This is a genomic window from Amorphoplanes digitatis, assembly GCF_014205335.1.
Lineage (GTDB): Bacteria > Actinomycetota > Actinomycetes > Mycobacteriales > Micromonosporaceae > Actinoplanes > Actinoplanes digitatus.
Genome location: NZ_JACHNH010000001.1, coordinates 8,435,926 through 8,493,596, shown reverse-complemented (window position 1 = coordinate 8,493,596; position 57,671 = coordinate 8,435,926). Strand labels below are relative to the sequence as shown.

The window sequence follows — 57,671 nt, the reverse complement described above, 5'->3', positions numbered from 1 at the left end:
TTCCTCGCCGCCTCGATCGCCGCCGGGTCGGACGTGACCTACGAGGACGTCGAGGACGCCCCCGCGGCGGTCATCGTCGGCCTGGAGCCGGAGGAGGAGTGCCCCATCCTCTTCCTGCGGCTGCGCAAGGGCCACGACAGGAAGAAGCTCAAGGTCACGGCCGTGGCGCCGTACCTGAGCCGCGGTTTTGAAAAGCTCGGCGCGACCCTGGTCGCGGCCGTGCCCGGCGATGAGGCCCGGCTGCTCGCCACCGACGCGACGGTGACCGGGGCGCTCAGCGAGCCCGGTGCCCTGCTGCTCGTCGGCGAGCGGCTCGCGAGCGTGCCCGGCGGCCTGTCCGCCGCCGCCGCGCTGGCCGCCCGGACCGGAGCCCGCCTCGCGTGGGTGCCCCGGCGCGCGGGCGACCGCGGCGCGGTCGACGCCGGCTGCCTGCCCAACCTGCTGCCCGGCGGCCGTCCGGTCACCGACGCGGTCGCGCGGGCCGAGCTGATCAAGGCCTGGGGTGTCGAGGAGGGCGCGCTGCCCGGCGCCGTCGGCCGCGACACCGACGCGATCGTTGCGGCGGCCGCCGACGGCACGCTCGGCGCGCTGCTGGTCGCGGGCGTCGACCCGGCCGACCTGGCCGATCCGCGCCTGGCCGAGCAGGCGCTCGACGCCGTGCCGTTCGTGGTCAGCCTCGAACTGCGCCAGAGCGCGGTCACCCGGCGCGCCGACGTGGTGCTGCCGGTCGCGCCCGCCGCCGAGAAGCCCGGCACCTACATGGACTGGGAGGGCCGGCTGCGGACCTTCGAGGCCGTGCTCAACACCACGTCGATGACCGACGGCCGGGTGCTGGAGGCCATCGCGGCGCTGATGGACGTCGCGCTCGGCACCGGCGACGTCTCCTCGATCCGCCGCGAGCTGGGCAGCATCCCGGCGAGCCGGAGCGACCGTCCGGCCGTGCCGGCCGTCGCCGCGGCCGAGCCGGCCAAGCCCGGTGCCGGCGAGGCGGTCCTCGCGTCCTGGCATCACCTGATCGACCTCGGTTCGATGCTCGACGGCGACGAGGTGCTGGCCGGGACGGCCCGCACGCCGCTCGCGCGCATCGGCAAGGACCTCGCCGAGTCGCTCGGCGTCGCCGACGGCGACGCCGTCACGGTCGGCACCGACCGCGGCGCGATCACGCTGCCGGCGGCGATCACCGATCTGCCCCCGCAGGTGGTGTGGCTGCCCACGAACTCGCCGGGCTCGACGCTGCGTCGCAGCCTCGGCGTCACCTCGGGTGCGGTGGTCCGGCTCAGCGCCGGCAAGCCGGGTCCGATCCTCGCTCAGGGGGCGAACTGATGATGACCTCGGCGATGATCCTCGCCAACGCGCAGGACCCGACGCTGGAGACGTTCGAGAACGACGTCTGGTGGATCGTGCTCATCAAGCTGCTGGGTGTCTTCGTCATCCTGCTGCTGCTGACACTGTTCACGATCAACTACGAGCGCAAGGTCGTGGCCAGGATGGCGGTCCGCCCGGGCCCCAACCAGGTCGGGCCGAAGGGCTGGCTGCAAAGCCTCTCGGACGGCGTGAAGCTGCCGTTCAAGGAGGAGATCATCCCGAAGACCGCCGACAAGGTGGTCTACTTCATCGCGCCGGTGATCTCGGCGACGGTCGCGTTCACCGCGTTCTCGGTGATCCCGTTCGGGCCGGTCGTGACGATGTTCGGGCAGTCGACCGCGCTACAGCTCACCGACGTGCCAGTCTCCGTGCTCGTGCTGCTCGCCTGCTCCTCGATGGCCGTGTACGGCGTCGTGCTGGCCGGCTGGGCGTCGGGCTCGACGTACCCGCTGCTGGGCGGCCTGCGGTCGAGCGCGCAGATGATCTCGTACGAGGTCGCGATGGGCCTGTCCATCGTCGCGGTCTTCATGACCGCGGGAACCATGTCGACCTCGCAGATCGTCGCGGCACAGGCCGGCAGCGATCCGTCGACAAGGGTGGACATCTTCGGGATCCAGCCGACGCCGCCGAGCTGGTACGCCGTGCTGCTGCTGCCGAGCTTCATCATCTACTGCATCTCGGCGGTCGGCGAGACCAACCGTGCGCCGTTCGACCTGCCCGAGGCGGAGTCCGAGCTGGTCGGCGGCTTCCACACCGAGTACTCGTCGTTCAAGTTCGCGCTCTTCTTCCTCGCCGAGTACATCAACATGATCACCGTCTCGGCGTTCGCGACCACACTGTTCCTGGGCGGCTGGCGGGCGCCGGCTCCGATCACCACCTGGTGGGCGGGCGCCAACTCCGGTTACTGGCCGCTGCTCTGGTGGCTCGGCAAGGTGCTGATCCTGCTGTTCGGCTTCATCTGGCTGCGGGCGACCCTGCCCCGGATGCGCTACGACCAGTTCATGCGCTTCGGCTGGAAGGTGCTCATCCCGGTCAACCTGGTCTGGATCCTCTTCCTGGCCGGGGTCCGGGTCACCAACACCCGGGTCGAGGGCAGCGCCCGCATCGTGGTCTACATCGTCGCCGCGGTGCTGGTGCTCGGCATCGCGCTGCTCTGGCCGGCCAGCAAGAAGGCACGCGTGTACTCCATCGAGGAACAGCTCGCCGCCCGGCCACCGGGCAGCTTCCCGGTGCCGCCGATGGACCTCCAGGTGCCGCCCAGTCCGCGGGCGCGCCGCGCGGTCGCCGAACGCCAGCCGGCCACGGTCGGCGGCACGACTCCCAGCCCGGACGACACGTCAGACAAGGAGGTGTGACGTGGGAACGTTCACGGGCTCGTTCAAGGGCTTCGGGGTCACCTTCGCGCACATGTTCCGCAAGGTCATCACGACCGACTATCCGTTCTCGCCGCCGAAGCCGGCGCCGCGCTACCACGGCCGGCACATCCTCAACCGGCACCCGGACGGCCTGGAGAAGTGCATCGGCTGCGAGCTGTGCGCCTGGGCCTGCCCGGCCGACGCGATCTACGTCGAGGGCGGCGACAACACCGACGAGCAGCGCTTCTCGCCCGGTGAGCGGTACGCGAGCATCTACCAGATCAACTACGCGCGCTGCATCTTCTGCGGCCTGTGCATCGAGGCGTGCCCGACCCGTTCGCTGACCATGAGCAACGAGTACGAGCTCGCCCGCGACAACCGCCAGGACCTCATCTTCACCAAGAAGGAGCTCCTGGCGCCGCTGCTGCCCGGCATGGAGCAGCCGCCGCACCCGATGCGGCTCGGCGAGACCGACAAGGACTACTACCTCGGCGCGCTGACCAACCCGGGCACCTCCGCCGGCGCCGAGCGGGCGCCGCTGACGCCGGCGGTCGTCAAGGACGCGCTCGGCGAGGTGGCCCGATGATCGCCCTCGCGGCTGAGGCCGCCGGCCAGGTCTCCACCGGCGAGGCGTGGGCCTTCTGGATCCTGGCCCCGCTCGCCGTCATCGGCGCGCTGGGCATGGTCCTGGCGCGCAACGCCGTGCACTCCGCCCTGTGGCTGATCGTCACCATGCTCAACCTGGGCTTCATCTACGTGATCAACCAGGCGCCGTTCCTCGGCGCGGTGCAGATCATCGTCTACACCGGCGCGATCATGATGCTCTTCCTGTTCGTGCTGATGCTCGTCGGCCGCGACGTGTCCGACTCGCTGATCGAAACCCTGCGCGGGCAGCGGATCGCCGCCATCCTGCTGGGTGTCGCCTTCGGCATGCTCGTCGCGACGGGCCTGGCCCGCTCGCTGGGCGGCACCGAGGTCGTCGGCCTGGCCGAGGCGAACGGTGCCTACGGCGGCAACGTGCAGGGCATCGCCCGGCTGCTGTTCACCAAGTACGTGTTCGGCTTCGAGGTCACCTCCGCGCTGCTGATCACGGCGGCCGTCGGTGCCATGGTGCTCGCGCACGTCGAGCGCGCCAAGGAAGAGATCGCCGACCAGGTCACGCGCATGAAGGCGCGCTTCCGGCCGGGCACCTATCCGGGACCGAAACCCGGCCCCGGCGTCTACGCGAACACGATGTCGGTCGCCGTGCCGGCCCGGCTGCCGGACGGTAACGGCACCGAGCGCAGCATCTCGCCGATCCTGCCCGTGCGCGAGCTGACCGCCGGCGAGGCCGCACCGAAGAGGACAGAGAAGTGACACCTGACTACTACCTTGTGCTGGCGACGATCCTGTTCACCATCGGCGCCGCGGGCGTACTCGTGCGCCGCAACGCGATCGTGCTGTTCATGTGCATCGAGCTGATGCTGAACGCCGCGAACCTCGCGCTGGTGACCTTCAGCCGGATCAACGGCACGCTCGACGGCCAGATCATCTCGTTCTTCGTGATGGTGGTCGCGGCGGCCGAGGTCGTGGTCGGCCTGGCCATCATCATGTCGATCTTCCGGACGCGGCGCTCGGCCAGCGTCGACGACGCCAACCTCCTCAAGTACTAAAGGGGCCTTCACGTGGAACAGACAGTGGAGTATGCCCACGCGACCGGGCTGCTGAGCGGGATCTGGCTGCTGGTGGCCATTCCGCTCGCCAGCGCGGCGGTCCTGCTCCTGCTGGGCAGGAAGGCCGACAAGTGGGGGCACTGGCTCGGCGTAGTGGCGGTCGCCGTGCCGTTCGTCCTCGGCCTGTCGATGTTCTTCAGCCTGCGCGGCCTCGACCCAGACGCCCGGGCCGCGGAGCAGAGCCTGTGGGACTTCATCGTGGTCGGCGGGCTGCACGTGGAGTTCGGGTTGCTCTTCGACCCGCTGGCCGCGGTCTTCGTCCTGCTGATCACCGGTGTCGGCTCGCTGATCCACCTGTACGCGGTCGGCTACATGGAGCACGACCCGGAGCGGCGGAAGTTCTTCGCCTACTTCAACCTCTTCGTCGCCGCGATGCTGCTGCTGGTCCTCGGCAACAACTACGTGATGCTCTACTTCGGCTGGGAGGGCGTCGGCCTGGCGTCGTACCTGCTGATCTCGTTCTGGTACGTCCGGCCGTCGGCGGCCACCGCCGGTAAGAAGGCGTTCCTGATGAACCGGGTCGGCGACGCCGGCCTGGCCATCGGCATCTTCCTGCTCTTCGCCACGCTGGGCACCACCCAGTACGACGAGGTGTTCAACGGCGTCGGCGCGCTCTCCGGCACCACGGTGCTGGTACTCGGCATCCTGCTGCTGCTCGGCGCGGCCGGCAAGTCCGGCCAGTTCCCGCTCCAGGCCTGGCTCCCCGACGCGATGGAGGGCCCGACCCCGGTCTCGGCCCTGATCCACGCCGCGACGATGGTCACCGCCGGCGTCTACCTCATCGCCCGGTCCAACCCGATCTTCTCGGCGAACACCACGCTCCAGACGATCGTGGTCAGCGTCGGCGCGCTCACGCTGCTGCTGGGCTGCATCATCGGCGCCGCCAAGGACGACATCAAGCGGGTCCTGGCCTGGTCGACGGTCAGCCAGATCGGCTACATGTTCCTCGGTGTCGGTCTCGGCGGCGGCGCGTACTCGCTGGCCATCGTCCACCTGCTGGCGCACGGCTTCTTCAAGGCCAACATGTTCCTCGGCGCCGGCTCGGTCATGCACGGCATGCACGATCAGGTCGACATCCGGCGCTTCGGCGCGCTGTCGAAGTACATGCGGTGGACCTGGCTGACCTTCATGATGGGCTGGCTCGCCATCATCGGCATCCCGCCGCTGTCCGGCTTCTTCACCAAGGAGCCGATCATCGTGGCGGCCTTCGAGCGCGGCGACTGGACCTCGTGGCTGTACGGCGGGGCCGCCCTGCTCGGCGCCGGGCTGACCGCCTTCTACATGACGCGGCTGTTCATCCTCACCTTCCACGGCCCGAAGCGGTGGACCGAGGACATCAAGGAGCCGCACGAGTCGCCGTACATCATGACCGTCCCGCTGATGCTGCTGGCCCTCGGCTCGATCGGCGCCGGTTTCCTGATGAAGACAAGCGTCCCGCGCTGGCTGGAGCCGGTCCTCGGCCCGGAGGTCGCGGAGCACGAGCCGGTGCTGTCGCACGGCGTGATCACCGCCCTCTCGCTGGTCCTCACCGTCCTCGGCGCGGGCGTCGCGTACGCGCTGTTCCGCAAGGGCACCGCCGAGCAGGAGCAGCCCGCCGGCGTGCTGGTCACGGCCGCTCGCCGCAACCTCTACACCGACGCCTTCAACGAGGCGGTGTTCGAGCGGCCCGGCATCTACCTGACCCGCGCGCTGGTCTTCCTGGACAACAGGGGCATCGACGGCGCGGTGAACGGCCTCGCGGCCACGGTCGGCGGCAGCTCGGGTCGCCTGCGCAGGCTACAGACCGGTTTCGTCCGCTCGTATGCGTTGTCCATGCTCACCGGCGTAGTTCTGGTCGTCGGTGCCTTCCTCGCAATCCAGTTGGGATGGTTGGCGTGACCGACTTTCCGTTCTTGCCCTTCCTGACGGTGATCCCCCTGGTGGGGGCGGCCGTGGTGGCCTGTATCCCGAGGGCCAAGGCACAGCTGGCCAAGACGATCGCCTTGGGCTGGTCGCTGGTCGTGCTCGTGCTGAGCATCGTCATGTGGATCGTCTTCGAGGTCGGCGGCGACCGCTTCCAGTTCACCTGGTCGAAGCCGTGGATCCCGACCTGGGACGTCCGGTTCACGTTCGCCGCGGACGGCATCGCCCTGGTGATGCTGATGCTGATCGCGATCCTGGTACCGGCCGTGATCCTGGCGTCGTGGCACGACGTCGACGAGGCCACGCGGAGCGTGCCGGCGTACTTCGCCCTGCTGCTCACCCTCGAATGCACGATGATCGGCGTCTTCGCGGCCGCCGACGTGTTCCTGTTCTACGTGTTCTTCGAGGTCATGCTCGTGCCGATGTACTTCATCATCGGCTCGTACGGCGGCGCCCGGCGGCAGTACGCGGCGGTCAAGTTCTTCCTCTACTCGCTGGTCGGCGGCCTCTTCATGCTGGCCGCGGTGATCGGCCTCTGGGTCGTCGGCGGGCACACGTTCGACTGGCAGAAGCTCAGCGACGTCTCGGCGGCGTTCGACACCAACACCGCGCGCTGGCTGTTCCTCGGCTTCTTCATCGCTTTCGCGGTCAAGGCGCCGTTCTTCCCGTTCCACACCTGGCTGCCCGACGCCGGTGTCGCCGCCCCGGCGCCCGCCGCGGCGCTGCTGGTCGGCGTGCTCGACAAGGTCGGCACCTTCGGCATCCTGCGGTACTGCCTGCCGCTGTTCCCGGAGGCGTCGCGCTGGTTCGCGCCGGCGGCCCTGGTCCTCGGTGTCATCGGCATCATCTACGCGGCGCTGCTGGCGGTCGGCCAGAACGACCTGAAGCGGCTGGTGTCGTACACCTCGATCGCGCACTTCGGGTTCATCGGCATCGGCATCTTCGCCTTCACCACCCAGGCGGGCACCGGCTCGGTGCTGTACATGGTCAACCACGGCCTCGCGACCGGCCTGCTCTTCCTGGTCGTCGGCATGTTCGTCGCCCGCCGAGGCTCGGCGCTGACCAGCGACTTCGGCGGGGCCGGCAAGCTGGTCCCGGTGCTGGCGGGAATCCTGTTCTTCGCCGGTCTCGCGTCGCTGGCGCTGCCCGGCACCGCGCCGTTCGTCAGCGAGTTCCTGGTGCTGATCGGCACGTTCACCGTGCACAAGACCTACGCCGTCATCGCCACCACGGGCATCATCCTGGCCGCGGCGTACGTGCTCTGGATGGTGCAGCGCACCACGCAGGGCACGCTGAACCCGACATTGACCGAGTACCCGGCCATGCACAAGGACATCACGCTGCGCGAGAAGGTCGTGGTCGCGCCGCTGGTGGTCCTCCTGCTGGTCCTGGGCTTCTACCCGAAGCCCGTCACCGATGTGATCAATCCGGCGGTAGAGGCAACCATGCAGGACGTCGGCACGACCGATCCCGCACCAACGGCGGTCGCGAACGGAAAGGTGGCGCCGTAGCCATGGGAGACGTCCAACTACCCGAGATCAATTACGCCGCCCTGTCGCCGATGTTGATCCTCTTCGGCGCGGCCTGCCTCGGCATCCTGCTCGAAGCGATCCTGCCGCGCCACCGCCGCAACATGATCCAGCTGATCCTGGCCCTGGTCGCCGTCGTCGCCGCGCTGATCGCGGTGATCATCGGCCGCGACACCCGGACGCTGACCATCGGCGGCGCGGTCGCCATCGACGGCCCCACGCTGTTCCTGCAAGGCTCGATCCTGCTGCTCGGCCTCGTGTCGCTGCTGCTGATCGGCGAACGCTCCGTCGAGGCCGGCGGCGCGTTCGTCTCCCAGGCGGCGATCACCGTCGGCTCGGAGAAGGACCTGAAGCAGGCGAGCAGCGAGCCGGGCGCCACGGAGGTCTACCCGCTGGCCGTCTTCACCCTCGGCGGCATGCTGCTGTTCGTGGCCGCGAACGACCTGCTGACCATGTTCGTGGCCCTCGAGGTCTTCTCCCTCCCGCTGTACCTGCTCTGCGCGCTGGCCCGCCGCCGGCGCCTGCTCAGCCAGGAGGCGGCGCTCAAGTACTTCCTGCTCGGCTCGTACGCCTCGGCGTTCTTCCTGTTCGGCGTGGCCCTGCTCTACGGCTTCGCCGGCGCGATCGACCTTGCCGCCATCCACACCGCGGTGGCCGACCCGACCCGCAGCGAGGTGCTCCTCTTCGGCGGCCTGGCCCTGGTGTCGATCGGCCTGCTCTTCAAGTGCGCGGCGGTCCCGTTCCACGTCTGGACCCCGGACGTCTACCAGGGCTCCCCGACGTCGGTCACGGCCCTGATGGCGGCCTGCACCAAGGTCGCGGCCTTCGGCGCCCTGCTGCGCGTCCTCTACGTGGCCTTCGAGGGCGTCCGCTGGAACTTCCAGCCGGTCCTCGGCGTGATCGCGATCCTGACGATGCTGGTCGGCGCGATCCTGGCGGTCACGCAGACGGACATGAAGCGGCTGCTGGCGTACTCCTCGATCGCCAACGCGGGCTACCTGATGGTGGGCGTCCTGGCGCTCAACAAGGATGGCCTGTCCAGCACGATGTTCTACCTGGTCGCCTACGGCTTCTCGGTACTGGCGGCCTTCGGCATCGTCTCCCTGGTCCGCGACGCGGACGGCGAGGCGACCCACCTGTCCCGCTGGGCGGGCCTGGGCCGCAAGAGCCCACTGTTCGCCGCCGCCTTCTCCTTCATCATGCTCGCCTTCGCCGGCATCCCCCTGACCAGCGGCTTCACCAGCAAGTTCGCGGTCTTCGGCGCCGCAGTCGACGGCGGCCAGACCTGGCTCGTCATCGTCGGCGTCATCACCAGCATGGTGCTGGCCTTCCCGTACCTGCGCGTAATCGTGATGGTCTGGCTCTCAGAGCCGGGCGAAACAACCCCGTCGGTCTCGATCCCAGGCTTCCTAACCTCGGCCGCCCTGGTAATCGGCGTAATCGTGACCCTGATCCTGGGCGTTGTCCCGGCCCCCCTGCTGGACCTCACCAACGACGCCGCCCAGTTCGTCCGATAACCACCAACCCCAAAAGGCCCCGATTCCTGGTCTCCAGGTCGGGGCCTTTTAGTGTCCTCCTAGCGAAGATCAACAGCAGGACCATGTCGTGCCTGATTGCATGGCACAGACCGCCGCTCCCGCCGAGACCGGGCGGGGGCGGCCAATCGCCTGGCGGCTCATGAGCGGCCACCCCCACCCTGCCAGCTCCGTGCTCCCCACCACCAAACCCACGAACCGAGCCCACCCGTCACCCAGCCCAGCCCAACACGGCCCGGCTCGCCCCCGGTCCGCTCCGACTGGCTTAGCTTCGTCTGGCCCGGCCCGGCCCAGCCCAGCTCGGTCCGGCCTGGCTCGCTCCAGCCCGGCCCAGCCCGGCCCGGCCCGGCCCGGTCCGGCTCGGCCCGGTCCGGCTCGGCCCTGGTCGGTCCGGCTTGGTCTGGCCCGGCTCGGCCCAGCTCGGTCCGGCTCGGTTCGGCCTGGCTCGGTCCTGCTCGGTTCGGCCTGGTCCGGCTCGGCTCGGCTCGGTCCGGTCCGGTCTGGCTCGGTCCGGCCTGGCTCGCTCCGGTCCGGTCCGGTCCGGCTCGGCCCCGGTTCGGTCCGGCTTGGTCTGGCCCGGCTCGGCTCGGCCCGGCCCAGCTCGGTCTAGCCCGGCCCGGCCCGGCCCAGCCCAGCTCGGTTCGGTCTGGTCCGGCTTGGCCCCGGCTCGGCCCGGCTCCAGCTCGGCTCGGTTCGGTTCGGCCTAGCTCGGTTCGGCCCACCCCGCCCCGGTTCGGCCCGGTTCGGTTCGGCCCGGTTCGTCCGGCCCGGTTCGGTCCGGCTTGGTCCGGCCCGGCCTAGCTCGGCTCGGTCCGGTTCGATCTGGCTTGGCCCCGGCTCGGCCCGGCCCGGCCCAGCTCGGCTCGGTCCGGTCCGGTCCGGCCCAGCTCGGCTCGGTCCGGCCCAGCTCGGTCCGGTCCGGTCCGGCCCGGCCCAGCTCGGCTCGGTTCGGCTCGGTTCGGCTCGGTCCGGCCCACCCCGCCCCGCACCGACCCGGCCCCGCCCCGCCCCCCGCACCGACCCGGTCCGGTTCGGTCCGGTTCGGCTCGGTTCGGTCCGCCCGGCTTGGTCCGGCTCGGTCCGGCTCGGTCCGGCCGAGCCCAGCCCAGCTCGGTCCGGTTCGGTTCGGTTCGGCCCACCCCACCCCGCACCGGCTCGGCCTACCCCGCCCCGCTCGGTCCGGTCCGGTCCGGCCCCACCCGCCCCGCCCCGCACCGACCCGGCCCGGCCTGGCTCGGCCCGGCCCACCCCGCACCGACCCGGCTCGGCCCGGCCCGGCCTGGCTTGGCTTGGCTTGGCTTGGCTTGGCTTGGCTTGGTCTAGCCCGGCCCGCCGCACCCACCCCGCACCGGCTCGGCCCACCCCGCACCCGGCTCGGCCCACCCCGCACCCGGCTCGGTCCGGTCCGGCCTACCCCATCCCATCCCATCCCGCCCCGCACCGCCCCGCCCCGCACCGGCTCGGTCCGGCACGCGCCTCACCGCCCGGCCCGGATCGGATCGGATTGGCGGAGCGGGGTGAGGGGGGTTGGGTTGGGTGGAGTTTGTGGAGTTTGTGGAGTTTGTGGACTTGGGGGTGGTTGGTTCGTGGTTGGGGTGGGGACTTGGGCGGCGGCGGCCTGATCAGAGGTGGTGTGCAGGGGCTTGGGGGCGGGAGCCTTGGTGGACATTTCTGGATCCGTATTTTGGGATGTTTTGGATCTTGGTCTTCGGTTCGTCGGCGGTGTGGGGCGGGCTGGCTCGGTCGACATTTCCGGATCGGTGCCTTGGCGTGGTTTTGGACCTTGCAGTTGGCCCCCCTGAGGCGGCCCTTGTCGGGGGCGTATGGCATCGTGAAAGTGTGGTGAGCACCGGAGACAGCGCGCTGACGTCGCTTGGCCTCGACATAGACCCTGCGGTCGACGTGTCGGTGTCGGCGACTCTTGCTGCTGTGGAGGATGCGCTGCGCAGCAATGTCGCCAGCGCCGATCCGCTGGTGGCCGAGGCCTCGCGGCACCTGATGGACGCCGGCGGCAAGCGGTTCCGGCCCCTGATTCTGGCGCTGGGCGCCCAGATGGGCGATCCCTCGCGGGCCGAGATCGTGCCGGCCGCGCTGGTCGTCGAGCTGACCCACCTGGCCACGCTCTACCACGACGACGTCATGGACGAGGCCACCGTGCGGCGCGGTGCGCCGAGCGCCAACGCGCGGTGGGGCAACTCCGTCGCCATCCTGATCGGCGACTACCTGTTCGCCCGGGCCGCCGACATCGCGGCCTCGCTCGGTCCCGAGGCCGTTCACCTGCAGGCGCGGACGTTCGCGCGGCTGGTGCACGGGCAGATCGCCGAGACCGTCGGGCCGCGCGGTTCCGACCCGATCGAGCACCACCTGAGCGTCATCGCCGACAAGACGGCCTCGCTGATCGCCACCTCAGCCCGCTTCGGCGGGCTCTTCTCCGGCGTGACGCCGGCGCAGGTCGAGGCGCTCACCGGCTACGGCGAGACGATCGGCATCGCGTTCCAGCTCTCCGACGACCTGCTCGACATCGCCTCCGAGTCGGTGCAGTCGGGCAAGACGCCCGGCACCGACCTCCGCGAGGGCGTGCCCACGCTTCCGGTGCTCTACGCGCTGGCCGACGACGACACCGACGGTGCCGCGGTGCGCCTTCGTGAGCTGCTCGCCTCCGGGCCGCTTGTCGACGACGCGCTGCACGCCGAGGCGCTCGGGCTGCTGCGGGAGTCCGCGGCGATGAAGCGGGCCCGCGAGACCGTCCGCACCTACGCGGAGGAGGCCCGGGCCCAGCTCGCCGGGCTGCCGGCGGGTTCGCCCCGCCGGGCTATGGAGTCGCTGTGCGACTTCATCGCAGACCGCACCAGCTGACTCGTCAGGCCGTCGCGGTGGTGACCGCGTGGCGGGTCAGCATTCTGCTTCCCGCGACCATCGCCGCCGCCGCGCAGAGCATCGCGAGCGCCGCGGCCGTCCACATCGCCGGGTAGCCCGCCGTGGCGGCCAGGGTGCCCAGGCCGAGTGGCCCCAGGCAGCCGCCCGCGTACACTCCGGTCTGCGTTATCGACGTGGCCGCCGCCGGTGCCTGCGGGTGCAGGCGGACCACGGCGAAGTTCATCAGCCCGGGCCAGGCCCAGCCCAGCCCGAAGCCCAGGACGACGCCCAGGACCAGCGTGACCGGGCTCGGCGCCGCCATCAGTGCCAGCCCGGCCGCCCCGGCGACCAGCAGCACCGCGATCACGGCGATCTGGTGCGCCGGGAAGCGGTCCGCCTGCCAGCCGCCGTACAGCCGGGTCAGCACGCAGACCGCGCCGCCAAGGGTCAGCGCCAGCCCCGCCGTGCCGGGCGCCAGGCCGCGGGCCACCGCCGAGTCGACCAGGAACGTGCCGAGCGCGTTGGCCGAGCCCGCCGCGAGCGTCGCGCCGACCCCGATCACGACCAGGGCCGCGGTGGCCCGCTCTCCGGTGCCCGTCTCCGGCCGTTTGGCCGCGGTAAGCTCCGACGGTACGAGCAAGAGCGCGCCGGCCGCACCGACCGCCGCGAGCACGAACGCCCACCGCCAGCCGACGGTCAGGGCCACCGCCGGCACCGCGGCGCCCGCCAGCAGGGTGCTGACGGGGATCGCCGCCTGCTTTACGCCGAACGACAGGCCCTGCCGGCGCACCGGCACGTGCCGCGACAGGCTGGTGTTGCTCGCCAGTTGGCCCATCGCGTTCCCGGCCGCGCCGAGCGCCAGGATCGCGATGAGCGTCCACAGTGACGTCGCCGCGACCGCGACCGTCAGCAGCGTCGCCGAGGCGAGCGCGACGCCGGCCCGCGCGATCGCCGTCGCGCCGTACCGTTCGACGAGCGCGCCCGCGGGCACGGAGGCAAGCGCGCTTGCCCCGAAGTACGCCGAGACAGCCAATCCGAGACCCGCCGGGGTGAAGTCGAGTTCGTCGCCGATCTGGACCGCGAGTCCGCCGACGAGGAACACCGGAACCGAACAGGCGATGGTGGTGGTGAGCGCGCCGGTGACCGCGCGCCACGGCCTGACCGAGTACCCGCTGGTAGCGGCGTTCTCGGCGGGCAGGATCCGGGGCTCGGCCATCAACCGGAGGTTATGCCCAGCGGCGCCGAATGCGAGACGGTGAGTGTTAATGACCACACGTGCCGTAAAGATCGGTCATGGTCGACACGCTTGAGGCATTCCGTCGGGGGAAGATTATTCATATGGTGTAAGTCCCCGGCGTCGGAGGTGGCTGTGCGCGACCCCCTGGCGGAGCCGTCAGATCTCATCCGGAGCGTGTCACGCGCCCTGCGTGTGCTCGAATCGGTGGGTCGGGCTCCGCGTGGACTCACCGTGAAACAGATCGCCCGGCGGTGCGAGCTCACCGTCGCGACGACATATCACCTCGTCCGCACTTTGGCCTACGAGGGCTATGTGATCCGCAGAGAAGACGGCACGTACATCGTCGGCCTGGAGATCGCGGATCGTTATCGCGAGCTGGTCTCCGCGTTCCGGGGCCCGCCGTCGGTCGGCGAGGCGTTGCGCAGGGCCGCGGTCGAGACCGGCTACAGCCACTACCTGGGCCGCTTCGTCGGTGGCCGGATCGCCGTCACCGCCTGCGCGGAGGGCGCCCGGTCGCCGTTCATGGACGATATGGTGCCCGGCTTCGACGAGGGCGGGCACGCGACCGCGCTCGGCAAGGCCCTGCTCGCGACCCTGACCGCCGACCAGCGCGCCCGCTATCTGCGCGACTGGGGCATGCGGGCGTTCACCCCGGCGACGCTGACCTCGCCCGAGGCGCTCGAGGCCGACCTGGCCGCGGGGGAGCGGCGCGGGATGCAGCTGGAGATGGGCCAGTTCCGGCAGGGACTGGCCTGTGCCGCCGTCAACGTCGTCTCCGACCGGGACATGGAGCGCAGGCTGGTGCTCGCGTGCGCCCTGCCGGCCGCCGAGATGCTGACGTCCGCCCGGGTGGTTCGCGCCAAGCTGACGGCCGCCGCCCGCAATGTCGCCGAGGCGCTGTCCGCGGGCGACGCCGTCACCGCCTGACCGCCTCCCGGCATGAGTGAACTGCGGGCCTAAGACTCCTTTGAACCGCCCGACCCGAGCGCACGTAATACGGGTTGGAACGCGCGAGGGAGGTCGGCAGGCTTGGAGGATCAGGATGCCGAGCTTTTGCGCGCTCTGCAGGACGAGCACGGGGACGCTCTGTTCGCGCACGCCGTTCGCCTCTCCGGAGGGGATCGGCAGCAGGCGGAGGACCTCGTGCAGGAGACGCTGCTGAGGGCCTGGCGCTATCCGGAGGTGCTCGACCCCGAGCGCGGCGGAGTCCGGTCATGGCTTTTCACCACCGCACGCAACCTGGCGATCGACGCCTGGCGGCGCCGGTCGGTCCGGGTTGGCGAGGTGGTCACCGACATGATTCCCGAGCCACCGCCGAGTGCGGACGAGGCGGACCGGGCCGTGGAGGCCTGGACGGTCGCGGAGGCACTGGGCCGGCTCTCAGCGAGTCATCGAGACGTCCTGGTGGAGTGCTTCTACCAAGGGCGATCCGTGGCGGAGGCCGCCGCGAGGCTGGGCGTCCCGCCCGGCACGGTCAAGTCGCGCACGCACTATGCGCTGCGCTCACTACGCATGGTTCTGGACGAGATGGGGGTGACGGGATGAGATGCGATCACGAGCACGACGATGGCGCATATGTCCTCGGTGCCCTCTCGCCCGCGGAGCGCGCCGCCTACGAACGGCACCTCGCGACGTGCTCGTTCTGCCGGGAGGCGGTCGCGGACATCGCCGTTCTGCCGGGCCTGCTCGGCCGGCTCGACGCCGCCGAGTTCGAGAAGCTGCTCGCCCCCGATCTGCTGCCGCCGCCACCGAGCCGGCGCACCAGCGTGCCCGATCTGGTCATGGCCGCGCAGTCGACGCGGCGCCAGGAACGCCGGCGGGTCCGCTGGCGGGTGCTCGGCTCGGCGCTGGCCGCCGCCTGCCTCGCGCTTGTCGTCGGCGTCGGCACGGTGTTCTGGATGGGCCGTGGCGTCGTGGATCCGTCGGTGACCGGCCCGACCGTGGCGATGACGCCGGCCAGCGACCGGGTGCCGGTGACCGCGAACATCAACCTCACCGGCGCCGCCGGGGGCACGAAGATCAACCTCGTCTGCTTCTACAACCGGGGCAACGAGGAGTCGGAGCCCTACCGGATCCGGCTGATGGCGTACGGGCCGAACCGGGAGAGCGAGCAGCTCGGCTCGTGGGTCGCCTCGCCCGGCAAGGAGTTCACGATGTCCGGCGTCACGCACTTCACCGCCGGCACGCTGTCGCGGCTGGCGCTGGTGCGCAACGACGACAGGACGCTGCTCTCCTACGACGTCCCCTGACGGGAGTCACTCTCGTCAGCGTGGCGGAAGGACGGCGGCTGGTTCGGCGGTGGCGGCCGCTGGGGCGGCCGCCGTCCTCCCTCTTGCGGCCCGGGCGCCCCGGATCCCGTCGACCGTGAAGATGATCAGGGCGATCCAGACCAGCGCGAAGCCGACCAGCCGGGGCGCCGGCATCGGCTCGTGGAAGATCAGCACCCCGCAGGCGAGCTGGAGGATCGGCGCGACGTACTGGAGGATCCCGATGCCGACCAGCGGCACCCGGTTGGTCGCGGCGGCGAAGAGCAGCAGCGGTACGGCCGTGGCGAGCCCGGACAGCAGCATCAGGATCGTGTGGGTGGCCGAGACGTGCCCGAACTCGGCGCCGCCGGTCGCGTTGAGCCAGCCGAGGTAGCAGAGCGCGGGCACGGCGAGCACGGCCGACTCGACGAACAGGCCCTCGGCGGGCGGCAGCCCGAGCCGCTTCTTGATCAGGCTGTATGACCCGAAGCTCGCGGCCAGCGCGAGCGCGATGTACGGCAGATGCCCGTAGTCGGCCGTCAGGACGGCGACGGCCAGCGCGCCGACGCCAACGGCGGCCCACTGCCAGCCCCGCAGGCGCTCGTTCTGCACGGTCACGCCGAGCAGCACGACGACCAGCGGCGTGATGAAGTATCCGAGCGCCGTCTCGACCACCCGCGACGAGTTGACGCCGTAGATGTAGGTCGCCCAGTTCGCGCCGATCAGCACCGCGGCCAGCGTGATGCCGCCGAGCAGCCGCCGGTCGCGCAGGATGCGGGACAGAAAGCGCCAGTTGCGCATGGCGAGCAGCACCAGGCTGACGAAGAGGACCGACCAGATCACCCGGTGGGCGAGGATCTCCAGCGGCCGCGAGGGCGCGAGCAGCTTGAAGTAGATCGGAAAGAAGCCCCACAGCACGTACGCCGTGAGGCCGTATAGATAGCCGCGTCGTTCCTCACCCATGCACTCACCGTAAGGTCCATGCCGGGGTTCCGGTCCTTGCGTATGTCCCAGCTCACCGGACCAATCGTCCGGCCGTGGCCTGAAGATCGCATTCCGGCGCAGGGCGCGGCGCGGCCCGGCACGCGTCGCGGTGAACGCGTGCCGGGCCGCGGTGGTGTACCGCCGCTTACTTCTCCCCGCGGTCCGGGACCAGCATGTTGAGCAGCCAGCTCACGACGCCGACCAGCAGCGCGCCGAGGACCGCGCTCGGCCAGAAGTCATCCACGTGGAACGCCAGGTCGAACTGGCCCGCGATCCAGCTGACCAGCATGAACAGCAGGCCGTTGACGACCACGGAGATCAGGCCGAGGGTCAGCACGTACAGCCCGCAGCCGATCACCTTGATGATCGGGCGCAGGACCGCGTTCACGATGCCGAAGATCGCCGCGACGATCAGCAGGGTGATTACCTGATCGCCGATGGATTCGGTGGTGAGACGGATGCCGTCGATCACCAGTGTCGCGATCCACAGCGAAACGGCGGTGATCACCAGCCGGATGAGGATGCCCATGGCACGGGATGGTGCCATGATCAGTCCAGTCTTGTGGGGAACACCCCCCGTTCTTGTCCCGGTCGTTGCGTGTCGGGCGCGACAAAACCGGCCAATCCCCAGTTACGCCGCGGCGCTCGGGCCCGGTCCGGCCCTGGCCGGCTCAGCCGCGGACCGGGGGGCCGATGAGCTGGGTCTCGATCGGGGTCTGTGACAGGGCCGCCCAGCGAACCGCCCGTCTGTTGATCACGCCGACCATGTCCGCGCGGATCTGGGTCAGCCACTTCGCCGTCTCGCCCAGGCCGAGGGCCGCGCCGACCAGGCCGGCCTCCTCCGCGCGCAGCGGCTGGACCAGCAGCAGATCCGCCCGGGAGGCCACGTCGGCGTCGGCCGAGCTGAAGTCGTCGCGCACCACGAGCGTGGCCTGCCAGCCCGCGCCCGGGCGGTTGTCGGCGCCGACGGGGCCGATGTCGACCACCACGAGCAGCGGGTGCAGCGCCGTACCCGGCGGGATCTGGACCGTCCGCCCCGGCGGGATGACCGCGATGGACTCGCCCGGCACCGCCGCGCCTCGCACGAACGGCTCCCAGGCCTGCGGCCGGGCCGTCTGCACGACCACCCGGGCGCCGAGGGCCATCGCCCGCAACGCGAGCAGTTGGGCGCAGCGGACGCCGCCGACGAGCAGCGCCCGGGTCTGCTCGGGACGGAACAGCCGCGCGATGACCGGCTCGCCCTTGCGGTTGGCGCCGATCATCAGGCCAGCGCCGCCGATCGGCAGCTGGAGGTCGTCGAAGAGGTCGGCGTGGGCCGCCTCGGGGCCGGGCAGGCCGGGCAGCCCCGGTGTGGTGGGCATGGCCAGCGGCAGGGTGGCGGTGAGGCCGTCCAGGTGCTCGCCGTCCAGGCGCCGGGCCGTGGCCCGCTCGGCGGCCAGCAGCTTGCGCAGCGCCTGCGCCGCGACCGAGAGCGAGGCGGTGTCCGGCGCCGCGAGGCGGATGGTCAGGTCCATCGCCGTCTGGTTGCCCGTCGCGGAGCGCGGGCCGGCGCCGAGCGCGACCGTCGTCGCGGCCGCGGGCAGCGCCAGCATCCGCGGCACCAGCCGGCGTGCGGTCTCGATCCGCGGGTCGGGCCAGCGCTGTAGCCGGAAGGTCGCCTGGGTCAGGCTGCCGACCCGCAGGCCCGGCCAGGTCTCCTGCGCCGCGCCGACGCCGTCGTCGTGTGCCAGCTCGGCGATGACCCGCAGGGCCGCGGCCCTGCCGAGCGGCCGGGCCGGGACCGGGCCGAGGCGGCGAGACAGCTTGCGGACGAGGCCGGACAGCGCGCGCCGCAGGTCCTCCTCCGGCCAGCCCTCCGCGCGCAGCACCCGGACGGCCAGCAGCGCCCGGCTGTGTCCGAGCAGGCGGCCCTCGGTGAGCTGGCGATAGGAGTTGGCGGGGGTGCCGCCGCCGGCGCGCAGGGACGGCGCGGGCGCGCCGATCAGCAGGAGCTGCACGCGGCACGGCGGGTGCTCGCCGCCGGCGGGTGGCAGCAGGCCGGCCGGCGACGGCAGCAGGGCGCTCTCCTCGGCGAGCAGGCCGTTCGGGTCGCCGAGCTCCAGCACCGCGGTGAGGCCGTGCCCGTCGACGATGACCGCGGCCGGGTCCCCGGCCAGGTCGGCCTGCTCGATGCGGGATCCCGGCGCGACGAACTCGAGCAGCGCGCCCGGTGCGGCCGCCACGGAGACGGCGTGCCGCCGCCCGGCGAAGCGCGTCGCGGTGCCGAGCCACTCGAACGCCCACCGGCCGCGCAGCCGCAGCCAGGTGACCGCGAGCAGGATCGCCGCCAGGAACGCGCCGGCGGCGAGCCCGAGCGGGCCGTTGATCGCGCCGACGAGTAAGGCGACGATCGCCACCTGAGTGCTGACCCACTGGCCCGTGCGAATACCGAACAATCGTCCATGTCGGACACGTTTCCGGCGGATCTTCGGCAGTGGGCGGCCGGCGCCGCTGAGCTCCGGGAAGCCGCGGCCACCCGCCACATCTGCCGTCACCTGCGCCCGCCTCTCCTGTAGCACGCCCTGACCGCGCGGCCCCATCGTAGGACTCGGGTGGCCTGAGCAGGGGGCGGTATCGATGTCCACAGCTTGTCTCGCGGGGCTACCGTGACTGCGTCCAAGCCGTTACCGTCGGCGATGAGAATGGACAATCGGCTGCTCAGGGGTGCCCCCCACTGTCTGGTGTAAAGGGCTAACCTGAGAGCCACGCCACATGCTCCGGTGGTCGTCAAGCACGACCCGTCCACTCAGGATCCGGTGCAGCGACAGACGATCAAGAAAGCGGGGTGACGTCCGGGGTGTCCGAGACGAAGGCGCAAGCCGCGGTGATGGCGAAGACCGCCGCGCAGTTCGATCAGGTCAACAATTCGCTGACCTCGATGTTGAACAAGCTGATGCACGAGCTCTCCCACCTGCAGACCGCCTGGGTCGGCCGGGGTGGCAGGGCGTTCGAGACCGTCAAGGTCCAGTACCAGCGCGACCTCTCGAACCTGAACAAGGCCCTCGCGGAGACCGCGGAGGCGATCCGGACCTCCGGTGTCAGCTACACCAGCACCGACGACTCGGCGGCCGACATCGTGACCAAGTCCGGTGGCGGTGGCCACACACTGCCGCTCTAAACCCAAGCGGGGGAAGGATCACTTCATGAACGACGGTTTGCTGAAGGTCAACTTCGGGGCCCTGGCTCAGGCCGCCGCGGACATCCAGAAGGCGTTGAACGAGCTCGAGTCGCAGCTCAGCCAGCTTGAGGCCGACGCGCGCCCGCTGGTGGCGACGTGGGAGGGCAAGGCGCAGTCGGCGTACGCCATGCGTCAGCAGCGGTGGACCAAGGCGTCCGCCGACCTCAAGGGCATCCTGCGTGGCATCAAGCTAGCGGTCGACCGGTCCGCCCAGGACTACGCCGCGACCGAGGGCAATGCGGAGAAGCGCTTCAGCTGAACTTCGCGTACCGCCGAATCTTCGCGGCACGGCCGGAACGCCCGAAAGGGTGTCGTTCCGGCCGTTGCTGTCTCTCCCTAGATCTGGTTACCTTCAGTCATTGGGCGATATCTCTGTGCGACGCGTGTGGGTATGGGCAGCCTTTGATCACGCAGATGGACCACTTCTTGGCTGTATGCATCCATCCGCCCATTGTGATCGCCGCCTGACCTTGTAGGTTGTACGCGTTGAGGTGGCCCGTTCGCCGCGAAGGGAGAGGTGGACGTGACCGAGTGGGAACCGGCTACGGACGCCGAAATCGCGATGCGCAACGCCTTGCGCACCGACGATCAGGAGTCTTATTTCCGTATTCTCGCCGGGGTCGACCTGCTCTTGCCGGTCTCGGCGGACGCCCTCGCCGGCCTCGCCCCGCTCGGCTGGGGCACGTGGAGCACCGGCGGCCGCACACACGTGCTGGCCTTCACCTCCCCGGCGGCGTTGCAGGCCTGCCTGGCCGACTACACCGGCTCGGCCCGCCGGGTGGCCTATGCGGAGCTCGCCGACACCTGGCCCAACCTCGAGTGGTGGCTGGCGGTCAACCCCGGCCTGCCGATCGAGGGATACCTGCCGGCCTGGTTCGTCGCCCAGCTCTCCCGCGGTGACCTGCGCCTGCCGACCCGTGGCCCGGGCCGAGAGGGCAGCAACGCGCCAGAGCGCATCCAGGACCTGCACGCGGCCGCGACCATGGCCGCGAACGCGGCGGCACAGGGCTACTCGGCGGCCGCGGCGGCACAGAATTACCCGCCGGCCACCCAGCCCGGCGGTCCCATGACCGACCGGCCGATGTCGGGCGCCCCGATGTCGAGTGCTCCGGTGTCCGGCGTGCGCTCGCCCGGCGCGCCGACGATCGACGGCCCGTCCTCCGGCAGCCCTGCCTACAGCGGCTCTCCCTATGGCCCGCCTCCGAGTGGCTCTGCCTACGGCCCGCCCCCGGGCAGTTCTGCCTATGGGCCGCCTCCGGGCAGTTCTGCCTATGGGCCGCCTCCGGGCACTTCTGCTTACGGGCCGCCCCCGGGTAGCTCCGCCTATGGCCCGCCTCCGGGCGGCTCTCCCTACGGTCCGCCTCCCGGTGGCTCCGCACCCGCCGGCCCGGCGCCGTCGGGCGTCGGTGGTGCGGCCCCGCACGGGGGCACCACCCCCGGCGCGCACCCCTCCGGACGTCCGGCACCCGCCTCCGGCAGGCCGGCCGACCCGGCGGGTGGCGAGGTGGGCCCCGGCGGCCTGCCGCTGCGTACCCCCGGCGGCGTGCTGCCCAGCGGACTACCCTCGCGCGTGCCCGGCACCCCGCAGGGCCCGGGCGGCGGCCGGGGCAACGGCATCCCCGGCGGCCAGTTCAACGGTTTCGGCGTGCCCGACCGCCCCGGTGCGGCGCAGCCCACCGGCCTCGCGGGCGAGCCCGGCGGAGCACCGTACCGACCCGGTGGCGAGGCGAGCGGCGACGTGCCCGCCGCCTACGCGCCGCCGACCATTCCGCCAGGCGGCGCTACCAGGCCGCCGAGCATGCCCAGCGCCCTCGACGCCCTCGCCGGCCGGACCGGCGCCCCCGCCGGCGGTCCGAGCGCCCTGGACGCTCTCGGTAACCGCCCGGGCGCGCCCACCTCGACGAGCCGGGGCGGCGCCTCCGCCGAACCGGCACCGCTGCTGCAACGCCCGGACGCGCCGTTGCCCACGCGCACCCCGATGGCGCAGACGCCCCCGCTGCCGGCACACATCCCGCCGCCCGCGGACGACGACGACGCGCAGCGGCCTCCGGCGACCGCCGACGAACCGGACCAGGACGCCGCCGACGAGGCGTCGCCCCAGGCGACCCCGCAGTCCGCGGCCGGGCAGTCCGCGGCCGCGCCGCCGCGGTCCGGTCTCGCCCCGCCGGTCATCCCCGGCGTGGCAGGCGCCGGCCGGTCGGACACCGGCCCGGCCGTGCCCGTGGCGCTGGAGCGCCGCCCGGTACCGCCGGCGGCCAGCACCGCGCCGGCGGCCGGACCCGCGCCGGAGGAGGACGACTTCATCCCGGCGAACGAGGTCGAGCGCGAACTCATCCAGGCCGTGGACGACGCCAGCACCGACTCCTTCCTCTCCACCCTGCTGCTCGCCACCGTGCTCGTGCCCGTCGCGCCCAACTCGCGGCCCGGCAGCGCACCCGGCGAGTCCGGTTTCGCCTTCCGGACCGAGGAGACCGACGGCGAGCGTTTCCTCGTCGTCTTCACCAGCCGGGACCGGCTCGCCGAGCACTTCGCCGAGCCCGCCCGCACCGTCGCCGTGCGGTTCGTCGACCTGATCCGCAACTGGCCCGACCCGGCCTGGTCGTTCGCGGTCAACCCGACGTCGGTGATCGGCGCCAGGTACCCAGGCCCGCAGGTCATCGCCCTCGCCAGCTGGGCCGTCGAGGCCGGCCTCGGCGGCGACCCGGCCGACGCGCCGCCGGCCGAATCCGTCTCGGCGGCGCCGCAGCAGCGGCCCACCGAGCCGTCGGCGCCGTTGACCACCATGCAGAAGGCGGTGCCCGCCGAGCAGGTGGACTACTACCTGGAGCGCGGCTACGACCGGGTCGCCGGTTTCGTGCACCGGGCCGGCGAGGTCGAGCACCTGAACTCGCCGGGCGAGCTCTTCGCGGCGCTCGGCCTGATCTACGACGGCTCGCCGTACCAGCCGGATGCCAAGGAGGCCTTCGTGCTCCGCTGGCCGGCACACCGGCCAAGCCTCTACCGCATCCCGTACGGCGGGCAGAGCGAGCAGGCGCTGCGGGCCATGGACGGCTGGGTCATCGAGCGTTCCCCGTTCCGGGGCAACGGTTTCGCACCCGGCGAGGGCAAGGACGTCATCGCGGAGTTCAAGGTGGACAGTGTGCGACTGCCGCACGGCGCGGAGCTGTGGCGGATGGACGCCGACGGCGACAAGCAGCTCGTCGCGGTCTTCGACTGCGACGCGCCGGTGTGGCGCCGGGCCGGTGAACAGTGATGCGCGACGGCTACGTGGTGACCTGGCACGGCCGGGAGTACGACGCGGCACCCGACGGCGAGAACGTGCGGATCTACGCGCCCGAGGCCGGCGACGGCTTCGAGGAGGCCCGGCCCGGCCGGTACGTCCGCGTGCTCGAGCCCGGCGAGTTCAGCGACCTGGTGTACGTCCGCACGACCTGTTCGTGGCGCGGCGAGCCGTTCATCGTCCTGGCCGAGGCCGACTCCTGGCTACGCGTCGAATACACGGGCGGCCGGGCGCCGATCGCGCGCGACCTCGGCCTCGAGGAGTTCGACTTCGGGGTCTACCAGGGCTGGGCGCCGGCGCACGAGGTCAGCGAGCTGTACGAGCACCGCGTCTAGGTCTTGAGCCAGCGCAGGATCTCGCCCGTGATGATGTCGGGCGCCTCCTGGTGCAGGAAGTGACCGGCGTCGGGGATCAGGCGCCACTCGTACGGCGCGATCACGTAGCGGCCCGAGCCCTGTGCCGTGCGGGGCAGGACCGCCGTGTCCAGGGCGCCGTGCATCTGGAGCGTCGGCGTGATCAGCGGGCTCTGCATCAGCTTGACGAAACGGTAGCCCTGTAGCCGCAGCGCCGACCGGAACACCCAGCGGTAGGCCTCGAGCGCGCAGAACGCCGCCTGCGGGATCTGCATGGCCTCCCGGCACCGGGCCACGAATTCCGCGTATTCTCGCGTCTCCGCCCATCTCGGGCTGCTCCACTGCCGGATCAGCTCGCCGACCAGGGCCGCGTCGTCCTTGGTCAGCACGTGCTCGTAGCGGGGGACCTGGAAGCGCAGCAGGCTGGCGCTGGCGGACAGCTGGCCGCGCGGGTCCGCGAAGAGCGCCGCGCGCAGCCGCAGCGGGTGTGCCGCGCCGAGCACCACGAGCCGGCTCACCATCTTGGGGTGGAACGCCGCCGCCGCCCAGCCGATCATGCCGCCGGCGCCCGCGCCGACGATCATCGCGGAGCGCTCACCGAGCGCCCGGATCAGGCCGGTGACGTCGGCCGCCATCGTGTAGCCGTCGTAGCCGCGCGGGGGCTTGTCGCTGGCGCCGTAGCCGCGCAGGTCGATCGCGACGGCCCGGAACCCGGCGTCGGCGATCCGGGTCAGCACGTCGCGCCAGGTCCACCAGAACTCGGGGAAGCCGTGCAGCAGGAGCACGAGGGGCCCGGTGCCCGCCTCGACGACGTGGAAGCGGCTGCCGTTGGCGCCGACGGAACGGTGGGTCCACGGACCCTCCGTCAGTACGCACGCCTCGTCCACCTGGGCACTCATGCGAAACAGGGTACGGGCCTAGGGGAAATGCTGGATGGCACCCACGCTTACCGGGATGCCTTCGCCACAGTCGATGCGCAGTTTCGCGGGGGCGAGCCGGGCCCGAATGTGATCACCTTTGGCCAGTTTGATCCCGGTGTCCGAGTACATCGCGTATGCGACGCCGTCGAAGGTGACCATGCCGTAGCAGGGTCCGGTGCCGCCGCGGGTGATGGTGCCCTCGGTCCAGCCGGCGGTGTGGACGATGTCCGTCGGGGTCTTGGGTATCCCGGCGGGCCGGGACGGTGGTGCCCCGGTGGGCACCGAGCTTCCGGTGGGCTCTGAGCCGTCGGGAGCGACCGGGCTCCTGGCCGTGCTCGAGGCTGTCGGGGTGGCGCCGCTGGGCGGGACTGGCACGGAGTTGCCCTGGGTCACGGTCGGCCCGGAGCAGCCCGTGAGTAGCCCCAGGACCAGGAGCGTCGCTGTGGCCGTACGGGAAAAAGTGATCATGATGCACCTCCGTGAGTGAGACCCGGTTCTTCCGCCGTGGGTTCCCGCCGGAAAGGGGCGACGCCCGGGCGCCGAGGCGCCCGGGCGTCGCTGTGGTGCGGGTCGGTCAGGAGAACTTGACCTTCAGGGACGTGCCCTTCTGCTCCACGACCTTGATCTTGACGCCGACGGCCGGCAGCTTGACGCCGGCCCACGGGATCTCGTCGTAGAAGTACTTCTTGGTGTCGTCGAACGTCGACTGCCCGGCCTGGCCGCGGATGTAGCTGGCCTTGCCGTTGAGGTGCAGCGTGAACGAGTCCGCCTTCGTCGTGCCGAACGGCGCGTCGTAGAGCTGGATCCGCGAGCGCCACGGTGCGCCGTCGAGGTTGTAGGACGGCGCCGGGTGGCTGTCGATGATCAGGTTACGACCGGAGCCGGGGTGCTGGTTGACGTTGTTGTCAGCAACCGACGTGTCGTTGTACGAGATCAGCAGACCCTGCTGGTACGAGAAGTGCTCGACCCAGTCCGGCTTGGTGGTAGCCCAGCCGAAGTTGTACGGGCCCGTCTTCAGGTACTTGTCGTACGAGGTGTAGGTGCGGTTGCCCGCGATGTAGAAGTTGTCGTACTCGGCGGTGATCGCGGAACCCTCGACGCTGAAGCCGGCAGCGGTCCAGGTCGGGGTGCCCTCGGCACCGTCGACGGCGCCCGCGGTCCCGTTGACCGTGACGGCCAGGTCGTCGCCGAAGAAGCCGCCCGCGGACAGGCCGCCGTCGGTGATGTAGTGCAGGCGGACCTGCACGGTCTTACCGGCGTACGCGTTCAGCGGGATGCTGATGTTCTTCCACGCGCCACCGCTGTCGCCGCCGAGAGCCGGACGCGGCGGAACCGCGCCGTCGACGCCGAGCGGGGCACCGTCGACCGTGCCGTCGAGCGCGGTCCAGTTGGTGCCGTCGGTGGAGGCCTCGAAGTAGAGGTAGTCGTAACCCTCTTCGATGCTGTAGCGGCCCTTGAGGTCGAGCGACGCGGAGGTGGCCCCGGTCAGGTCGACCGACTTGGTCAGCGTGGTGTTGAGGTTGTCGTCGTTGCCCGAGAAGTACTGGCTGTCGCCGGCGAACGGCGCGCCGAGGTCGGTGGTGACCTCCTTGTCGGGCAGGACCACGACCGCGGCCTGCGCCTTCTTGCTGTTGTACTCCTGCGGGCCGAGCTCGAGGGTCTTCTTCTGACCCGCGACGACGGTCTCGTAGTCGAGCCAGCCGAGCTGCAGCTTGTTCCAGGCGCCGATGTCGCCCGGGCGGGTGCCGAGGGCCTCGCCGGCGCCGGAGAGCCGGCTCTGCGCCATCAGGGTCCAGAACTCGCTGTTGTTGTTCGCGCCACCGGAGGTGTCGTAGTCGTCCGGCAGACCGAGGTCGTGGCCGTACTCGTGAGCGAAGACGCTCAGGCCGCCGTTCTCGGGCTGGACGGTGTAGTCACCGATCCAGATGCCGGTGTTGCCGATCTGGGTGCCGCCGGCCTTGTTGGTGACCGGGCCGGTGATGCCGGCCGAGGTGTTGTACGCGTACCAGCGGTGCGCCCAGATGGCGTCCTCGCCCTGCTGCGGGTCGCCGTCGGACTGGTCGCCGCCGGCGTGGACGATCTGGAAGTGGTCGATGTAGCCGTCGGCCTCGTTGAAGTCGCCGTCGCCGTCGAAGTCGTAACGGTCCCAGACGTCGAAGCTCGCCACGTCGGCCTTGATCTGGGCGTCGGTGCGCCCGGCGGCCTTCTGGTCCGCGACCCACTTGTTGGCGGCGTCGGTGACGAGCGCCCACGTGTTGGTGTCGGTGCAGAGGCCGTTGATGTCGCAGTCGCGACCGTAACGGGCCTCGTTGTAGTTGACCTTGACCCAGTCGGTGACCTCGCCGTCGACGCTGTAGCGCCCGGACGACTGGGTCTCGTAGTAGGTCTTGAGCGACTCGGCGCCCTTGCCCTCACCGAAGTAGAGCTTCTGGAAGTGGTCCCGGTTGTAGTTGGCCTGCCACACCGTGCTGTTGTCCTTGGTGCGGTCCGGCGCCGGGATCTTGTTGTGCAGCGGCCCCTCGAACGTCGTCGGGCCCGCGGTGAGCGGGTCGCTGTCGACGTCCGGGTAGTTCGGGTGCCGGTCGTTGCCGAACTCGGCGAGGATCACGAAGAGCCGGTCGGTCTGCTCGCGGCCGAGCTCGACGTACTGGTCCTGACCACCGCGGCCGACGCGACGGTGGGTCTCGCCGCCACCGTGGGTCTTGCCGATCTTCGCAATGGTGCTGCCGCCGCGCTTCTGCGTCTTGACGGTGCCCTTGAGGATGCCGTTGACGGCCTCCTGGCGCAGCTCACGGCGCTTGTCCTCGAACGGGTTCGGGAGGTCGTCGACCGGGGCCTTCTTGCTGGCCTTCGCCGGAGCCGGATCCACCGGGGGCGCCGCGGTCGCCGCAGCCGGGAGCATGATCCCGACGCTGGTGACCATCGCGGCGCCGAGTAGTCCCACGACTACTTTGCGCACTACGTACCTCCGTTGACGTGACCGATCGCTGTGTGCAGCGGAACGGCGGTAAACGGCCCCGACGATTCGGGGCTCACGTGAAGGTATGCAAACACTCCGATCTATGGAAGTGCTTGTCGCAATTGAAAGTAGATCTTTACGCGATGTGACTCTGTGTCGATGGACAAACGGGTCAGTCGAGCACGTCCAGGGCTGTCACCTGGTAGAGGTCGCCCGTTCCACAGTCGATGCGCAGCAGCGACGGCTCGGCCCGTACCTGGATCCGGGTGCCCTTGACCAATTCGCGCCCCCGATTCTCGTAGAGGGCGAATTGCTTGCCGTCGTCCGTGATCAGGCCGTAGCAGGGTCCGGAACCGCCGCGGTTGACCGTTCCGACGATCAGATCGTTCTGCTGGAACGCGTCCGTCGGTTCGCTCGGCGGCGCGGTCGGCCGCGGCTGCGTGGGCAGCGGAGCCTGACCGGTTTCGCCCGGTTGGTAGCAGCCGGCGAGGAGTGTCGTCATCAACAGCACGGCGATCGGGGCGCGGTTCATGGCCATTACCCTCCGACGTCACCCGGGAGCGGATGGTTCCGAAATGAGACGGCGCCCGGGGAGAGACTCCCCGGGCGCCGCTCGGTGTTACCGATGGATCAGCTGATCTTGACCTTGATGGAGGTGCCGTTCACGTCGACAACCTTGACCTTCACGCCGACGGCCGGGAGCAGGACGCCCTGGTTCGGCAGCTCGGAGTAGAAGTACTTCTTGGTGTCGTCGAACAGCGGCTGCGCGGCCTGGCCACGGATGTAGCTGGCCTTGCCGTTGATGTGCAGCGTGAACGAGTCGGCCTTCTTCAGGCTGAACGGCGCGTCGTACACCTGGATGCGGGCGCGCCACGGCAGGCCCTCGAGGTTGTAGAACGGCGCCGGCCGGCTGTCGATGATCAGGTTGCGACCCGAGCCCGGGTGGACGTTCGTGTTGTTGTCGACCTGCGAGGTGTCCCAGTAGGAGATCAGCAGACCCTCCTGGTACGCGTAGTGGTCGACGTAGTCGGGCTTCGCCGGCTGGTAGCCGAAGAAGTACGGGCCCGTCTTCAGGTACTTGTCGTACGAGACGTAGCTGCGGTGGCCCGCGATGTAGAAGTTGTCGAACAGCTTGGTCGAGCTGGCACCGACGATCGTGAACCCGCTCAGCGTCCAGGTGGTGGTCCCCTCGGCGCCGTCGGTCGACACGGTCGCGCCGTCCGCGGTGACGGTGATGTCGTCACCGAAGAAGCCGCCCTCGGAGACGCCACCGTCCGTCAGGTAGTGCAGGCGGAAGGTGATCTTCTTGCCCGCGTACGCGTTCAGCGGAACCGCGATGTCGGCCCAGGCGCCGCCGGTGCTGCCGGTCAGCGCGGGGGTGTTGCTGGCGTCCGTCGGGAAAGCGGCGCCGTTGATGGTGCCGTTCAGCCGGGTCCAGGTCGCGCCGTTGTCCTCCGAGGCCTCGAAGTACAGGTAGTCGTAGTCGGCCTCGATGTCGTAACGGCCCTTGAGCGTGACCGCCGAGGTGGTCTTGCCGGTCAGGTCGATGCTCTTGCTCAGCGAGTTGTTCAGGTCATCCGCGTTGCCGGAGAAGAACTGCCCCGCACCCGCGTAGGGCGCGCCGAGGTCGGTCGTGACCTCCTTGTCGGGCAGCACCACGACCGCGCCCTGAGGCTTGGCGGTGTTGTACTCCTGCGGCCCGAGGTTCAGCGTCTTGGACTGACCCGCCACGACGGTCTCGTAGTCGAACCAGCCGAGCTGGAGCTTGTTCCAGGCACCGAGGTCGCCCGGACGGGTGCCGATGCCCTGGTCGTCCTTGGCGCTGAGCCGGCTCTGCGCCATCAGCGTCCAGTGCTCGTTGTTGTTGTCGCCGCCACCGGAGGTGTCGTAGTCGTCCGGCAGGCCGAGGTCGTGCGTGTACTCGTGCACGAAGACGCTCAGGCCGCCGTTCTCCGGCTGGATGGTGTAGTCGCCGATCCAGATGCCGGTGTTGCCGATCTGGGTGCCGCCGAGCAGGTTGCCGCTCGGGCCGGTGCGACCCTGGTCGGTGCCGTAGGCGTACCAGCGGTGGCTCCAGATGGCGTCCTCGCCCTGCTGCGGGTCACCGTCGGCCGCGTCGCCGCCGCCGTGCACGATCTGGAAGTGGTCGATGTAGCCGTCGGACTCGTTGAAGTTGCCGTCGCCGTCGAAGTCGTAGCGGTCGTACTGGTCGAACGACTTCATGTCGGCGGCGATGTCGGCGTCGCTGCGGCCCGCGGCCTGCTGGTCGGCGACCCACTTGTTCGCGGCGTCACGCACCAGCGCCCAGGTGTTGCTGCAGACGTTGCTGCCGCAGAGGTCGCGGCCGTAACGCGCCTCGTTGTAGTTGACCTTGACCCAGTCGGTGACCTCGCCGTCGACCGAGTAGCGGCCGGACGACTGGCTCTCGAAGTAGGTCTTTACCGACTCGACGCCGGCGCCCTCGCCGAAGTACTGCTGGCGGTAGAAGGCGGGCGAGTAGTCCGAGCGCCAGACGGTCGAGTTGTCGACCGCGCGGTTCGGCGCCGGGATCTTGTTGTGCAGCGGCCCCTCGAAGGTGGTCGGTCCGGGGATCGCGGGGTTGCTATCCACATCGGGGTAGCTCGGGTGCCGGTCGTTGCCGAACTCGGCGAGGATCACGAAGATCCGGTCGGTCCGCTCGCGGGCGACCTCGACGTACTGGTCCTTGCCCGCCTTGGGCACGGACCGGTTCGTCGCGCCGGAGCCCTGGGTGCGCCCGACCTTGACGACCGTGCTGCCGTTCTTCGTCACCGCTTTGGCCTTGCCGCTGACAACGTCGGCGACCGCGGCGTCGCGCAGCGAGCGGCGCTTGTCCTCCAGCGGGTTGGGCAGATCGTCGACCGGCGCCGAGTTGGCCTTGGCGGCGGCTGGGGCGGGATCGACCGGCGGGGCGGCGTTGGCACCGGCGGGGAGCAAGACCCCGACACTGGTGACCATCGCGGCGCCCAGCAGTCCTGCGACCACCTTGCGCACTACGTGTACCTCCGTTGACGTGACCGCACGCTGGGTGCAGCGGACGGCGGTATTTCGGCCCCGGATTCGGAGCTCACGTGAACGTATGCAAACGCACCGATGCGTAGGAAGGGGTTGGCGACATTGATGGACGATAGAGACCCGTTATGGTTTTTCCATATTGCAAGCACCGGCAAATGGCCAGAAATTGGGCCGTAGCCTTGAAACGGCGGCAGACCCCTACGATCGCAGGTCTGCCGCCGTCAATAGATGGTTGTCTCAGTCTTCGGACTTGCTCCCCTGCATGCCGGAGGAGATCAGGTCCATCACGGCGGAGTCCTGGAGCGTCGTGACGTCGCCGAGCGAACGGTGCTCGGCCACGTCCTTCAGCAGGCGCCGCATGATCTTTCCGGACCGGGTCTTGGGCAGCTCGGCCACCAGCATGATCTGACGCGGCTTGGCGATCGGGCCCAGCTTCTTGGCCACGTGGTTGCGCAGGTCCTGAATGAGTTGCTCGCCCTGGTCGCCGGAAGTGTCCACATTGCCGCGCGGAATGGTGAACGCCACGATCGCCTGGCCCGTCGTCGGGTCGGTCGCGCCGACCACGGCCGCCTCGGCCACCGACGGGTGCGAGACCAGCGCCGACTCCACCTCGGTGGTGGAGATGTTGTGGCCCGAGATCAGCATGACGTCGTCGACCCGGCCGAGCAGCCAGAGCGCGCCGTCGTCGTCCTTCTTGGCGCCGTCGCCGGCGAAGTAGACCCACTCGTCGCCCACGCCGGCGCCCTTGCCGAAGCGCGACCAGTACGTGTCGATGAAGCGCTTGTCGTCACCCCAGATCGTGCGCAGCATCGACGGCCACGGGTCGCGCAGCACCAGGAACCCGCCGCCGCCGTTCGGCACCGACTCCGCCTCGTCGTTGACCACGTCCGCGGAGATGCCCGGCAGCGGGGTCATCGCCGAGCCGGGCTTAGACGCCGTGACGCCGGGCAGCGGCGAGATCATCATGGCGCCGGTCTCGGTCTGCCACCAGGTGTCCACGATGGGGCAGTTGTCGCGGCCGACGTGCTCGCGGTACCACATCCAGGCCTCGGGGTTGATCGGCTCGCCGACGCTGCCGAGCAGGCGCAGCGACGACAGGTCGTGCTTGGCCGGGATGTCGTCGCCCCACTTCATCATGGTCCGGATGAGGGTCGGCGCGGTGTAGAGGATGCTCACCCGGTACTTGTCGACGATCTCCCAGAACCGGCCCTTGTGCGGCGTGTCCGGTGTCCCCTCGTACATGACCTGGCTGGCGCCGTTGGAGAGCGGGCCGTAGACGATGTAGGAGTGCCCGGTGACCCAGCCGATGTCCGCGGTGCACCAGTAGACGTCGCTCTCCGGCTTGATGTCGAAGACCGCGTTGAACGTGTACGACGCCTGGGTCAGGTAGCCGCCGGTGGTGTGCAGGATGCCCTTGGGCTTACCGGTCGTGCCCGAGGTGTAGAGGATGAAGAGCGGGTGCTCGGCGTCGAAGGCCTGCGCCTCATGCCGGTCGTCCGCCCGCTCGACCGTCTCGTGCCACCACAGGTCCTTCTCGCCCCAGGTCACCTCCTCACCGGTACGGCGTACGACAAGCACGTGCTCGATGCTCGGGCACTGCGCGACGGCCTCGTCGACGGTCGGCTTGAGCGCGGACGGCTTGCCGCGCCGGTAGCCGCCGTCGGCCGTGATGACCAGCTTGGCGTCGGCGTCCTGGATCCGGGTGGCGAGCGCGTCGACGGAGAAGCCGCCGAAGACGACGCTGTGCAGCGCGCCGATCCGGGCGCAGGCCAGCATCGCGACCGCGGCCTCCGGGATCATCGGCAGGTAGATCGCGACCCGGTCGCCGGCGGTCACGCCGAGCTCGGTGAGCGTGTTCGCCGCCTGGGACACGCTCTTGAGCAGGTCCGCGTAGGTGATCGTGCGGCTGTCGCCGGGCTCGCCCTCCCAGTGGATCGCGACCTTGTCGCCGTTGCCGGCCTCGACGTGGCGGTCCACGCAGTTGTACGCGATGTTGAGCTTGCCGCCGACGAACCACTTGGCGAACGGCGCGTTGGACCAGTCGAGCACCTGGTCCCACCGCTCGGCCCAGTCGAGGCGCTCGGCCTGCTTCTCCCAGAACGCCAGTCGGTCCTCGGCGGCCTCGTCGTACGCCTCCGCCTTGACGTTGGCGCTCGCGGCGAGGCCGGCCGGTGGCGGGAACGTCCGCGTCTCCGAGTACAGGTTCTCCAACGTCTCACTCATGCCGGGGCTCCGCTTCCCTGTTATTGATGATTCGCTCGCTCATGAGGGCTTGTGTGAACACTAGTTCTGCCGGGGGTACCCGGCGAGATAGCGTCTTCTGGCCGCGCCGAGCGGCACTCGGTGCGCGCCAATCGGGCACGACATGATCGATACTGCGCGAATCTTGCCACTTCTGAGCCGCTTCGCGCATCCCGTGTTTCGGGTCTTTTTCCGGCTACCGTTGCCCCGTGACTCCGGATCCGCTCGCCCCGCTGCTCGCGCTCGCCGACGTCGAGCCCGCCTTCACCGCCGCCCGGGAACGCGTCGACGCCGCGCTGCGGCATCGCTCGCTGCGCCGCAAGGGCGGCCAGGTCGCCGCCGAGGTCAGCCTGCGCGCCTCCGTCGCCAGCGCGGCCCTCGAGGACCACCGGTACGACCTGGAGGAGGTACGCGCCGGAACGGTCACCGATCCCGTGCTCCAGGGCGCCCTGCGGGTCGCCGAGGGGCTCGGCGGGCTGGTGGACCTCTGGCCCCGCGCGCCGCGCCAGGTCCTCGCCCGGCTGCACATGCTCGCGGCCAACGGCGTGGTGCCCGACGACGCGCTCGGGCGGCTGCAGAGCGGTGCGGACCGCATCGACGCGCTGGCCGGGCTCGTGGCCGGAAACGATCGGACCCCTCCGATGCTGCTCGCCGCGATCGTGCACGCCGAACTGATCACCCTGAGGCCGTTCGCTGGCCCCTCCGGGGTCGTCGCGCGGGCGGCCGCGCGGCTGACGCTCATCGGGCGCGGCTTCGACCCGCGCGGCCTCGTCGGCGTCGAGGCCGGCCACCTGGCCCGCGAGCCCGAGTACGTCGGCTCGGCGGGCGCGTACGCCACGGGTACCCCGGACGGCGTGCGGTCCTGGCTGCGGCACTACGCGGCGGCGGTCTCGGCGGGTGCCGACGAGATCGCGGCGATCGGCGACGAGGTCCTCGCCCCTGCGGGCGGATAGCGTCCCGATGCGTTTACCCGGACCGCGCGTCGTGGGCATACTCGCGTGGTGGGAGACGAGTGGGTCCGCCCGTACACGCCCGGCACCGGCCGCTGGCTCGTGATCGGCTGGGAGGCGATCGCGCTAGCCCTGTTCGGGTGGGCGACCGTCGAGCAGTTCGGGCTGGCCGAGCCGCTCGTCCGCATCGTCGCCGGCGCCATCGCGGCCGGCTGGGTGGTGGGCGGCTGGCGGATCTGCGAGATGGGTGTCTACGTCGGTCCGGGCGGGGTGCGCATCCGGGGGCTGCTCCGGTCACGGACGCTGAGCTGGGCGGACATCGCGCACGTCCGGCTGCACCGGCACACACACCGGATCGGCGGGTGGGAGATCGAGGGCGGGATGACCGTCCTGATCGAGCGCCACGACGGGACGACGGTCAACACGGAGCTGTGGGCACAAGGCGTCGACTTCCACTCCCGGCCGCACGTGTTCCGCGCGGTCTACCAGGAGCTGCGCAACCGGCACCGGGCCGCGATCGCGGCGGCCTGAACGTGAGGACGGCGCCTCCGAGGAGGCGCCGCCGCTTCGCACGTCCAGACCGGGTTATCAAGCGTGCACCTGGGTCGTTGTCGACAGTCCTGATGAGGTGCCGCCGCAACGTGCCTGCCGTGGCTGATCGCGCGTGGGTTCCCGGTGGCCGTGCACGGATCCTGCTCCGAGGTCCGCGTGTTCTTTCTACGCCGGTCAGCGCTTGATCGCCAGGGTTCCGGCGGGAAAAAGTTACTTACCGTCATCCGTCAGACGCTTTGCGCTTAAGGCCGTGTGACCCCTTACGCCATGGCGGCGCGGGTCCGGCGGTGCCGGCCGTAGATGGCCAGGCCGATCGCCACGCCGACCCCGACGCCGATCGCGGCCGCGGCGACCGGCACCGCGGGGCGTTCCCGCAGCCTGCGGCCCAGGGGGATCGGGTGGCGGAACTCCAGCACGGGCCACGAGCGCTCCAGCGCCACCCTGCGCAGCGTCCGGTCCGGGTTGACCACGCTCGGGTGGCCGACCGCCTCCAGCAGCGGCAGGTCACTGCTCGAGTCCGAATAGGCGTAACACTCCGCTAGGTCATAGTCACGCTCGGCGGCCATCGCGCGGACGCCGGCGACCTTGCTCGGGCCGGCCGCGTAGAACTCCACCTCGCCGCTGTAGCGCCCGTCGACGATGCCCATCCGGGTCGCGATCACGTCGTCGATGCCCAGCTGGGCGCCGATCGGGCGCACCATCTCGTCGCCCGACGCCGAGACCAGCACCACGTCGCGGCCCGCCGCCTGGTGCTCGCCGATGAGGACCGCGGCCTCGGCGTACACGTAAGGGTTGATGAGCTGTTCGAGGGTCTCGGCCACGATCTGCTGCACCTGCTCGACCTTCCAGCCCTTGCACAGGGCGGCCAGGTAGTCGCGGGTGCGCGCCATGGTCTGCTCGTCGGTGCCGCCGAGCCGGAACATCAGCTGGGCGTAGGCGGATTTCACGACGTCGCGGCGGCTGATCAGCCCATCGCGGTAGAAAGGCCGTCCGAAGGCCAGCGCGCTGGACTTGGCTATGACGGTCTTGTCGAGGTCGAAGAACGCGGCACTCTGGCCCACGGGCCGAAAGTGTAGCCGCATGGTGCATAGCGGCGGCCCAGGAGGCGCCGAGTGGTCACGGAAGCGCGACATGAGAAGGACGGTCACCCTGGGTACTCGACGGTGGCGCGGTACTGAGGCATGCTTATGTTGCGACAGGGATTCACGTTGTCGGCCTGCTGTAGCGACAATCCCACCCGAATTCTCGGTGGTTGCGCCCCCCGCGATCACCGGGTCCGATTCGGCTCGACCCCCCCGGAGCCGAATCTCAGGACGGCCCCCGACTCCCCCGTCGGGGGTCGTTCCCTTTCCCGGCCCGGTCGCGTTTCCGGCCCGGTCGCGGCGGGTGTTCGGCGGATCGTGTCGATTCGGGGCGGCGGCGTTCGTAGCGGAAGTGAGAGGCGGCCCGACGGGCGGCCACAGGACTACCGAGGTGAACGACATGGCCGTTACCTACACCTTCGATATCTTTGCCAGCCTCGACGGCTACGGCGCCGCTACCGGCGACTGGACGGGCTACTGGGGTAAGCAGGGCCCGGAGCTGCTCGAGCACCGCCTCGCCCTGTACGAGGCCAAGCAGCGGATGGTCTTCGGCGCCAACACGTATCGGACGTTCGCCGGCCTGCTGGCCTCGAACACCGAGGAAGCGGTGCGTGACCCGTGGGTCACCCGGATGTGGAACATGCCGGCGACGGTGGTGTCGACGACGCTGACGGAACCTCTCGACTGGCCGGACGCGACCGTTGTCAGCGGCGACGCCGTCGACGTTGTCGCGCGGCTCAAGGAGCGGTCGGAGGTGCCGCTGCGGTCGCACGGCAGCCTGTCGCTTAACCGGGCGTTGATGGCCGCCGGCCTGGTCGACCGCGTACAGGTGACGATCTTTCCCGTCATCACCGGTCAGAACGGCCTGGAGCCGATCTTCCGGGGTGCGGCCGACTTCGACCTGGAGCTGCTTGAGAGCCGGACGCTCGACGGCCGCATCCAGGAGCTGATCTACCGGCCTACCCTTCACTGATCCGTACGGTTCTGCGGCCAGGTCCAGGCGACTCTGACGATGGTTAGCAGGAGCGCCAACTCGACGGCGGTGCCGAGGATGTAGTAGATCCAGCTCTGGCCGACGATCGTCACGGCGGCGGTTACGGTCGACGTAGGCGAACACGAAGAGCGTGGCGATCCACAGGCCGCAGAGTGCGATCTTCACGTCCACCTTCGCGTCGTGAAGCTGATCCTTACCCATCGACGGTGTCCCCGGTTGGCCGACATCGCCGGACAGCGTCGAGTGTGTAGTGGGGCGGCAAGCTTGCGGGCTGTGGCGCGTTCGCGGCTTAGGTGCCGGGTGGTCGAGCCGATCGTGTGGGTGCCGGCCATCTGCTCCGGCCGCGGTCACCTTGGTGGCCGATACGGAAGGGGTTCGCATATGGCGCATCACTACCCGCCCGCTCCGGCCGATTTCCACCCGGATGGGCGTTATGCAGCGGATCCCAATCTGGGAGTGCCGGCGACGCCGAACCAGTACGCGCCGGGCTCTTACACGGGTGCGTCGCGTTTGCCGGCGTCGGCGGGCTTTGGGCAGTCGCCGGGCAGTGCCGCGCACTGGATGGTGCCGACCGGGCGGTCCTGGCAGTCGATCGCCGCGGGTTATGTGGCGTTGTTCGCCATCGTGCTTTGGTTCCTCGGTCCGGTGGCGCTCGGCCTCGGTGTCTGGGCACTTTCCAAGGCCTCGCGCGACCGTAGCCATGGCCGGGGCCGGGCCATCTTCGCGGTGGTCGTCGGCGTCTTGGCAACCGGAATGCTGTTAATGCTGGCCACGCTGTAGGCCGGGCGCCGACCGGCGTCCGAAGGGGCTTCGAGATCTCGGGCGCCCTGCTACCTCCGTACAGAGGTGGCAGGGCGCCCGAGTTTTTTGTGCTTGCCGATAGCAGATCGGCCGGTCTGGCGGGAGCTGTCCACAGGTAGGGGAGTTATCCACAGGCGGGAGCCAGCCGGTTGAGCGGGCCGCGGAGGAGCGGAACGGTGGGTGCCCAACCGCCCGCCGTACCCGTGGAGCCGCGATGTCAGCCCGCACTTCCGTCCGAACCGGACCGCGCCTGCCGCTCGTCGTGACCGCCGATCCCGACCTCCTCGACGACCTGCTGCGCCTGGCCGCGGCGGGTGGCACGGAGGTCGACGTCGCCCCGGACCCGGTGGCGGCCCGAGCGCGCTTCGCGGCCGCCCCACTGGTGATGATCGGCGTGGACCAGGCGGCGGCCTGCCTACGCGCCCGCCTCCCGCGGAGACCGCGAATGGTCATAGTGGGCCACACCCCGGCGGTGGTGGCCGCGTGGGAGGTGGCCGAGAGCCTCGGCGCCGAACACGTCGCCGAGCTGCCGGCGGCCGAGCCCTGGCTCGTCGACCGCTTCGCCGAGCGCCCGGACGCGACCCCGCCGGGCCGGATCCTCGCCGTGATGGGCGGCCGTGGCGGCGCGGGCGCCAGCATTCTGGCGGGTGCCCTCGCCGTGACCGCGGTGCGCACCGGCCATCGCACGCTGCTTGTCGACGCCGACCCGGTCGGTGGCGGTCTCGACCTGGTGCTGGGCTGGGAGGGCGTCGACGGGCTGCGCTGGCCGGCGCTCACGGGCGCGGGCGGCCGGGTCGACCCGCCGGCGCTGCTCACCGCGCTGCCGCACCGGGGTGACCTGGTGCTGCTGTCGTTCGCCCGCGACGAGGTGCTCGCGGTGCCCGGCGAGGCGATGGCCGCGACCCTGGACGCCGCCCGCCGCGGCCGCGACGTGATCATCGCGGACCTGCCCCGCCAGCTGGACGACGCCGCGGCGCTGGCGCTGGCGGCGGCCGACCGCGCGATCCTGATCGTGCCGGCCGAACTGCGGGCGACCGCGGCGGCCGCCAGGGTCGCGGCCGTCGCCGGCCTGCATTGCCCGAATCTCGCGGTGGTGGTGCGGGGACCGGCGCCGGGCAAACTCAAGGCGCGCGAGGTGGCCCGGTCCATCGGGCTGCCGCTGGCGGGATCCCTAAGGCCGGAGGCCGCGGTCTGCCGGGCGCTGGAGAAGGGCGACGCGCCAGCCGCGGACGGGCGCGGACCGCTCGCGGAGCTGTGCAAACGACTGCTCAGGCAGCTGGCAACCGACGAGCGGTCCGGGGTCGCGGCATGACCGCGACGCCGTTCATCCCGGGCACGGCCGCCGCGTCCACCCCGGCAGACCGGCCGGGCTCGCGGTGGTCGGGGCCGGTTGGTCCGGCTGGGTTCGCTGTCGGGTCTGCCTCGGCGGACCGGCCGGGCTCGCGGTGGTCGGAGCCGGTTGGTCCGGCTGGGTTCGTTGTCGGGTCTGCCTCGGCCGGGCGGCATGCCCTGCGCGGGGCCGGGTCGGGTGGGCCGGCGTCGGCTGGTGTCGCCGAACGGGTGCGGCGGCGGTTTGCCGCCGACGGGGTTGACGCCACGCCGGCCGCCGTGGTCGCCGCTGTGCGGGGCGAGCCGGGCGCGGCGGTGCTCGGGGACACGACCGTGCTGCGCCTGGCCGACCGGGTCCATGACCAGCTCATCGGTGCCGGTCCGCTGGCGCCGCTGCTCAAAGATCCGCAGGTCACTGATGTGCTTGTGAATGGCGTGCAGGTCTGGGTCGACCGCGGGGACGGCCTGCGGCGCGCGGCCGTCGCCCTCGGCGGCCCCGACGACGTCCGGCGGCTGGCCCAGCGCCTCGCGGGAGCGTGCGGTCGGCGGCTTGACGACGGCCAGCCCTATGCCGACGCGCGGCTCCCCGACGGGACCAGGCTGCACGCGGTGCTGCCGCCGGTGGCGACCGGCGGGCCGTACCTGTCGCTGCGGACGTTCCGGCAGCGGCCGTTCAGCCTCGGCGATCTCGTCGAGCACGGCACGGTGCCGCCGGAGCTGGCCCCGCTGCTGGCCGCCGTCGTCGATGCGCGGCTCGCGTTCCTGGTCACGGGCGGGACGGGCTCGGGCAAGACGACGCTGCTCGGCACGTTGCTCGCCCTGGTGCCACACACCGAACGGATCGTGCTGGTCGAGGACGCCGCCGAGCTGCGGCCGCTGCACCCGCACGTGGTCGCGCTCCAGGCGCGGACCGCGAACGTCGAGGGCGCGGGCGTGGTCGGCCTCACCGACCTGGTGCGCCAGGCACTGCGGATGCGCCCCGATCGGCTCGTCGTCGGCGAGTGCCGGGGCGCCGAGATCGTCGACCTGCTCGGTGCCCTCAACACGGGGCACGACGGCGGTGCCGGAACCCTGCACGCGAACGCGCCGGCCGACGTCCCGGCCCGGCTGGAGGCGCTGGGCATGCTCGGCGGGCTGCCGCGGGCCGCGCTGCATGCGCAGGTGCTGGCCGCCCTACAGGTCGTGCTTCAGGTCCGGCGTACCGATCGGGGCCGGGTCCTCGAGTCGGTCGGGGTGCTGCTGCCCGAGGGGGAGCAGCGGCTGGTCACCGTGGTGCCGGCCTGGCGGCGGGGTCGCGGTGCGGGACCGGGCGCGGAGTCGCTGGCCCGGCAGCTGGCCGAACGCGGCGTCGCGGTGCCGCCGGTCCTGGCGGCGCGGCCGTGAGCTGGGCGGTGTGGGTGCTGGCGGCCGTGCTGCTCGCCGCGGCCGCCGCGGTGGCGGTCTGGCCCGCGCGCACGGTCATTCGCCGGCTCGAGGAGCGGCGGCCCGCGCGGCCGGCCGTGCCCAGAGTGGACCTTGGACGGCTCCGGGAGTGGGCGCGGGAGTTCTCGGGCCGCCGGCCGAGGCGGGTCCTGGGTGCCGCCGCGCTGTCGGGGGCGACGGCGGGAATGATCGCGGCGGGCCCGGTGGCGGGCTTCGTCCTGGCGGCCGGCGGCGTGCTCGGCATGCGGGCGGTGCTGCGGCGGGCGGCCCGGCGGCGGGCAGCGGCGGCACGGTCCCGCAGCCTCGACGAGCTCACCGCCCTCGCTGCCGACCTGCGCGCGGGTCTGGCGATGGGTGGCTCTTCCGCGGTGTCGGGCCCACTCGGCTCGCCGGGGGACTCGCCGGCGGATCGGCGGCTCGCCGATCTGGCCGCGGCCGTGTGGCGGCTGGCCGAGCGCACCGGCGCGCCCGCCGCGGACCTGGTCGAGCGGATCGAGGCAGACGCGCGGGCGGACGACCGTTCCCGGGCGACGGCGGCCGCGCAGGCCGCAGGCGCCCAGGCCACGGCCCTGCTGCTGGCGGCGTTGCCGGTCGGCGGGATCGGGCTCGGCTACAGCGTCGGCGCCGATCCGCTTCAGGTGCTGCTGCATACGCCGCTCGGCGCGGCGTGCGCGGTCGGCGCGGTGTTGTTGCAGTCGGCCGGGCTGCTCTGGGCGGACCGGCTCGCGAACGGGCCGGCGCAATGACCGAACCGATGTGTGGCGCCGCCGCGGTGCTCCGCCCCGGCGGCTGGCCCGATGACCGAACCGATGTGTGGCGCCGCTGCGGTGCTCCGTCCTGGGGGACTGGCCCGATGACCGAACCGATGTGTGGCGCCGCTGCGGTGCTCCGTCCTGGGGGGCCGGCCCGATGACCGAGCCGACGTGTGGCGCCGCCGCGGTGCTCCGCCCTGGCGGGCCGGTGCGGGTGCCGTTCCGGCCGTGCTGTGCGGCCGCACTGCTGCTCGCCGCGCAGATACCCGGGCCAGGGAAGTCGGCGGGCCAGGAGGGCGTGGCGTGTCCGCACGAGGTGGCCTCGCTGCCCGACATGGCGCCGCTCGCGGGTGAGGTGCGTCCGTGAGCGGTGTCGCCCGGCGCCTGTCCCGGCTGGACGGGCCGCCGCTGGCCTCATCGCGCCGGGCCTCGCGGATTCTCATCGCGGTCGCCGCCGGCATCGGGGTGACGGCGTTCGGCGGGCGCTGGTGGGCGGCCGTCATCGGGCTCGCCGTCGGGTTCGCGGTCGAGCGTCACCTGCGGCGACGGGAGCCTGCGCAGGTGCGGGACGCGCGGTTGCGTGCCGTCGCTGACCTGCCGCTGAGCTGCGATCTTCTCGCCGCGGCGCTGCGGGCGGGCGCTCCCGTCGACCGGGCGGTGTCCGCCGTCGCCGAGGCGCTCGGCGGCCCGCTGGGTGAGCGGCTCGACCGGGTCGGCCGTTCGCTACGGCTCGGTGCCGATCCCCCGGAGGCGTGGGCGCACCTGGCCGACGTCGCCGGCGCGAACCGGCTCATCGCGTCCGCGGTCCGGTCCAGCGCCAGTGGCGGGGCGCTCGCCCGCGCGCTGACCCGGATCGCCGACGATCTGCGCGGCGACCGGGCGGCGGCCGCCGATGCCGCCGCGCGCCGCGCCGGGGTCCTCATCGTGCTGCCGCTCGGGCTCTGTTTCCTGCCCGCCTTCGTGCTCGCCGGCCTGGTGCCGGTGGTGGTCGCCGTCCTCGGCGACGTCCTCTGACAACCCGAAAAAGAAGGAGATCCACGTGCGCAGACTCATCGCCCGCCTCGCGGTCCTGCGAGGCGACGAAGGCATGAACACCGCGGAGTACGCGGTCGGCACGCTCGCCGCCGTCGCGTTCGCCGGCGTCCTCTACAAGGTGGTCAGCAGCCCGGGCGTACAGGCGGCGCTGACCGGGGTCATCAACGAGGCCCTGAAGTGAGCGGGCGCCGGTGGCCCGTCCGCCTGCCGGCGCACGGGCGTGATCGCGGGGCGTTCACCGCCGAGCTGGCGGCCGGGCTGCCGGCGCTCATGCTGCTCCTGTTCGCGGGCCTCACCGCGGTCGGCGCCGTGACGACGAAGGGCCGATGCGTCGACGCGGCCCGCGAGGGCGCACTGGTCGCCGCCCGAGGCGGGCCCGGCACCGAGAACGCCGCCCGGATCGCACCCGCCGGTGCGGAGATCGACCTCTCCGGCGACGCGGACGCGGTGACGGTGACGGTCCGCGCGCCGGTGCCGATCCTCGGCGGCCACCTTCCGTCGATCACGGTCGAGGCATCCGCGACCGCTGCCCGAGAGCCGGACGGGACGGGGTCCGGCGGATCGGGCGCGGCGGCAGGGGTCCGATGAAGTCCGGGCCGACGCGCGACGAACCAACCGAACCGCCCTGCGGCGCCGATGACGAGCACGGACGAGTCCGCCCGGGAAGCTGCGGCCGAGTCCGCCTGGGAAGATGCGGCCGAGTCCGCCCGGGACGATGCGGCCGGGATCGCGGGGCGGCTTCGATCTTCGTGCTGGCGGTCGGGCTGGTGCTGGTCGCGGCCGGCATCGCCGGGGCGGCGATCGGCGCGGCGCGAACAGGCCGGCACGTCGCTCGGACGGCGGCCGATCTCGGCGCCCTCGCCGGCGCGGTCCGAGCGGTCGAAGGCCGCGAGGCCGCGTGCGGGAGAGCCGCACAATTCGTGGCCGCGAACGGCGGCCGGCTGACCTCGTGCCACCTACAGGGCCTCGACATCGTGATCGAGGTCGAGGTGGCCGTGACGCCCCTACCCGGCCTCACCCGCCGGGCAACAGCAGCCGCCCGAGCAGGCCCAATCACCGCACCAGCCGGCTGACCCACCTTGCCGGGGTGACCCTGCCCTGCTCGACCTCGGCGAGCCCGACCTAGCGCAGCCCAGCGCGGCTTGGCCCTGCTTGGCCCGGCCTGGCCCGGCCTGGCTCGGCTTGGCCGGCTTCGCTTGGTCCGGTCCGGCTGGCCCGGCTTGAGCGGGTTCGGCTCGGGTTTGCCCCGTGCGGCCTTGCGCGGTCGGGCCCAGTTCTCTTCGTCGGGCGGGTCAGGTTGGGAGGGCGCCTAGGACCGCGTCCAGGACGGAGATTGCGCCGTTTTTGTCCAGCGGGCTGTTGCCGTTGCCGCACTTCGGTGACTGCACGCAGGACGGGCATCCCGTCTCGCAGCCGCACGACGCGATCGCCTTGCGGGTCGCCGACAGCCAGGCGGCCGCGGTTCCGTATGCGCGTTCCGCGAAGCCCGCTCCACCCGGGTGCCCGTCGTACACGAACACCGTCGGGGCCTCGGTGTCCGCGTGGTTCGCCGTTGACAGGCCGCCGATGTCCCAGCGGTCGCACGTGGCCATCAGCGGCAGCAGCCCGATAGCCGCATGCTCCGCCGCGTGCAGCGACCCCGGCACGTCCGGTGCCCGCACCCCGGACGCCGCCAGTAGAGGAGGCGAGATCGTGAACCAGACCGCCACCGTGCGTAGCTGGCGGGGCGGCAGGTCCAGCGGCCGGGTGTCGATCACCTCGCCCGAGCCGATGCGGCGCCGCTGGTACGACACCACCTGGTTGGTCACGTCCACCTCGCCGAGGAACAGGCCCACCGGGCCGGCATCCACGTACTCGCGGACCGACACCACCGACAGCTCCGTCACGTCCCGGGCGTGGGTCGAAAAGTCCGGCTCCGACGCCCGGACCAGGGCCACCGCGTCCTCCAGGTCGAGGTCGTCCACCACATAGGAGGCACCCTGGTGCAGGTAGACCGCGCCCGCATGCAGCATCACGTGGGACGAGCCCTGGTCGACCGTGCCGAGCAGGCGGCCGGTCGCCGATTCGACCACCGAGACCGGGGCGCCGCCGGTGCCGCGCAGGTCGACCTCCGGCCTGCCCCGGTGCGTCCAGTACCAGCCCGACGGGCGCCGGCGCAGTGCGCCCGACGCCGTCAGGGCCTCCGCGGCCACCCGGGCGGGCGCGCCGCCGAACAGCTCGAGGTCCGACTCCGTCAGCGGCGCCTCGGACGCCGCGCGGCAGAGCTGTGGGCCCAGCACGTACGGGTTGGCCGGGTCCATGACCGTCGCCTCGACCGGGCGGCCGAACAGCGCCTCCGGGTGGTGCACCAGGTAGGTGTCCAGCGGATCGTCGCGGGCCACCAGCACCGCCAGCGCCTCGCCGCCCGCGCGGCCGGCGCGGCCCGCCTGCTGCCACAGCGACGCCCTCGTGCCCGGGTAGCCGCAGATCAGGACCGCGTCCAGGCCGACCAGGTCGACGCCGAGTTCCAGCGCGTTCGTCGACGCCAGCGCCAGCAGTTCGCCCGAGAGCAGGGCCTGTTCGATGGCCCGCCGGTCCTCCTTCAGGTAGCCGGCGCGGTATGCCGCCACCCGCTCGCCCAGGCCCGGTACCGCCTCGTCGAGGCCGCGCCGGGTCATTGTCGCGACGACCTCCGCGCCGCGCCGGGAGCGGACGAACGCCAGCGTCCGGATGCCGGCGACGACCGCGTCGGTCAGCAGGTCCGCTGTCTCGCGCAGCGCCGACCGGCGGACGGGCGGGGTCTCGACCTCCAGGTCTTCCAGGGACGGGTCTTCCAGGGACGGGCATTCCAGGGACGGGGGCAGCAGCGGCGGCTCCCAGAGCGCGAACGTCACCGCCCCGCGCGGCGACGCGTCCTCGGTCACCGGTGTCACCGGCAGGCCGGTCAGCCGGGATGCCGCCTCGCCCGGGTCGCCCGAGGTCGCCGACGCCAGGATGAAGGTCGGCCCGCCGCCGTAGCCGGCCGCCAGCCGGCGCAGGCGGCGCAGGACGTGTGCCACGTGCGAGCCGAAGACGCCCCGGTAGGTGTGGCATTCGTCGATCACCACGTACGAGAGCCGGCGCAGGAAGGTGGCCCAGCGGGTGTGCGCCGGCAGCAGCGTGTGGTGCAGCATGTCCGGGTTTGTCAGCACGAACCGCGAGTTCAGGCGGATCCACTCGCGCTCCTCGCGCGGCGTGTCACCGTCGTATGTGGCCGGCCGCACCCCGTCGAGGCCCAGCCGGGAGAGCGCGCGCGACTGGTCCGCGGCCAGGGCCTTGGTCGGCGACAGATACAGCACCGTCGCTCTCGGATCGATCAGCAATTTGGTCAGTCCGGGCATTTGGTACGCCATCGACTTGCCCGAGGCGGTGCCCGTCGCCAGGACGACGTGCTGTCCCTCGTGCGCCAGTTCCGCCGCGGCGGCCTGGTGCTCCCACGGCGCCGTGATGCCAAGACCCTCGTACGCGGAGACAAGCGCGGGCGCCGCCCAGCCGGGCCAGGAGGTCGTACGCCCAGGTCGGGTGGGTTCCCGGCGCACGTGGGTGAGCGGCGAACCGCCGGCCGGTGCGACGGCGCGGGCGCGCAGCCGGTGCAGCAGTTCGGCGGGTCCGAGCCCGGGAGGCGCGCCGCGCGCGGCCGGAATGCCCGGGACGGTCGTGGTCACGTGCTGCACTGTGACACCGCCGTACCCCGAACCTCAAACGGGTACCACGGAGGTGCCGACGCGGCGGTCCCCGACCGGCGGTGGTTAGATTCGCTGTGGAGATCGGCTGCCTGAAGGCTTGACCCCGAGGGAGGAGGACCGATGGAGCTGTCGCTGACGACCCGGGCTGTCGGCGAGCACACGGTGCTCGATGTCGGCGGTGAGGTCGATGTGTACACCGCGCCCCGCCTGCGTGAGCGCCTCGTCGAGTTGGTCGACGGCGGTTCGCGGCACGTCGTCGTGGATCTCGCGCGCGTCGACTTCCTCGACTCCACCGGCCTGGGTGTGCTGGTCGGCGCCCTGAAGCGGCTGCGCGCCGCGAACGGCACGTTCGGCCTGGTCTGTTCGAAGGAACCGCTGCTCAAGATCTTCCGGATCACCGCGCTCGACCAGGTGTTCCCGATCTTCCCCTCCGTCGAGGCGGCCATCTCGACGTCGGCCGGAGATGGCGACGACCTCAACCCGTCGGCGTGATGGCAACGGTTCGGCTGTCGTTCTCTCCCGCGCCGGTGCATGTCCGCACCGCCCGGCTGGTCGGTGTCGCGGTGGCCCGGCGCGCCGGTGTCGCCGAGGAACTTCTCGATGAGGTCCGGCTGGCGATCGGCGAGGCCTGCACCCGCGCGGTCGCCCTGCACCGCCAGTACGGCCTGCCGGACCTGGTCATGGTGGAGATGTCCGACTCCGACGCCTACACGGTCCGGGTCGTCGACCGCGCGCCGATCGAGGCGAGTGTCGGCCTGGCCAAGTTGCCACCGGACGAGCTCGCCGACGAGTCGCTCACCGACGAGGCGCTGACCACCGGCGTCGGCTTCGCGCTGCTGGCCGGCTTCGTCGACGATCTTCAGGTGCGCCCGGTCGACGAGGGCGCCGGCACCGAGGTCCGCATGGTCTGGCCCGTGCACCGCCGCTGACCTCGAACGGGCGGGACCGCGCGGGTGAAAAAGTCTGCGGAAATCCATGTTGGGCGCGGGGCGCGGTGACACCCGGGCAAGTAGCGGAGCCTAGGCCGTAACCGATTCCCGCGCCAACCGCTAACACAGCGGTAAACATCACCACGACACGGCCGGATCCGGGTGTGACCACTGACACGTCTGGCCGATACAGTACGCCGGTAATCAGCTACTGCTCCCTGGTCCCGCGTTCCGCGGGCCCGGGTGTCGTCTCCCCGAGCAGGGAGTGCGCCCGCGGTTTCGTCCGCTGTCGGGTGCGTTCGGCGTACAGGAGGACATTGATGTCCGGGACCTCCGTATATCTCGCCGCGGAAAGCGGCGGGGTGTCCCTAAGCAGTGAAAACGTCACGTATGTCATCGTCGCGATCGCCTTTGCGCTGGTGGCGCTGGCGTTCGCCGCTGTTTTCGTCAAGTCGGTGCTCGCTGCCGGTCGCGGCACGACAAACATGCAAGAAATCGCGGGGGCGGTGCAGGAAGGCGCGTCCGCGTACCTGTTCCGGCAGTTCAAGACCCTCGCCATCTTCGTGGTGATCGCGGTCGTGCTGCTGTTCCTCCTGCCGGTGCACAACACCGACAGCGAAACCGCGGTGAAGATCGGCCGGTCGCTGTTCTTCATCGTCGGCGCGGTCTTCAGCTCGTTCATCGGCGGCGCCGGCATGGCGCTCGCCACGCGGGCCAACCTGCGTGTCGCCGCGGCGGCCGGCGAGTCCGGCGGCCGCGAGAAGGCGATGGGCATCGCGTTCCGCACCGGCGGCGTGGTCGGCTTCCTCACCGTCGGCCTCGGCCTCTTCGGTGGCGCGCTGGTCGTGCTGATCTACCGCAACGACGCGCCGACCGTGCTCGAGGGCTTCGGCTTCGGCGCCGCGCTGCTCGCCATGTTCATGCGGGTCGGCGGCGGCATCTTCACCAAGGCCGCCGACGTCGGCGCCGACCTGGTCGGCAAGGTCGAGCAGGGCATCCCGGAGGACGACGCGCGTAACCCCGCGACGATCGCCGACAACGTGGGCGACAACGTCGGCGACTGCGCCGGCATGGCGGCCGACCTCTTCGAGTCGTACGCGGTCACGCTGGTGGCGGCCCTGATCCTGGGCCAGGCGGCGTTCGGCCCGGACGGTCTGATCTTCCCGCTGATCATCTCGACGGTCGGTGTGGTCATCGCGATCGTGGGTGTCTTCATCACCCGGCTGCGGGCCTCGGACAAGAACGGCCTCACGGCCATCAACCGGGCGTTCTACATCTCGGCACTGCTCTCCGCGGTCATCGTGGCGGTCGTCAGCTTCGTCAAGCTCCCGGACAGTTTCGCGGGCTTCGGCGCCGACGCCGGCATCGACGCGGACGTGATCGCCAGCGGCGCCAACCCGCGCTGGGTCGCGATCGGCGCCGTGGTCATCGGCATCGTGCTGGCCGCCGCCATCCAGGCGCTGACCGGCTACTTCACCGAGACCGAGAAGCGCCCGGTGCAGGACATCGGCAAGTCGTCGCAGACCGGCGCGGCAACCGTCGTGCTGGCCGGCATCAGCGTCGGCCTCGAGTCGGCCGTCTACTCGGCGCTGCTCATCGGCGCCGGCGTGTTCGGCGCGTACCTGCTCGGCGGCACGTCCATCACGCTGTCGCTCTTCGCGGTCGCGCTGGCCGGCACCGGCCTGCTGACCACGGTCGGCGTCATCGTCGCGATGGACACGTTCGGCCCGATCTCCGACAACGCGCAGGGCATCGCGGAGATGTCCGGCGACATCGACGAGAACGGCGCGCGGATCCTGACCGAGCTCGACGCGGTCGGCAACACCACCAAGGCGATCACCAAGGGCATCGCGATCGCCACGGCCGTGCTGGCCGCGACGGCGCTGTTCGGTTCCTACACGAACACCCTGCAGTCGTCGCTGGCGGACGCGGGCATCTCGCCCGACCGGATCGGCACCGAGATCCTCAACATGCTGAACATCTCCAACCCGCGCAACCTGGTCGGCCTGCTGATCGGCGCCGCGGTGGTGTTCCTCTTCTCCGGCCTGGCGATCAACGCCGTCTCCCGCTCCGCGGGCGCGGTCGTGATGGAGGTTCGCCGCCAGTTCCGCGAGTTCCCGGGCATCATGGAACGCACCCAGCGCCCCGAGTACGGCAAGGTCGTCGACATCTGCACCCGGGACGCTCAGCGCGAGCTGCTCACCCCCGGTCTGCTCGCCATCCTGGCGCCGATCGCGGTGGGCTTCGGCCTCGGCGCCGGCGCGCTGGCCTCCTACCTGGCCGGTGCGATCGGCGCGGGCACCCTGATGGCCGTCTTCCTGGCCAACTCGGGTGGCGCGTGGGACAACGCCAAGAAGCTCGTCGAGGATGGCGCGTACGGGGGCAAGGGCTCCGAGGCGCACGCCGCGACGGTCATCGGTGACACGGTGGGTGACCCGTTCAAGGACACCGCCGGCCCGGCCATCAACCCGCTGCTCAAGGTGATGAACCTGGTGTCGCTGCTGATCGCGCCTGCCGTGATCACCCTCAGCATCGGCACCGAGCAGAACAACGCGGCGCGGATCACGCTCGCGGTCGTCGCGGCGCTGATCGTGGCGGGCGCGGTCGTCTGGAGCAAGCGCAAGCCCATCTCGATGGGCGAGGAAACCCCGGCCGCCGAAACCCAGTCGGAGCGCATCAGCGCCTGATTGGATCGACGTACAGGAGGGCGCCCGGCACTCGCCGGGTGCCCTCCGCCGCGTGATGGCCGTACGCTGCAATCCATGCGCACGGCCCGCTCCGCATCCTCACTCATCGTTCTTTCGCTCGTCGTGACACTGGGTGGTTGCGCCGGCGGTCCGGCACCCCGTGCCTGGGCCGCGTCGGTCTGCACGGTGCTATCGCCCTGGCGCAGCGAGATCGGCACCCTGGCGACCCGCACCCAGCAACAGATGACCGCCGAGACGACGCCGGCGCAGGCCAAGGAGAACCTCATGCGGCTCTTCGGCGGCGCGGAGTCGGCAAGCGAGAAGGCTCGGGCCGGCGTGCAGCGGGCCGGCGTGCCCGACGTCGACGAGGGCCAGGAGGTCGCGGAGGGCTTCACCGCCTCGCTGAGCGCGATGCGCGACGCGTACGGGCGGGCCAAGACGGGGGTCGAGGCGCTCGCGACCAGCCCGTCCAAGGACTTCTACGCCAAGGTCGCGTCGGTCGTGGAGGTCCTGAACACCGAATACCGGGCGAGTGAGCTGGACACCAGCCGGCTGGATTCCGAGGAGCTCAAGAAGGCGTTCGACGAGGCGCCCGAGTGCCGATGATGGAGCCCCGCTGATCATGGCCGAACCCGGCTGGCCGCTGATTCCGCGCGAGGTGCTGCCCGCGCCGGTTCAGCCCGCCCAGCGCGGCCGGCGGCGCGCGGTCACGACCGTGCCGGCCGGGCGGCAGCTGTCGATCTTCGGGGTCGAGGCGGCGGACCCGTCGCTGTTCGACCTGGCCGGCCTGCTCGCCGGCCCGGGCCGGCTGAACCGGATGGGCGGTACGGCGCGGGTCTGCGTCCGGGTCGACGCCGCCTGGCGGGTGCACGTGCTGGTCGACGAGCTGGTCGCGCGCGGCCTGGTGGTCAACTGGGCGCCGGTGACCGGCGAGGAACGGGACGAGCCGGTCGCCGAGCTCACGGCGGAGCCGGTGGAGCAGACGATGGCCGCCGATCCACAGGACGTCCCCGCGGCGGAGCCGGTGGCCGCCGACCCGCCGGACGCGCCCATGCCGGAGCGCCCCGTGGAGGACCTCGCGGAGGCGCCGGTAGGTAAGAAGGAGAACGCTGAGCCCCGTACCGTCGCTTTCGAGGTCCGGACCGCGTTCAGCAGCAGGTTGAACGCGCTCGCCCGGGCCTGGCCGCCGGCCGCCGACAAGCTCTTCCTCGGCGGGCCGCGGCTGCGGCTCTGGGTCGCGGCGGCGGGCGAGCCGCGCCCTCAGGGATACGCACTTGGTCTGGATCCCGACGGTTTTCTTGACAAGGCGACCGATGCCGCTCTGACCCGGGCCGGGCTCGCGGGCACGATCCAGGCCGGTCCTGCCTACGTGATCGCAGGTCGCAGGCGCCTCGCGCGCCTCGCGGAACTGGTCGGGGAGCGGCCCGCGGCGGCGCCCGAACGGCTGTGGCCGGGCGGCGCGAGTGCATGATCTTCCCCGATTGTGTACGACACGACGCCGTGTTCCCGGTGTACGGTGTCGCCGTCGGACGCATGCGGTGGCCGGACCGTTACCATCCGACTTCTGCATGCCCGGGGAATGTCAGCTCGTCCGGCGCGTTACGTTGAACGTCCGCACGTCCGTCGTCCGCGACGGAACGCCGAGCGAGTGGAAAGTATGGGAGCGCCGTGCCGGAGAAAGCCAGGACGACCCGTCTGGTCATCGTCGAGTCCCCGTCGAAGGCCAAGACGATCGCCGGCTATCTGGGGCCCGACTATTTCGTCGAGGCCTCCTTCGGCCATGTCCGCGATCTGCCGCGTAACGCCGCCGACGTCCCCGCCAAGTACAAGGGCGAGCCGTGGGCGCGGCTCGGCGTCGACGTCGACAACGGCTTCCAGGCGCTCTACGTCGTCTCCTCCGACCGCAAGCAGCAGATCGCCAAGCTGACCAAGCTGGCCAAGGAAGTCGACGAGATCCTGCTCGCGACGGATGAGGACCGCGAGGGCGAGGCCATCGCCTGGCACCTGGTCGAGACGATCAAGCCCAAGGTCCCGATCAAGCGGATGGTCTTCCACGAGATCACCAAGTCGGCCATCCAGGCCGCCGTCGCCAACCCGCGCGAGATCGACCGGGACCTGGTCGACGCGCAGGAGGCCCGGCGCATCCTGGACCGTCTCTACGGGTACGAGGTCAGCCCCGTCCTGTGGAAGAAGGTGATGCCCCGCCTGTCCGCCGGGCGTGTCCAGTCCGTGGCGACGAGAATCGTTGTCGAGCGCGAGCGGCAGCGGATGGCGTTCCGCTCCGCGGAGTACTGGGACATCAACGCTCAGCTCTCGGTGCAGGGCAAGGTCGAGGGCACCCGCAACTTCCAGGCGACGCTCATCGCGCTGGACGGCGACCGGATCGCCACCGGCCGCGACTTCGAGCCGACGACCGGCCGGGTCAAGCCCGGCGCCGGCGTCGTGCACCTCGACGGCGACGGGGCCCGCGGGCTCGCGGCGCGCCTCGAGGACCGGCCGTTCACGGTCACCCGGGTCGAGGAGAAGCCGTACCGGCGCCGGCCGTACGCGCCGTTCATCACCTCGACGTTGCAGCAGGAAGCCGCCCGCAAGATGCGCTTCTCCTCGTCGCAGACGATGCGCACGGCCCAGCGGCTGTACGAGAACGGCTACATCACCTACATGCGTACGGACTCGGTGAACCTGTCCGAGACCGCCATCACCGCGGCCCGCCGCCAGATCGCCGACCTGTACGGCCCGAACAACGTGCCGCCGCAGCCCCGCCGCTACACGGGCAAGGTCAAGAACGCACAGGAGGCGCACGAGGCGATCCGCCCCGCGGGCGACAACTTCCGCACACCCGGCGAGGTCGCCGGCGAGCTGTCGGCCGACGAGTTCAAGCTCTACGAGCTGATCTGGCGCCGCACGGTCGCCTCGCAGATGACCGACGCCGTCGGTAACTCCGTCTCGGTGCGGATCCGGGCGGTCTCCACCGCTGGCGAGGAGGCCGACTTCGGCGCCAGCGGCAAGACGATCACCGACCCCGGCTTCCTGCGTGCCTACGTCGAGTCGTCCGACGACGAGAACGCCGAGTCCGAGGACACCGAGCACCGCCTGCCGAACCTGGTCAAGGACCAGCCGCTGACGCCCGAGGAGCTCAACGCGGTCGGCCACCACACCTCGCCGCCCGCCCGCTACACCGAGGCCTCGCTGGTCAAGGCCCTGGAGGAGCTGGGCATCGGCCGCCCGTCGACGTACGAGTCGATCATGCGGACGATCCAGGACCGCGGGTACGTGGAGAAGCGCGGCCAGGCGCTGATCCCGTCGTTCATCGCGTTCGCGGTCGTCGGCCTGCTCGAGGGGCACTACCCGCGGCTTGTCGACTACAACTTCACCGCCGCGATGGAGACCCAGCTCGACGACATCGCCGGCGGCGACCACGCGGCGCTGGACTTCCTCACCTCCTTCTACTTCGGCAGCGACCTGGGCGCGGACGACTCGATCGCCAAGGCCGGCGGCCTGAAGAAGATGGTGACCGAGAACCTCAGCGAGATCGACGCCCGCGCGGTCAACTCGATCCAGCTCTTCAAGGACGACTCGGGCCGCAACGTGGTGGTCCGCGTGGGCCGCTACGGGCCCTACCTCCAGCGGGCGCTGCCCGAGACCACCGAGGAGGCGCCGGAGGACCGGGTCTCGATCCCCGAGGGTGTCGCGCCCGACGAGCTGACCCCCGAGAAGGTCAACGAGCTCTTCCTCGGCGGCGGCGGCGAGCGCAGCCTGGGCGACGACCCGGCGACCGGCGAGCCGGTGCAGCTCAAGTCCGGCCGCTACGGCCCGTACGTCTCCAGCGGCGAGCGCAAGTCCTCGCTGTTCAAGACGCAGACGCCGGACACGCTGACCCTGGAGCAGGCGCTGCGGCTGCTGGAGCTGCCGCGCACGGTCGGCAAGGATCCGGAGGGCGTGGAGATCCTCGCGGCCAACGGCCGCTACGGGCCGTACGTGAAGCGCGGCGAGGACTTCCGTTCGCTGGAGAGCGAGGACAAGCTCTTCACCGTCACCCTGGACGAGGCGCTCGCGCTGCTCGCCGCCCCGAAGCTGCGGCAGCGCCGCGCGGCGGCCCCGCCGCTGCGCGAGATGGGCCCGGACCCGCTCACCGAGAAGCCGATGGTGATCAAGGAGGGCCGCTTCGGCCCGTACGTGACGGACGGGGAGTTCAACGCCTCGCTGCGCCGCGGGCAGACGCCCGAGGAGCTGACCGTCGCGCAGGCCTCCGAGATGCTCGCCGAGAAGCGCGCGAAGGGCCCGGCGCCGCGCAAGAAGGCGGCCGCCAAGAAGGCACCCGCGAAGAAGGCGGCCGCCGGAGCCGAGGGCGCGCCGGCGAAGACCGCCGCGAAGAAGGCGCCGGCGAAGAAGGCCGCCGCCAAGAAGGCCACCCCGGCGAAGCGTGCCGCCAACGCCTCCCCGGCGGCGAAGAAGGCCACCCCGGCGAAGGCCAGGGCCAACGCCGAGTAGTCCTGTGGATGGGCCTGTGGATAACTTTTTTCCTCAGGCCCCCAGCACGCGGTCGAGGTAGGCGTTGGAGAAGACCCGGCCGGGGTCGAGCTGGTCGCGGACGGCCAGGAAGTCGCCGAATTTCGGGTACGCCCGGCGCAGCGATTCCGCGTCCCGGTAGTGCAGCTTGCCCCAGTGCGGGCGTCCACCCAGCGGCTCGCAGACCGCCTCGAAGGCCCGGAAGTACGGCTCGTACTCGCTGCCGCTGAACTGGTGCACGGCGAGGTAGGCGGAGTCGCGGCCGTAGCCGTGCGACAGCCAGGCGTCGTCCGGGCCGGTGAACCGCACCTCGACCGGGAACTGCACCTTGAACGGCAGCCGCTCGATGATCCTCGGCAGGGCCGAGAGCACCTCGGTCAGGCACTCGCGGGGGATCTCGTACTCCATCTCGGTGAAGTGGACCCGGCGCGGCGTACAGAAGACCCGGTCGGAGCGGTCGGTGTAGGTCCGGGCCGTCAGGGCGCGGGCGGAGACCGCGCTGATCGCCGGCACGGTGGCGGGGATCGCCCGGCCCAGCCGGCAGACGCCCTGGAAGACGGTGTTCGCCAGGAACTCGTCGTCGAGCCAGCCGCGGAACCGCGACAGCGGCCGGTCCGAGGCCTGCACCTTGTTGTTGCGCTTGAGCTGGGCCCGGTCGGTGTAGGGGTACCAGTAGAACTCGACGTGGTCGTTTGTCGCGATCTGCTCGTCCAGCCCGTCGAGCACGTCGACCAGGCGCATCGGCCGCTCGTCGGCGAGCAGCGTGAACGCCTCGACGCAGCGCAGGGTCACCTCGACCAGCACGCCGAGGGCGCCGAGGCCGATCCGCGCGGCGGGGAAGTGCGGCGAGGCCGAGTCGATCTTCTGCACCTGACCGGCGCCCGTGACCAGTGTCACGGACTCCACACAGGAGGCCAGGGTCGAGTGGTTTCGGCCGCTGCCGTGCGTACCGGTGGAGATCGCGCCGGCGACGGTCTGCTGGTCGATATCACCCAGATAGGGCATCGCCAGGCCGTTCTCCGCCAGGATCTGGTTCAGCCGGTGCAGCGGCATCCCGGCCTGGACCGTGACCAGATTTCCGGAAATCTCCACCAGCTCGCCCATGCGATGCAGCAGGAGCCGGCGGTCGTCGGCGACCGCGATGTCGGTGAACGAGTGTCCGCTGCCGACGGCCTTGACTTTCTGTCCGGTGGCGGACGCCTCCTTGACGACGGCCGCCACCTCGTCGACGCTGCCAGGGGTCAACACCTCGACGGCGACGGACTCCTGGTTGCCGCCCCAATTGCGCCAGTGACGCGCGGCTACGGGGGTTGAGTTGTCACTGGTCATTACGGCTGAGTCCTCCCGACGAGCGGACAGTCGCACAAAACCGGGAATGCCGGGTGTCGTCGGCGTCCCGTCGATGCTTCTCGCTCGTTGATCCGAGTAACGTTCCGATTAATACTGCTGAGAGGGAGTGGCGACGCGTGTCGACACCAACCGTCACCACCGGACCACTGCGCCGGGTTCCGGTGCAGGGCAGAAGCGTTGCCCGGGTCCAGCGCATGCTCGACGCCTGCGCCGAGCTCGTGGACGAGGTCGGGTACGAAGGACTGACCACGACCTTGCTCGCCGAGCGGGCCGAGGTCGCCATCGGCTCGGTATATCAGTTCTTCCCCGACAAGAGGGCCATCGTCCAGGCCCTCGCCATGCGCAACATGGACGCGTACCTGCAGAGTCTGTCGGCACGCTTCGCCAACGAGACGTTCGCTCACTGGTGGGACGGCGTCGATGCGGCGATAGACGCCTACATTCACATGCACCGCAGCGTGCCGGGCTTCCGCACGCTGCACTTCGGCGACGTGGTTGACCTGCATCTGCTCGACGCCGAGCGGGACAACAACGCGGTCATCGCCGACCGGCTCGCCGAGCTGCTTGTCGACCAGTTCCAGCTGATGGACCGGGCGCGGCTGCGCTTCGCGCTGCTGATCGCGGTCGAGGCGTCGGACGCGCTGATCAAGCTGGCGTTCCGGCGCGACGTGACGGGCGACGAGGCCGTGCTCACCGAGGCCAAGGCGCTCATCAGGGAGTACCTGCACCGTCACGTTCCGGCGTGAGGCGCTAACCGAGGAACGCATGTCCCTCTCCCCGGTACGTCGGGGCCGGCGCGGCCGTGTCGCCGTCGATGAGGTGCACCTCGTTGACGTGCTCACACAGCTCGCCGGCCTTGGCGTGGCGGAACCACACCCGGTCGCCGGGCCGCAGCTCGTCCGCCGCGGCGCCGATCAGCGGCGTCTGCACCTCGCCGGCGCCCTCGTCGCCGCGCAGGCGCAGGCCCTCGGGGAACCACGGCATCGGCTGCCGCGACGGCCCGGTCGGCCCGGAGGCGATCCAGCCGCCGCCGAGCACCGTCGCGATCCGCGGCGCGGGCCGCCGGACCACCGAGAGTGCGAAGAACGCCGACGGCGTGGGCTGCCAGTTACGGTACGTGTCGAACAGCGTCGGGCCGAAGAGTCCGGAGCCGGCGGCGACCTCGGTCACTGACGGGTCCGCGGCGGTGGCCGCCATGCTGCCGGTGCCGCCGCCGTTCACGAACTCGAGCTCGGCGTGCTCGCGGACGGCCCGCACCGCGGCCATCCGGCGCTTGAGCAGCTCGGGCAGGGAGCGGCGCTGCATCATCCGGATGCCGCGGGCCAGCACGGCCTGACCGCGAGGCTTGTCGCCGAGGCCGGCGATCTGCGCCTCGTAGGCCATCATGCCGACGAGCTTGAAGCCCGGCCGCTTGACCAGCTTGGCGGCGAGCGCACCGGCCTGCGCCGCGGAGTGGACCGGTGAGCGCCGGACCCCGATGTGCAGCGGGCCGGCCGGCTTCCAGGAGGCGTCCAGCTCCAGGCAGACGCGGATGTCGGGGCGCCCGCCCGGCGCGGCGACGGCGTCCACCACGTCCAGGTGGGCGGGGTCGTCGACCATGATGGCGATCGCGGCGGCCAGTCGCGGATCTGCGGCCAGTTCCGCGATCGCGGTCCGATCGACACTCGGGTACGCGACGAGCACATCATCGGTGACGCCGCTGCGCACCAGCCAGATCGCCTCCGGCAGGGTGTACGCCATCACGCCGGACCAGCCGGGGCGGGCGAGCACGCGCTCGAGCAGGGCGCGGACCCGTACCGACTTGCTGGCGACCCGGATCGGCTTCCCGGCCGAACGCACCGACAGCGCGGCGGCGTTCGCGTCGAAGGCGGCCAGGTCGACCACGGCGAGCGGCGTTTCCAGCCGACTGGTCGCGCGGTCAAGGCGTTCGTGCAGTGCGCTGCGTTCGACGATCACGCCAGCAACCTAACCGTTGGCGAGCATATGCGAAACACCTTCATTTTCGCGCCACCCGGATGAGCGCAGCCACGGTGAGCTGCTGCCGCCCGTTAGAGTGCTTCGAGCAGTGACCACGGGGAGGTACGGCCATCGACACCGAAACGAGTACGGCGCGCACGGAAACGGGTCCGGTGGACCTGTCCGGCGCGGCCGCGCTGCGTTCCGTCCTGCGGATCCGCCCGTTCCGTCGGCTCTGGCTCGTGCTCAGCGTGGCCTCGTTCGGCGACTGGATCGGCACGCTGGCCACCGCCCTGTTCGCCTCTCAGCAGGTGACCGGCAGCGTGGCGCAGGGCAGCGCGTTCAGCAGCACGATCGCGATCCGCCTGCTGCCCGCCCTGCTGCTCGGCCCGATCGCGGGCGTGTTCGCCGACCGGTTCGACCGGCGGTACACCATGGTCATCTGCGACATTCTGCGCTTTTTCGTCTACGGCTCGATCCCGGTCGTCGCGCTGATCAGCGACTCCGGCGGGCTGGTCGTCACCTGGGCGGTCATCGCCACCTTCATCGGCGAGACCATCACCCTGATGTGGATCCCGGCCAAGGAGGCCGCGGTACCCAACCTGATCCCGGCGGCCCGCCTCGAGGTCTCCAACCAGCTCACCCTGATCACCACGTACGGCATCACGCCGATCCTCGCCGCGCTCGCCCTGGCCGCGCTCGACGGCGTCGTCCGCGGGCCGATCGGCGGGCTGCCCGACTGGGCCGAGCCGGTGCAGATCGCGCTCTGGATCAACGCGTTCTCCCGGGCCGCCACCGCGGCGGTGGTCTTCTTCGGCATCAAGGAGATCAGCGCGGGCCACCGCGAACGGCAGGAGCGTGCCGCCGAGACCAGCATGTTCCGGCAGTTCGTCGA

The 57,671-nt window shown here is 71.2% G+C and carries 49 protein-coding genes and 1 pseudogene (2 of these 50 only partly in view); 36 read left to right on the top strand and 14 right to left on the bottom strand.

The annotated features are described in order from the left end of the window. From BJ971_RS37640 to BJ971_RS37600, 9 genes are all read left to right on the top strand, one after another. Positions 1-1,323, top strand: partial view of an NADH-quinone oxidoreductase subunit G gene (locus tag BJ971_RS37640; protein WP_184998055.1) — the 3' portion only. 1,173 nt of this gene lie to the left of the window's left edge; only the last 1,323 of its 2,496 coding nucleotides appear in the window; its start codon lies beyond the left edge, outside the window; the stop codon is at positions 1,321-1,323. A gap of 2 nt (positions 1,324-1,325) precedes the next feature. Then, positions 1,326-2,720: an NADH-quinone oxidoreductase subunit NuoH gene (nuoH, locus tag BJ971_RS37635; RefSeq protein ID WP_260416048.1), complete on the top strand. Its 1,395-nt coding sequence runs from the start codon at positions 1,326-1,328 to the stop codon at positions 2,718-2,720. A gap of 1 nt (position 2,721) precedes the next feature. After that, positions 2,722-3,306: an NADH-quinone oxidoreductase subunit NuoI gene (nuoI, locus tag BJ971_RS37630; RefSeq protein WP_184998054.1), complete on the top strand. Its 585-nt coding sequence runs from the start codon at positions 2,722-2,724 to the stop codon at positions 3,304-3,306. Continuing rightward, positions 3,303-4,076: an NADH-quinone oxidoreductase subunit J gene (locus BJ971_RS37625; protein ID WP_184998053.1), complete on the top strand. Its 774-nt coding sequence runs from the start codon at positions 3,303-3,305 to the stop codon at positions 4,074-4,076. The genes nuoI and BJ971_RS37625 overlap by 4 nt, the downstream gene beginning before the upstream one ends. Further along, a complete protein-coding gene (gene nuoK, locus BJ971_RS37620; protein WP_184998052.1) occupies positions 4,073-4,372 on the top strand; it encodes an NADH-quinone oxidoreductase subunit NuoK in 300 nt (99 codons plus the stop codon). The genes BJ971_RS37625 and nuoK overlap by 4 nt, the downstream gene beginning before the upstream one ends. A 12-nt stretch (positions 4,373-4,384) precedes the next feature. Then, the gene (gene nuoL / locus BJ971_RS37615) at positions 4,385-6,310 is read left to right on the top strand and encodes an NADH-quinone oxidoreductase subunit L (protein WP_184998051.1); all 1,926 of its coding nucleotides are present in this window, start codon (positions 4,385-4,387) and stop codon (positions 6,308-6,310) included. After that, positions 6,307-7,845 carry an NADH-quinone oxidoreductase subunit M gene (locus tag BJ971_RS37610; protein WP_184998050.1) on the top strand — a complete coding sequence of 513 codons (1,539 nt, stop codon included), beginning with the start codon at positions 6,307-6,309 and terminating at the stop codon, positions 7,843-7,845. The genes nuoL and BJ971_RS37610 overlap by 4 nt, the downstream gene beginning before the upstream one ends. 2 nt (positions 7,846-7,847) lie before the next feature. After that, positions 7,848-9,380 carry an NADH-quinone oxidoreductase subunit NuoN gene (gene nuoN, locus BJ971_RS37605; RefSeq protein WP_184998049.1) on the top strand — a complete coding sequence of 511 codons (1,533 nt, stop codon included), beginning with the start codon at positions 7,848-7,850 and terminating at the stop codon, positions 9,378-9,380. 1,881 nt (positions 9,381-11,261) lie between these two features. Then, positions 11,262-12,254, top strand: coding sequence for a polyprenyl synthetase family protein (locus BJ971_RS37600; RefSeq protein ID WP_221479941.1), 993 nt, complete (start codon positions 11,262-11,264; stop codon positions 12,252-12,254). Positions 12,255-12,258: 4 nt separating this feature from the next. Here BJ971_RS37600 and BJ971_RS37595 read toward each other — a convergent pair whose 3' ends face one another. Then, positions 12,259-13,470 carry an MFS transporter gene (locus tag BJ971_RS37595; RefSeq protein WP_184998048.1) on the bottom strand — a complete coding sequence of 404 codons (1,212 nt, stop codon included), beginning with the start codon at positions 13,468-13,470 and terminating at the stop codon, positions 12,259-12,261. Between the two features lie 153 nt (positions 13,471-13,623). Between BJ971_RS37595 and BJ971_RS37590 the strand changes: the two genes are divergently transcribed. From BJ971_RS37590 to BJ971_RS37580, 3 genes are all read left to right on the top strand, one after another. Then, positions 13,624-14,418 (top strand): IclR family transcriptional regulator, encoded by a 795-nt coding sequence (locus BJ971_RS37590; protein WP_184998047.1) that lies wholly within the window; start codon positions 13,624-13,626, stop codon positions 14,416-14,418. Between the two features lie 102 nt (positions 14,419-14,520). Next, entirely contained in the window at positions 14,521-15,036 is a 516-nt protein-coding gene (locus tag BJ971_RS37585; RefSeq protein WP_184998046.1) for a sigma-70 family RNA polymerase sigma factor, read from the top strand. Then, positions 15,033-15,740 carry an anti-sigma factor family protein gene (locus tag BJ971_RS37580; RefSeq protein ID WP_184998045.1) on the top strand — a complete coding sequence of 236 codons (708 nt, stop codon included), beginning with the start codon at positions 15,033-15,035 and terminating at the stop codon, positions 15,738-15,740. Before BJ971_RS37585 ends, BJ971_RS37580 begins: the two co-directional genes overlap by 4 nt. Before the next feature lie 15 nt (positions 15,741-15,755). Here the strand turns inward: BJ971_RS37580 and rarD are convergent, their stop codons facing one another. The 3 genes from rarD to eccE all read right to left on the bottom strand — a co-directional run bounded on the left by rarD (position 15,756) and on the right by eccE (position 19,300). Next, positions 15,756-16,700 (bottom strand): EamA family transporter RarD, encoded by a 945-nt coding sequence (gene rarD, locus BJ971_RS37575; protein ID WP_184998044.1) that lies wholly within the window; start codon positions 16,698-16,700, stop codon positions 15,756-15,758. 166 nt (positions 16,701-16,866) lie between these two features. After that, positions 16,867-17,250 carry a phage holin family protein gene (locus BJ971_RS37570; protein ID WP_184998043.1) on the bottom strand — a complete coding sequence of 128 codons (384 nt, stop codon included), beginning with the start codon at positions 17,248-17,250 and terminating at the stop codon, positions 16,867-16,869. Between the two features lie 142 nt (positions 17,251-17,392). Continuing rightward, complete coding sequence (gene eccE, locus BJ971_RS37565) at positions 17,393-19,300, bottom strand: type VII secretion protein EccE (RefSeq protein ID WP_221478929.1); 1,908 nt, start codon at positions 19,298-19,300, stop codon at positions 17,393-17,395. A gap of 245 nt (positions 19,301-19,545) precedes the next feature. Here eccE and BJ971_RS37560 point away from each other — a divergent pair, with 245 nt between their 5' ends. From BJ971_RS37560 to BJ971_RS37540, 4 genes are all read left to right on the top strand, one after another. Further along, complete coding sequence (locus tag BJ971_RS37560; RefSeq protein ID WP_311772856.1) at positions 19,546-19,878, top strand: WXG100 family type VII secretion target; 333 nt, start codon at positions 19,546-19,548, stop codon at positions 19,876-19,878. A 25-nt stretch (positions 19,879-19,903) separates the two neighbouring features. Then, on the top strand, positions 19,904-20,197 hold the full coding sequence (locus tag BJ971_RS37555; protein WP_184998042.1) for a WXG100 family type VII secretion target: 294 nt from the start codon (positions 19,904-19,906) through the stop codon (positions 20,195-20,197). A 264-nt stretch (positions 20,198-20,461) separates the two neighbouring features. Beyond that, positions 20,462-23,191, top strand: coding sequence for an SseB family protein (locus BJ971_RS37545; protein WP_239087567.1), 2,730 nt, complete (start codon positions 20,462-20,464; stop codon positions 23,189-23,191). Further along, positions 23,188-23,553, top strand: a complete 366-nt coding sequence (locus tag BJ971_RS37540; protein ID WP_184998041.1) for a UCP033725 family protein — start codon at positions 23,188-23,190, stop codon at positions 23,551-23,553. Before BJ971_RS37545 ends, BJ971_RS37540 begins: the two co-directional genes overlap by 4 nt. Here BJ971_RS37540 and BJ971_RS37535 read toward each other — a convergent pair. The 6 genes from BJ971_RS37535 to acs form a co-directional block, all read right to left on the bottom strand. Further along, positions 23,550-24,470 (bottom strand): alpha/beta fold hydrolase, encoded by a 921-nt coding sequence (locus tag BJ971_RS37535; RefSeq protein WP_184998040.1) that lies wholly within the window; start codon positions 24,468-24,470, stop codon positions 23,550-23,552. The genes BJ971_RS37540 and BJ971_RS37535 overlap by 4 nt on opposite strands. Positions 24,471-24,488: 18 nt before the next feature. Next, positions 24,489-24,959, bottom strand: coding sequence for a hypothetical protein (locus BJ971_RS37530; RefSeq protein ID WP_184998039.1), 471 nt, complete (start codon positions 24,957-24,959; stop codon positions 24,489-24,491). A 106-nt stretch (positions 24,960-25,065) separates the two neighbouring features. Then, complete coding sequence (locus BJ971_RS37525; protein ID WP_417281805.1) at positions 25,066-27,435, bottom strand: immune inhibitor A domain-containing protein; 2,370 nt, start codon at positions 27,433-27,435, stop codon at positions 25,066-25,068. A 187-nt stretch (positions 27,436-27,622) separates the two neighbouring features. Continuing rightward, entirely contained in the window at positions 27,623-27,982 is a 360-nt protein-coding gene (locus BJ971_RS37520) for a hypothetical protein (protein WP_239087566.1), read from the bottom strand. Positions 27,983-28,080: 98 nt separating this feature from the next. Continuing rightward, positions 28,081-30,426, bottom strand: a complete 2,346-nt coding sequence (locus BJ971_RS37515; RefSeq protein ID WP_184999304.1) for an immune inhibitor A domain-containing protein — start codon at positions 30,424-30,426, stop codon at positions 28,081-28,083. Between the two features lie 294 nt (positions 30,427-30,720). Further along, entirely contained in the window at positions 30,721-32,706 is a 1,986-nt protein-coding gene (gene acs / locus BJ971_RS37510; RefSeq protein WP_184998036.1) for an acetate--CoA ligase, read from the bottom strand. Positions 32,707-32,933: 227 nt separating this feature from the next. Between acs and BJ971_RS37505 the strand changes: the two genes are divergently transcribed. Next, positions 32,934-33,677 carry a Fic family protein gene (locus BJ971_RS37505; RefSeq protein ID WP_184998035.1) on the top strand — a complete coding sequence of 248 codons (744 nt, stop codon included), beginning with the start codon at positions 32,934-32,936 and terminating at the stop codon, positions 33,675-33,677. A gap of 48 nt (positions 33,678-33,725) precedes the next feature. Next, positions 33,726-34,205, top strand: coding sequence for a PH domain-containing protein (locus BJ971_RS42420; RefSeq protein WP_184998034.1), 480 nt, complete (start codon positions 33,726-33,728; stop codon positions 34,203-34,205). A 281-nt stretch (positions 34,206-34,486) separates the two neighbouring features. Here BJ971_RS42420 and BJ971_RS37495 read toward each other — a convergent pair whose 3' ends face one another. Further along, positions 34,487-35,308, bottom strand: coding sequence for an HAD family hydrolase (locus BJ971_RS37495; protein ID WP_184998033.1), 822 nt, complete (start codon positions 35,306-35,308; stop codon positions 34,487-34,489). A 400-nt stretch (positions 35,309-35,708) separates the two neighbouring features. Between BJ971_RS37495 and BJ971_RS37490 the strand changes: the two genes are divergently transcribed. From BJ971_RS37490 to BJ971_RS37445, 10 genes are all read left to right on the top strand, one after another. After that, a complete protein-coding gene (locus BJ971_RS37490; protein WP_184998032.1) occupies positions 35,709-36,281 on the top strand; it encodes a dihydrofolate reductase family protein in 573 nt (190 codons plus the stop codon). Positions 36,282-36,683: 402 nt separating this feature from the next. Next, positions 36,684-37,082 (top strand): DUF4190 domain-containing protein, encoded by a 399-nt coding sequence (locus tag BJ971_RS37485; protein WP_184998031.1) that lies wholly within the window; start codon positions 36,684-36,686, stop codon positions 37,080-37,082. A 235-nt stretch (positions 37,083-37,317) separates the two neighbouring features. Beyond that, positions 37,318-38,415 carry a septum site-determining protein Ssd gene (gene ssd / locus BJ971_RS37480; protein WP_221478927.1) on the top strand — a complete coding sequence of 366 codons (1,098 nt, stop codon included), beginning with the start codon at positions 37,318-37,320 and terminating at the stop codon, positions 38,413-38,415. Between the two features lie 197 nt (positions 38,416-38,612). Then, complete coding sequence (locus tag BJ971_RS37475; protein WP_184999302.1) at positions 38,613-39,815, top strand: TadA family conjugal transfer-associated ATPase; 1,203 nt, start codon at positions 38,613-38,615, stop codon at positions 39,813-39,815. After that, positions 39,812-40,600 carry a type II secretion system F family protein gene (locus BJ971_RS37470; protein ID WP_239087564.1) on the top strand — a complete coding sequence of 263 codons (789 nt, stop codon included), beginning with the start codon at positions 39,812-39,814 and terminating at the stop codon, positions 40,598-40,600. Before BJ971_RS37475 ends, BJ971_RS37470 begins: the two co-directional genes overlap by 4 nt. A 163-nt stretch (positions 40,601-40,763) precedes the next feature. After that, positions 40,764-40,973, top strand: coding sequence for a hypothetical protein (locus tag BJ971_RS37465; protein WP_184998030.1), 210 nt, complete (start codon positions 40,764-40,766; stop codon positions 40,971-40,973). Beyond that, positions 40,970-41,620, top strand: a complete 651-nt coding sequence (locus BJ971_RS37460; RefSeq protein ID WP_184998029.1) for a type II secretion system F family protein — start codon at positions 40,970-40,972, stop codon at positions 41,618-41,620. The genes BJ971_RS37465 and BJ971_RS37460 overlap by 4 nt, the downstream gene beginning before the upstream one ends. A 19-nt stretch (positions 41,621-41,639) precedes the next feature. Then, positions 41,640-41,822, top strand: coding sequence for a DUF4244 domain-containing protein (locus BJ971_RS37455; RefSeq protein ID WP_184999300.1), 183 nt, complete (start codon positions 41,640-41,642; stop codon positions 41,820-41,822). After that, a complete protein-coding gene (locus BJ971_RS37450) occupies positions 41,819-42,229 on the top strand; it encodes a TadE family protein (RefSeq protein WP_184998028.1) in 411 nt (136 codons plus the stop codon). The genes BJ971_RS37455 and BJ971_RS37450 overlap by 4 nt, the downstream gene beginning before the upstream one ends. A gap of 95 nt (positions 42,230-42,324) precedes the next feature. After that, positions 42,325-42,714 (top strand): Rv3654c family TadE-like protein, encoded by a 390-nt coding sequence (locus BJ971_RS37445; RefSeq protein WP_275411382.1) that lies wholly within the window; start codon positions 42,325-42,327, stop codon positions 42,712-42,714. Positions 42,715-42,933: 219 nt separating this feature from the next. Here BJ971_RS37445 and BJ971_RS37440 read toward each other — a convergent pair whose 3' ends face one another. Next, the gene (locus BJ971_RS37440; protein WP_239087562.1) at positions 42,934-45,324 is read right to left on the bottom strand and encodes a DEAD/DEAH box helicase; all 2,391 of its coding nucleotides are present in this window, start codon (positions 45,322-45,324) and stop codon (positions 42,934-42,936) included. A gap of 141 nt (positions 45,325-45,465) precedes the next feature. Between BJ971_RS37440 and BJ971_RS37435 the strand changes: the two genes are divergently transcribed. The 6 genes from BJ971_RS37435 (at position 45,466) to topA (ending at position 53,452) form a co-directional block, all read left to right on the top strand. Continuing rightward, positions 45,466-45,837 (top strand): STAS domain-containing protein, encoded by a 372-nt coding sequence (locus tag BJ971_RS37435; RefSeq protein ID WP_184998025.1) that lies wholly within the window; start codon positions 45,466-45,468, stop codon positions 45,835-45,837. Then, positions 45,834-46,274 carry an ATP-binding protein gene (locus BJ971_RS37430; RefSeq protein ID WP_184998024.1) on the top strand — a complete coding sequence of 147 codons (441 nt, stop codon included), beginning with the start codon at positions 45,834-45,836 and terminating at the stop codon, positions 46,272-46,274. The genes BJ971_RS37435 and BJ971_RS37430 overlap by 4 nt, the downstream gene beginning before the upstream one ends. 320 nt (positions 46,275-46,594) lie before the next feature. Beyond that, positions 46,595-48,961 (top strand): sodium-translocating pyrophosphatase, encoded by a 2,367-nt coding sequence (locus BJ971_RS37425; RefSeq protein ID WP_184998023.1) that lies wholly within the window; start codon positions 46,595-46,597, stop codon positions 48,959-48,961. 75 nt (positions 48,962-49,036) lie between these two features. Continuing rightward, complete coding sequence (locus BJ971_RS37420; protein ID WP_184998022.1) at positions 49,037-49,567, top strand: hypothetical protein; 531 nt, start codon at positions 49,037-49,039, stop codon at positions 49,565-49,567. A gap of 16 nt (positions 49,568-49,583) precedes the next feature. Beyond that, complete coding sequence (locus tag BJ971_RS37415; protein WP_239087561.1) at positions 49,584-50,432, top strand: hypothetical protein; 849 nt, start codon at positions 49,584-49,586, stop codon at positions 50,430-50,432. A 197-nt stretch (positions 50,433-50,629) separates the two neighbouring features. After that, positions 50,630-53,452 carry a type I DNA topoisomerase gene (gene topA, locus BJ971_RS37410; protein WP_184998021.1) on the top strand — a complete coding sequence of 941 codons (2,823 nt, stop codon included), beginning with the start codon at positions 50,630-50,632 and terminating at the stop codon, positions 53,450-53,452. Between the two features lie 33 nt (positions 53,453-53,485). On the opposite strand, the gene BJ971_RS37405 is transcribed toward topA, so the two are convergent. Beyond that, complete coding sequence (locus BJ971_RS37405) at positions 53,486-54,799, bottom strand: D-arabinono-1,4-lactone oxidase (protein WP_184998020.1); 1,314 nt, start codon at positions 54,797-54,799, stop codon at positions 53,486-53,488. A 137-nt stretch (positions 54,800-54,936) separates the two neighbouring features. Here BJ971_RS37405 and BJ971_RS37400 point away from each other — a divergent pair, with 137 nt between their 5' ends. Then, complete coding sequence (locus tag BJ971_RS37400) at positions 54,937-55,566, top strand: TetR/AcrR family transcriptional regulator (RefSeq protein WP_184998019.1); 630 nt, start codon at positions 54,937-54,939, stop codon at positions 55,564-55,566. Between the two features lie 4 nt (positions 55,567-55,570). Here BJ971_RS37400 and BJ971_RS37395 read toward each other — a convergent pair whose 3' ends face one another. Next, positions 55,571-56,776: an amino acid deaminase/aldolase gene (locus BJ971_RS37395; protein ID WP_184998018.1), complete on the bottom strand. Its 1,206-nt coding sequence runs from the start codon at positions 56,774-56,776 to the stop codon at positions 55,571-55,573. Between the two features lie 242 nt (positions 56,777-57,018). On the opposite strand from BJ971_RS37395, the pseudogene tmk reads away from it, so the two are divergent. After that, a pseudogene (tmk, locus tag BJ971_RS37390) lies at positions 57,019-57,671 on the top strand (dTMP kinase); its annotated part runs 1,402 nt beyond the window's last position; the annotation flags it as partial.

Bases quoted from the DNA above. Each gene is read 5' to 3' on its own strand.
- nuoH (WP_260416048.1), top strand. From the start codon at position 1,326: ATGACCTCGGCGATGATCCTCGCCAACGCGCAGGACCCGACGCTGGAG.
- BJ971_RS37625 (WP_184998053.1), top strand. From the start codon at position 3,303: ATGATCGCCCTCGCGGCTGAGGCCGCCGGCCAGGTCTCCACCGGCGAG.
- nuoN (WP_184998049.1), top strand. From the start codon at position 7,848: ATGGGAGACGTCCAACTACCCGAGATCAATTACGCCGCCCTGTCGCCG.
- BJ971_RS37595 (WP_184998048.1), bottom strand. From the start codon at position 13,470: ATGGCCGAGCCCCGGATCCTGCCCGCCGAGAACGCCGCTACCAGCGGG.
- BJ971_RS37580 (WP_184998045.1), top strand. From the start codon at position 15,033: ATGAGATGCGATCACGAGCACGACGATGGCGCATATGTCCTCGGTGCC.
- rarD (WP_184998044.1), bottom strand. From the start codon at position 16,700: ATGGGTGAGGAACGACGCGGCTATCTATACGGCCTCACGGCGTACGTG.
- BJ971_RS37570 (WP_184998043.1), bottom strand. From the start codon at position 17,250: ATGGGCATCCTCATCCGGCTGGTGATCACCGCCGTTTCGCTGTGGATC.
- eccE (WP_221478929.1), bottom strand. From the start codon at position 19,300: ATGGGGCCGCGCGGTCAGGGCGTGCTACAGGAGAGGCGGGCGCAGGTG.
- BJ971_RS37555 (WP_184998042.1), top strand. From the start codon at position 19,904: ATGAACGACGGTTTGCTGAAGGTCAACTTCGGGGCCCTGGCTCAGGCC.
- BJ971_RS37535 (WP_184998040.1), bottom strand. From the start codon at position 24,470: ATGAGTGCCCAGGTGGACGAGGCGTGCGTACTGACGGAGGGTCCGTGG.
- BJ971_RS37530 (WP_184998039.1), bottom strand. From the start codon at position 24,959: ATGATCACTTTTTCCCGTACGGCCACAGCGACGCTCCTGGTCCTGGGG.
- BJ971_RS37520 (WP_239087566.1), bottom strand. From the start codon at position 27,982: ATGAACCGCGCCCCGATCGCCGTGCTGTTGATGACGACACTCCTCGCC.
- BJ971_RS37515 (WP_184999304.1), bottom strand. From the start codon at position 30,426: ATGGTCACCAGTGTCGGGGTCTTGCTCCCCGCCGGTGCCAACGCCGCC.
- acs (WP_184998036.1), bottom strand. From the start codon at position 32,706: ATGAGTGAGACGTTGGAGAACCTGTACTCGGAGACGCGGACGTTCCCG.
- BJ971_RS37495 (WP_184998033.1), bottom strand. From the start codon at position 35,308: ATGCGGCTACACTTTCGGCCCGTGGGCCAGAGTGCCGCGTTCTTCGAC.
- BJ971_RS37490 (WP_184998032.1), top strand. From the start codon at position 35,709: ATGGCCGTTACCTACACCTTCGATATCTTTGCCAGCCTCGACGGCTAC.
- BJ971_RS37485 (WP_184998031.1), top strand. From the start codon at position 36,684: ATGGCGCATCACTACCCGCCCGCTCCGGCCGATTTCCACCCGGATGGG.
- ssd (WP_221478927.1), top strand. From the start codon at position 37,318: ATGTCAGCCCGCACTTCCGTCCGAACCGGACCGCGCCTGCCGCTCGTC.
- BJ971_RS37465 (WP_184998030.1), top strand. From the start codon at position 40,764: ATGACCGAGCCGACGTGTGGCGCCGCCGCGGTGCTCCGCCCTGGCGGG.
- BJ971_RS37435 (WP_184998025.1), top strand. From the start codon at position 45,466: ATGGAGCTGTCGCTGACGACCCGGGCTGTCGGCGAGCACACGGTGCTC.
- BJ971_RS37425 (WP_184998023.1), top strand. From the start codon at position 46,595: ATGTCCGGGACCTCCGTATATCTCGCCGCGGAAAGCGGCGGGGTGTCC.
- BJ971_RS37420 (WP_184998022.1), top strand. From the start codon at position 49,037: ATGCGCACGGCCCGCTCCGCATCCTCACTCATCGTTCTTTCGCTCGTC.
- BJ971_RS37415 (WP_239087561.1), top strand. From the start codon at position 49,584: ATGGCCGAACCCGGCTGGCCGCTGATTCCGCGCGAGGTGCTGCCCGCG.
- BJ971_RS37405 (WP_184998020.1), bottom strand. From the start codon at position 54,799: ATGACCAGTGACAACTCAACCCCCGTAGCCGCGCGTCACTGGCGCAAT.